At 73.4% G+C, this 57,671-nt stretch carries 47 protein-coding genes (2 of these 47 running past the window's edge); 25 read left to right on the forward strand and 22 right to left on the reverse strand.

All coding sequences use genetic code 11. From position 1 onward, the window contains the following. From LPA42_RS02265 to LPA42_RS02295, 7 genes are all read left to right on the forward strand, one after another. A protein-coding gene (locus tag LPA42_RS02265; protein WP_077939248.1) for a MurR/RpiR family transcriptional regulator crosses the window boundary here: on the forward strand, positions 1-469 show its 3' end. 488 nt of this gene lie to the left of the window's left edge; the window shows 469 of its 957 coding nt (coding positions 489-957); its start codon lies beyond the left edge, outside the window; its stop codon occupies positions 467-469. Beyond that, positions 466-1,215, forward strand: a complete 750-nt coding sequence (locus tag LPA42_RS02270; protein ID WP_077939249.1) for a sugar isomerase domain-containing protein — start codon at positions 466-468, stop codon at positions 1,213-1,215. The genes LPA42_RS02265 and LPA42_RS02270 overlap by 4 nt, the downstream gene beginning before the upstream one ends. A 25-nt stretch (positions 1,216-1,240) precedes the next feature. Then, on the forward strand, positions 1,241-2,653 hold the full coding sequence (gene ngcE, locus LPA42_RS02275; RefSeq protein ID WP_043967674.1) for an N-acetylglucosamine/diacetylchitobiose ABC transporter substrate-binding protein: 1,413 nt from the start codon (positions 1,241-1,243) through the stop codon (positions 2,651-2,653). 42 nt (positions 2,654-2,695) lie between these two features. Then, positions 2,696-3,637: a carbohydrate ABC transporter permease gene (locus tag LPA42_RS02280; RefSeq protein WP_043967675.1), complete on the forward strand. Its 942-nt coding sequence runs from the start codon at positions 2,696-2,698 to the stop codon at positions 3,635-3,637. Positions 3,638-3,806: 169 nt separating this feature from the next. Further along, positions 3,807-4,610 carry a carbohydrate ABC transporter permease gene (locus LPA42_RS02285; RefSeq protein WP_198956685.1) on the forward strand — a complete coding sequence of 268 codons (804 nt, stop codon included), beginning with the start codon at positions 3,807-3,809 and terminating at the stop codon, positions 4,608-4,610. Between the two features lie 44 nt (positions 4,611-4,654). Beyond that, on the forward strand, positions 4,655-6,331 hold the full coding sequence (locus tag LPA42_RS02290) for a bifunctional 3'-5' exonuclease/DNA polymerase (protein WP_077939252.1): 1,677 nt from the start codon (positions 4,655-4,657) through the stop codon (positions 6,329-6,331). 158 nt (positions 6,332-6,489) lie between these two features. Next, positions 6,490-7,083, forward strand: a complete 594-nt coding sequence (locus tag LPA42_RS02295) for an NTP transferase domain-containing protein (protein ID WP_074474259.1) — start codon at positions 6,490-6,492, stop codon at positions 7,081-7,083. A 556-nt stretch (positions 7,084-7,639) separates the two neighbouring features. Here the strand turns inward: LPA42_RS02295 and LPA42_RS02300 are convergent. Beyond that, on the reverse strand, positions 7,640-8,092 hold the full coding sequence (locus tag LPA42_RS02300; protein WP_198956686.1) for a VOC family protein: 453 nt from the start codon (positions 8,090-8,092) through the stop codon (positions 7,640-7,642). A gap of 43 nt (positions 8,093-8,135) precedes the next feature. Here LPA42_RS02300 and LPA42_RS02305 point away from each other — a divergent pair, with 43 nt between their 5' ends. Next, positions 8,136-9,101 (forward strand): YafY family protein, encoded by a 966-nt coding sequence (locus LPA42_RS02305; RefSeq protein ID WP_198956687.1) that lies wholly within the window; start codon positions 8,136-8,138, stop codon positions 9,099-9,101. A 60-nt stretch (positions 9,102-9,161) separates the two neighbouring features. Here the strand turns inward: LPA42_RS02305 and LPA42_RS02310 are convergent, their stop codons facing one another. Beyond that, the gene (locus LPA42_RS02310; protein WP_077939254.1) at positions 9,162-9,626 is read right to left on the reverse strand and encodes a MarR family winged helix-turn-helix transcriptional regulator; all 465 of its coding nucleotides are present in this window, start codon (positions 9,624-9,626) and stop codon (positions 9,162-9,164) included. Between the two features lie 98 nt (positions 9,627-9,724). Between LPA42_RS02310 and LPA42_RS02315 the strand changes: the two genes are divergently transcribed. Further along, the gene (locus LPA42_RS02315) at positions 9,725-10,807 is read left to right on the forward strand and encodes an epoxide hydrolase family protein (RefSeq protein ID WP_077939255.1); all 1,083 of its coding nucleotides are present in this window, start codon (positions 9,725-9,727) and stop codon (positions 10,805-10,807) included. Positions 10,808-10,895: 88 nt separating this feature from the next. Here the strand turns inward: LPA42_RS02315 and LPA42_RS02320 are convergent, their stop codons facing one another. From LPA42_RS02320 to LPA42_RS02365, 10 genes are all read right to left on the reverse strand, one after another. Next, on the reverse strand, positions 10,896-12,305 hold the full coding sequence (locus LPA42_RS02320) for a GH1 family beta-glucosidase (protein ID WP_077939256.1): 1,410 nt from the start codon (positions 12,303-12,305) through the stop codon (positions 10,896-10,898). Continuing rightward, complete coding sequence (gene yicI, locus LPA42_RS02325) at positions 12,302-14,569, reverse strand: alpha-xylosidase (RefSeq protein ID WP_077939257.1); 2,268 nt, start codon at positions 14,567-14,569, stop codon at positions 12,302-12,304. Before yicI ends, LPA42_RS02320 begins: the two co-directional genes overlap by 4 nt. Next, positions 14,566-15,459, reverse strand: a complete 894-nt coding sequence (locus LPA42_RS02330; protein ID WP_077939258.1) for a carbohydrate ABC transporter permease — start codon at positions 15,457-15,459, stop codon at positions 14,566-14,568. The genes yicI and LPA42_RS02330 overlap by 4 nt, the downstream gene beginning before the upstream one ends. Beyond that, a complete protein-coding gene (locus LPA42_RS02335; protein ID WP_077939259.1) occupies positions 15,459-16,427 on the reverse strand; it encodes a carbohydrate ABC transporter permease in 969 nt (322 codons plus the stop codon). The genes LPA42_RS02330 and LPA42_RS02335 overlap by 1 nt, the downstream gene beginning before the upstream one ends. Positions 16,428-16,488: 61 nt before the next feature. Further along, entirely contained in the window at positions 16,489-17,793 is a 1,305-nt protein-coding gene (locus tag LPA42_RS02340) for an ABC transporter substrate-binding protein (protein ID WP_077939260.1), read from the reverse strand. 36 nt (positions 17,794-17,829) lie between these two features. Next, the gene (locus LPA42_RS02345) at positions 17,830-18,951 is read right to left on the reverse strand and encodes a LacI family DNA-binding transcriptional regulator (RefSeq protein ID WP_077939261.1); all 1,122 of its coding nucleotides are present in this window, start codon (positions 18,949-18,951) and stop codon (positions 17,830-17,832) included. Positions 18,952-19,165: 214 nt separating this feature from the next. Beyond that, positions 19,166-19,975: a metal-dependent hydrolase gene (locus LPA42_RS02350; RefSeq protein WP_077939262.1), complete on the reverse strand. Its 810-nt coding sequence runs from the start codon at positions 19,973-19,975 to the stop codon at positions 19,166-19,168. A gap of 133 nt (positions 19,976-20,108) precedes the next feature. Beyond that, positions 20,109-21,917 (reverse strand): serine/threonine-protein kinase, encoded by a 1,809-nt coding sequence (locus LPA42_RS02355; RefSeq protein ID WP_228986281.1) that lies wholly within the window; start codon positions 21,915-21,917, stop codon positions 20,109-20,111. Positions 21,918-21,996: 79 nt separating this feature from the next. Then, on the reverse strand, positions 21,997-23,328 hold the full coding sequence (locus tag LPA42_RS02360) for a glycosyltransferase family 4 protein (protein ID WP_198956688.1): 1,332 nt from the start codon (positions 23,326-23,328) through the stop codon (positions 21,997-21,999). 166 nt (positions 23,329-23,494) lie between these two features. Beyond that, positions 23,495-25,438, reverse strand: a complete 1,944-nt coding sequence (locus LPA42_RS02365; protein ID WP_077939264.1) for an amylo-alpha-1,6-glucosidase — start codon at positions 25,436-25,438, stop codon at positions 23,495-23,497. A 42-nt stretch (positions 25,439-25,480) separates the two neighbouring features. Here LPA42_RS02365 and LPA42_RS02370 point away from each other — a divergent pair, with 42 nt between their 5' ends. Further along, positions 25,481-28,225: a glucosidase gene (locus LPA42_RS02370; protein WP_077939265.1), complete on the forward strand. Its 2,745-nt coding sequence runs from the start codon at positions 25,481-25,483 to the stop codon at positions 28,223-28,225. A 63-nt stretch (positions 28,226-28,288) separates the two neighbouring features. Further along, entirely contained in the window at positions 28,289-28,999 is a 711-nt protein-coding gene (locus LPA42_RS02375) for an HAD family hydrolase (RefSeq protein WP_043967696.1), read from the forward strand. Between the two features lie 388 nt (positions 29,000-29,387). On the opposite strand, the gene LPA42_RS02380 is transcribed toward LPA42_RS02375, so the two are convergent. The 3 genes from LPA42_RS02380 to LPA42_RS02390 all read right to left on the reverse strand — a co-directional run bounded on the left by LPA42_RS02380 (position 29,388) and on the right by LPA42_RS02390 (position 30,987). Next, on the reverse strand, positions 29,388-29,663 hold the full coding sequence (locus tag LPA42_RS02380; protein ID WP_043967697.1) for a hypothetical protein: 276 nt from the start codon (positions 29,661-29,663) through the stop codon (positions 29,388-29,390). Positions 29,664-29,710: 47 nt separating this feature from the next. Next, positions 29,711-30,142: a hypothetical protein gene (locus tag LPA42_RS02385; RefSeq protein WP_043967698.1), complete on the reverse strand. Its 432-nt coding sequence runs from the start codon at positions 30,140-30,142 to the stop codon at positions 29,711-29,713. 266 nt (positions 30,143-30,408) lie between these two features. Beyond that, on the reverse strand, positions 30,409-30,987 hold the full coding sequence (locus LPA42_RS02390; protein WP_077939266.1) for a DsbA family protein: 579 nt from the start codon (positions 30,985-30,987) through the stop codon (positions 30,409-30,411). A 284-nt stretch (positions 30,988-31,271) separates the two neighbouring features. Between LPA42_RS02390 and LPA42_RS02395 the strand changes: the two genes are divergently transcribed. From LPA42_RS02395 to LPA42_RS02410, 4 genes are read left to right on the forward strand one after another with little or no spacing between them, the layout of a single operon-like run. Beyond that, positions 31,272-32,552, forward strand: coding sequence for an ABC transporter substrate-binding protein (locus tag LPA42_RS02395; protein WP_077939267.1), 1,281 nt, complete (start codon positions 31,272-31,274; stop codon positions 32,550-32,552). Beyond that, complete coding sequence (locus LPA42_RS02400) at positions 32,549-33,442, forward strand: carbohydrate ABC transporter permease (protein ID WP_228986282.1); 894 nt, start codon at positions 32,549-32,551, stop codon at positions 33,440-33,442. Before LPA42_RS02395 ends, LPA42_RS02400 begins: the two co-directional genes overlap by 4 nt. Before the next feature lies 1 nt (position 33,443). Beyond that, a complete protein-coding gene (locus tag LPA42_RS02405) occupies positions 33,444-34,277 on the forward strand; it encodes a carbohydrate ABC transporter permease (RefSeq protein ID WP_043967705.1) in 834 nt (277 codons plus the stop codon). Between the two features lie 11 nt (positions 34,278-34,288). Further along, entirely contained in the window at positions 34,289-35,494 is a 1,206-nt protein-coding gene (locus LPA42_RS02410) for an ABC transporter ATP-binding protein (RefSeq protein ID WP_077939268.1), read from the forward strand. Positions 35,495-35,711: 217 nt separating this feature from the next. On the opposite strand, the gene LPA42_RS02415 is transcribed toward LPA42_RS02410, so the two are convergent. Continuing rightward, positions 35,712-36,776, reverse strand: coding sequence for a winged helix DNA-binding domain-containing protein (locus tag LPA42_RS02415; protein ID WP_077939276.1), 1,065 nt, complete (start codon positions 36,774-36,776; stop codon positions 35,712-35,714). Positions 36,777-37,080: 304 nt separating this feature from the next. Beyond that, the gene (locus tag LPA42_RS02420; protein ID WP_077939269.1) at positions 37,081-37,818 is read right to left on the reverse strand and encodes a PRC and DUF2382 domain-containing protein; all 738 of its coding nucleotides are present in this window, start codon (positions 37,816-37,818) and stop codon (positions 37,081-37,083) included. A 136-nt stretch (positions 37,819-37,954) separates the two neighbouring features. On the opposite strand from LPA42_RS02420, the gene LPA42_RS02425 reads away from it, so the two are divergent. After that, on the forward strand, positions 37,955-38,713 hold the full coding sequence (locus LPA42_RS02425; protein WP_043969357.1) for a HipA family kinase: 759 nt from the start codon (positions 37,955-37,957) through the stop codon (positions 38,711-38,713). Beyond that, positions 38,710-39,078: a DUF3037 domain-containing protein gene (locus LPA42_RS02430; RefSeq protein ID WP_077939270.1), complete on the forward strand. Its 369-nt coding sequence runs from the start codon at positions 38,710-38,712 to the stop codon at positions 39,076-39,078. Before LPA42_RS02425 ends, LPA42_RS02430 begins: the two co-directional genes overlap by 4 nt. Positions 39,079-39,320: 242 nt before the next feature. On the opposite strand, the gene LPA42_RS02435 is transcribed toward LPA42_RS02430, so the two are convergent. Beyond that, positions 39,321-39,911 (reverse strand): HAD family phosphatase, encoded by a 591-nt coding sequence (locus LPA42_RS02435; protein WP_077939271.1) that lies wholly within the window; start codon positions 39,909-39,911, stop codon positions 39,321-39,323. A 114-nt stretch (positions 39,912-40,025) separates the two neighbouring features. Here LPA42_RS02435 and wrbA point away from each other — a divergent pair, with 114 nt between their 5' ends. After that, a complete protein-coding gene (wrbA, locus tag LPA42_RS02440; protein ID WP_077939272.1) occupies positions 40,026-40,646 on the forward strand; it encodes an NAD(P)H:quinone oxidoreductase in 621 nt (206 codons plus the stop codon). 22 nt (positions 40,647-40,668) lie between these two features. On the opposite strand, the gene LPA42_RS02445 is transcribed toward wrbA, so the two are convergent. Further along, positions 40,669-42,588 (reverse strand): chorismate-binding protein, encoded by a 1,920-nt coding sequence (locus LPA42_RS02445; protein WP_077939273.1) that lies wholly within the window; start codon positions 42,586-42,588, stop codon positions 40,669-40,671. Positions 42,589-42,871: 283 nt separating this feature from the next. On the opposite strand from LPA42_RS02445, the gene LPA42_RS02450 reads away from it, so the two are divergent. The 3 genes from LPA42_RS02450 to LPA42_RS02465 all read left to right on the forward strand — a co-directional run bounded on the left by LPA42_RS02450 (position 42,872) and on the right by LPA42_RS02465 (position 47,440). Beyond that, positions 42,872-44,284 carry an FGGY family carbohydrate kinase gene (locus LPA42_RS02450; RefSeq protein ID WP_228986283.1) on the forward strand — a complete coding sequence of 471 codons (1,413 nt, stop codon included), beginning with the start codon at positions 42,872-42,874 and terminating at the stop codon, positions 44,282-44,284. A 97-nt stretch (positions 44,285-44,381) separates the two neighbouring features. After that, a complete protein-coding gene (locus LPA42_RS34115) occupies positions 44,382-47,015 on the forward strand; it encodes a nitrate- and nitrite sensing domain-containing protein (protein WP_077939277.1) in 2,634 nt (877 codons plus the stop codon). Between the two features lie 5 nt (positions 47,016-47,020). After that, positions 47,021-47,440, forward strand: a complete 420-nt coding sequence (locus LPA42_RS02465) for a roadblock/LC7 domain-containing protein (protein WP_198956689.1) — start codon at positions 47,021-47,023, stop codon at positions 47,438-47,440. A gap of 99 nt (positions 47,441-47,539) precedes the next feature. On the opposite strand, the gene LPA42_RS02470 is transcribed toward LPA42_RS02465, so the two are convergent. Further along, the gene (locus LPA42_RS02470; protein WP_077939278.1) at positions 47,540-49,039 is read right to left on the reverse strand and encodes a GH1 family beta-glucosidase; all 1,500 of its coding nucleotides are present in this window, start codon (positions 49,037-49,039) and stop codon (positions 47,540-47,542) included. Between the two features lie 926 nt (positions 49,040-49,965). Here LPA42_RS02470 and LPA42_RS02475 point away from each other — a divergent pair. Beyond that, complete coding sequence (locus LPA42_RS02475) at positions 49,966-52,863, forward strand: glycoside hydrolase family 48 protein (protein ID WP_198956691.1); 2,898 nt, start codon at positions 49,966-49,968, stop codon at positions 52,861-52,863. Between the two features lie 244 nt (positions 52,864-53,107). Here LPA42_RS02475 and LPA42_RS02480 read toward each other — a convergent pair whose 3' ends face one another. Further along, positions 53,108-53,947, reverse strand: a complete 840-nt coding sequence (locus tag LPA42_RS02480; RefSeq protein WP_228986284.1) for a DUF3159 domain-containing protein — start codon at positions 53,945-53,947, stop codon at positions 53,108-53,110. Between the two features lie 85 nt (positions 53,948-54,032). On the opposite strand from LPA42_RS02480, the gene LPA42_RS02485 reads away from it, so the two are divergent. Continuing rightward, on the forward strand, positions 54,033-54,920 hold the full coding sequence (locus LPA42_RS02485; protein ID WP_077939280.1) for a phosphatase PAP2 family protein: 888 nt from the start codon (positions 54,033-54,035) through the stop codon (positions 54,918-54,920). 18 nt (positions 54,921-54,938) lie between these two features. After that, positions 54,939-55,622, forward strand: coding sequence for a maleylpyruvate isomerase N-terminal domain-containing protein (locus tag LPA42_RS02490; protein ID WP_077939281.1), 684 nt, complete (start codon positions 54,939-54,941; stop codon positions 55,620-55,622). A 68-nt stretch (positions 55,623-55,690) separates the two neighbouring features. Here the strand turns inward: LPA42_RS02490 and LPA42_RS02495 are convergent, their stop codons facing one another. After that, positions 55,691-56,947 carry a low temperature requirement protein A gene (locus LPA42_RS02495; RefSeq protein ID WP_077939282.1) on the reverse strand — a complete coding sequence of 419 codons (1,257 nt, stop codon included), beginning with the start codon at positions 56,945-56,947 and terminating at the stop codon, positions 55,691-55,693. 155 nt (positions 56,948-57,102) lie between these two features. Between LPA42_RS02495 and LPA42_RS02500 the strand changes: the two genes are divergently transcribed. Continuing rightward, a protein-coding gene (locus tag LPA42_RS02500) for an LLM class F420-dependent oxidoreductase (RefSeq protein WP_077939283.1) crosses the window boundary here: on the forward strand, positions 57,103-57,671 show its 5' portion. Its footprint extends 415 nt past the window's final position; the window shows 569 of its 984 coding nt (coding positions 1-569); it begins with the start codon at positions 57,103-57,105; the stop codon falls past the right edge of the window.

Here is a 57,671-nt window from a genome sequence, read left to right on the forward strand (position 1 = left end):
GGTCAACATCTTCGGCGCGTCCGGCAGCGCCCTGGTCGGCGAGGAGATGCAGTTCAGCCTGCACCGCATCGGGGTGGCCGCCTGGGCCTGGAGCGACGTGCACGAGGGGCTGGCCAGCGCCGCGCTGCTCGGCCCCGGCGACGTGGCGCTCGGCATCTCGCACACCGGGCAGACCCGGGAGACCATCGAGCTGCTCGCCGAGGCCGGCAGCCGGGGCGCGACCACCGTCGCGCTCACCGGCTTCCCCCGCTCGCCGCTGGCCGAGCTGGCCGACCTGGTGCTGCTCACCGCCAGCCAGGCCACCACGTTCCGCCCCGACGCGCTGTCGGCCCGGCACCCGCAGCTCGTCGTGCTCGACCTGCTCTACATCGCCGTCGCCCAGCGCACCCACGACCGCGCCCACGCGGCCTTCCGGCGCACCGCCCAGGCCGTCGACGGGCACAAGGCCGCGAAGGGGGCCACCGCATGATCAGCGCACAGGGATACGCCGAGGCCGTCCGGCCCGTCCTCGACCGGGTCGTCGACTCGCAGGCCGGGGCGGTCGGCCGGGCCGCCGACCTGATCGCCGCCGGCCTGCGCGCCGGCGGGGTGCTCCAGGCGTTCGGCGCCGGCCACTCCGAGGCGTTCGCCGCCGAACTGGTCGCCCGGGCCGGCGGGTTGGTCCCCACCAACCGGATCTCCCTGCACGACCTCGTGCTGCACGGCGACGCGCCCCGCGACGTGCTCGCCGACCCCAAGCTGGAACGCGACCCGGCCGTCGCCCACCAGCTCTACGCCCTCGCCGCCCCGCAGCCGGGCGACGTCTTCCTGATCGCGTCCCAGTCCGGCATCAACGGCTCGGTGGTCGAGCTGGCGACGCTGGTGACCGGGCACGGCCACCCGCTGATCGCGGTCACCTCGGTCGAGCACACCTCGCGGGTCGCCCCCCGGCACCCGTCGGGGCACCGGCTCGTCGACCTCGCCGACGTCGTGCTGGACAACGGCGCGCCGTACGGTGACGCACTGCTGCCGCTCTCCGGCGGCGGCGCGGTCTGTGCGGTCTCCTCGGTCACCGCCGCGCTGCTGGCGCAGTTGGTGACCGCGGAGGTCGTACGACGGTTCCACCAGGCCGGGGAGGTACCCCCTATCTACCTCTCCGCCAACGTCCCCGGTGGGGACGAGCACAACCTCGCCCTCGAGTCGCGGTACGCCGGGCGTCTCCGGCGCACCGCCTGATTCGACACCTCAAGGAGAGACAACGATGTCGGTTACCCCCGAGCACCCGGCCGATCTGAGCCGCCGGACCCTGCTGCGCCGTGCCGCCGCGGCGGGCCTGCTCGTCACCCCCGCCGCGGGCCTGCTCAGCGCCTGCGCCGGCAGCGAGCCGAGCAAGTCCGACGACACCGGCGCCGCCAAGAGCAAGGACAACCCGTTCGGCGTCAAGGACGGCAGCGCCGTCAAGGTCGTCATCTTCAACGGCGGCCTCGGCGACCAGTGGGCCAACGAGGACAAGGCCGTCTTCGCCGCCAAGCACGCGGGCGTGACGGTCAACATGAGCTCCACCCAGAAGATCAAGACCGAAGAGCAGCCGAAGATGGCGACGCAGCCGAGCGACCTCGTCATGAACTCGGGCGCCGACATGATGGACATCAGCACCCTGGTCAACGAGGGCGCGATCGAGCCCCTGGACGACCTGCTCACCGCCCCGGCGTGGGACAGCGAGGGCACCGTCGCCGACACGCTGCTGCCCGGCACGGTCGAGGACGGCACCTTCCAGGGCAAGTTCTACGTCGTCAACGTGGCCTTCACCGTGTGGGGCAACTGGTACAACGGGGCGCTGTTCGCCAAGGAGGGCTGGCAGCCGCCGACGACGTTCGACGAGTTCTTCGCCCTCGCGCCGAAGATCAAGGCCAAGGGCATCGCCCCGTACGTGCACGACGCCGTGCACGGCTACTACCCGCGCTGGGCGCTGATGGCGACGATCTGGAAGTCCGCCGGCCGGCAGGCGGTCGTCGACATCGACAACCTGAAGGAGAACGCCTGGAAGGCCGACGGGGTGCTGCCCGCCCTCCAGGCATGGGAGAAGCTGGTCAAGGACCGGCTGCTGCTGCCGGGCAACCTCAACCACACCCAGTCCCAGCAGGCGTGGCTCGACGGCAAGGCGGCGTTCATCCAGGTCGGCACCTGGCTGAAGAACGAGATGGCGGCGACGATCCCGCCGGGCTTCGAGATGAAGCTGTCGGACTACTGGGGCCTCGGGGCCACCGACAAGGCGCCCAAGGACGTCTTCGCCGGCGCGGGCGAGGGCCTCGTGGTGCCGAGCAAGGCCCCGAACAAGGCGGCGGCGAAGGAGTTCCTGCGGGCCGTGCTGTCGAAGTCCGGCTCCGCCAAGTTCGCCGAGCTGACCAAGTCGCTGGCCTCCACCAAGGGCTCCGGCGACGGCGTGCAGGACACGGCGCTGGCCAGCGCCAACGAGCTGATGCGCAACGCGCCGAAGGACCTGATCAAGACCAAGCTCTTCGACTTCTACGCCGACCTGGACAAGGAGAGCCAGAACCTCTCCGAGGAGCTGATGGCCGGCCGGCTCACCGCGCAGCAGTTCGTCGACAAGATGCAGGCGGCCGCCGACAAGGTCGCCAAGGACTCGTCGATCAAGAAGCAGACCCGCGCCTGATCCCGGTGGCGGCCCACTGATCCGTTCGAGAGAGTGAGTGGAATGCGGCACGGTGTCGCGCGCTTCGTCACGGGCTTCCTGGCCCTCCCCGTCGCGCTGTACCTCTTCTACGTGGTGTGGCCCTTCGCCCAGGCGGCCGGATACTCGCTGACCAACTGGGGCGGCTACTCCGACAAGCAGGAGTTCGTCGGGCTGGACAACTACGTCCGGCTGTTCTCCGACGAGCTGATCAGGAAGGCGTTCTGGCACAACGTGTTCTTCCTGGTCACCGTGCCGCTGTTCACGATCGCGCTGGCCCTGTTCCTCGCGTTCCTGCTCAACGTGGGCGGACGCGAGGACAGGGCCGGCATCCGGGGGGTCTTCGGCTCCGGGCTCTACAAGGTCATCTTCTTCTTCCCGCAGGTCCTGTCGCTCGTGGTGATCGCCGTGATGTGGCAGCAGATCTACCGCTCGGACAACCAGGGCCTGATCAACGGCCTGCTGATGAAGATCGGGCTGGTCGACGCCGACAACCCGATCGGGTTCACCGCCGACCCCGAGCCGTTCCTCGGCGTGCCCGCGGTGCTGTGGTGGCTGCTGTTCATCGCCGTGTGGAGCGGGGCCGGCTTCTACATGGTGCTCTTCTCGGCGGCGATGCAGTCGATCCCGAAGGACATCTACGAGGCGGCGCTCCTCGACGGGGCGAGCCGGTTCCACACGTTCTTCCGGATCACCCTGCCGCTGCTGCGGGACACCATCTCGGTGGCCTGGGTCTACCTGGGCTTCATCGCGCTGGACATGTACGCCCTGGTCTTCGTCATGACCCCGAGCCAGGGCGGGCCGAACCACGCCAGCGAGATCTTCGCGTCGGTGCTCAACTTCACCGCGTTCCAGAAGGGGCAGTTCGGCTACGCCTGCGCGATGGGCGTGGCGCTGGCCATCTTCACGATCCTGCTGGCCGCTCTCCAGCTCCGGATCACCCGCCGTGAGCGGATCGAGTACTGAGGAGACCCCGACGATGAGCACGGTGACCCACCCGTCCGGTGAGCGGGCCCGCCCCGGGCGTCCGGCCCCCCGCCCCGCGCCGAGCCGGGGCCTCGTCAGCCGCGGCCGGGAGCTGGGCGGACGCTTCTTCAACGGCTTCTCCCACCTGTTCCTGGTGGTCTGGGCCGTGATGGTGATCTACCCGCTGCTGTGGGTGGTGATGTCGGCGTTCAAGGACGACTCGGAGGTCATCCGCGAGCCGCTGTCGCTGATCCCCGACGAGCTGCACTGGGACAACTTCACCCGCGCCTGGGGCGAGGGGCATCTCGGCGCGTTCTTTCTCAACACGCTGCTGGTCCTGGTCGGCAGCGTCTTCCTGACCATGCTGCTCGGCTCGATGGCCGCGTACGTGCTGGCGCGTTACGAGTTCCCCGGCAACCGGCTGATCTACTACATGTTCCTGTCCGGCCTGACCCTGCCCATCTATCTCGCCGCCGTGCCGCTGTTCAAGGGCGTCTACAACATGGGGATCGTCCTGCCCCTGCTGGGCCCGAACCGGCACCTCATGCTGATCATGGTGTACGTCGCCTGGTCGCTGTCGTTCACGGTCTTCTTCATGCACTCGTTCTTCCGGACGCTGCCCGACTCGATCGCCGAGGCCGCGATGGTCGACGGGGCCTCGCACAGCCGGTTGTTCTTCAGCATCATGCTGCCGATGGCCAAGCCGGGCCTGATCAGCATCGGCATCTTCAACGTCCTCGGCCAGTGGAACCAGTGGTACCTGCCGACGCTGCTCATGCAGTCGGTCGCCGGGGAGCCGAAGAACCAGGTGATCGCCCAGGGGCTCATCGAGCTGTCGGTCAACCAGGGCTACAAGAGCGACTGGAGCGGGCTGTTCGCCGGGGTGACCATGGCGATGCTGCCGGTGCTCATCGTCTACATCGTGTTCCAGCGCCAGGTGCAGTCCGGCCTGACCGCCGGCGTGAGCAAGTAGCCGCCGCACGCCGAGCGTCGTACGGTGCAGGCAGAATCGCGTTCGTGCTGGTGGCGGTGGAGGCGGACGACCGGGGCGGGGGAGCGTTGCTGCCCCTCGACCAGGCCGGCCGTCCCACCGGCCCGGCCGAGCAGGCCACCGACCTCGCCGCCGCCGTCGCCGCCCGGGAGGCCGCCGCCCACCCCCGCTGGGTCTGGGGCAGCGGCGCAGGCGTCTACCCGGCGCTGCTGCGCGCCGGGGTCCGGCTCGATCGCTGCCACGACGTGGAGCTGACCGAGTCGCTGCTGCTCGGGCACGCCGGCCGCTGGGGCGAGCCCCGTTCGCCGGCCGCCGCGTGGGCCCGGCTGACCGGCGCGCCGGTGCCGCCGGATCCGCCGCCCCGCGCGGCCGAGCCGCCCGGCCACGGCCAGGGCGCGCTCTTCGACACCCTGCCCGGTCCGCCGGGCCCCGGCGTCGAGGCCCTGACCCGGGTGTACGCCGACCAGCTCGACCGCATGGCCGCCACCGCCCATCCCGGCCGGTTCCGGCTGCTGGTGGCCGCCGAGTCGGCCGGCGCGCTGATCGCGGCGGAGATGGGGGCGGCCGGCCTGCCCTGGCGGGCCGAGGTGCACGACGAGATCCTCACCGGGCTGCTCGGCGAGCCGTCCCCGGTCGGCGGCCCGCCCCGCCGGTTGGCCGAGCTGACCGCCCGCATCGCCGAGGCGTTCGGCCTGCGCCAGGTGCACGCCGACTCCCCGGCCGAGCTGCTGCGGGCGTTCGCCCGCGTCGGCGTGGAGCTGCCCAACACCCGGGCCTGGGTGCTGCGCGGCGTCGACCACCCGGCCGTGCCGCTGGTGCTGGAGCACAAGGAGCTCTACCGGATCTGGACGGCGCACGGCTGGGCCTGGCGCGACGCCTGGGTGCGCGACGGCCGGTTCCACCCGGAGTACGTCCCCGGCGGCGTCGTCTCCGGGCGGTGGGCCACCCGGGGCGGCGGCGCGTTGCAGATCCCCAAGGTGATCCGGCGGGCGGTGGTGGCCGACCCGGGTTGGCGGCTCGTCGTCGCCGACGCCGGCCAGCTGGAGCCGAGGGTGCTCGCGGCGGTCTCCGGCGATGCCCGGCTGGCCGCCGCCGGCGGGGCGGGCGACCTCTACGCCGCCCTGGCCCGGGACTCGTTCGGCGGCGACCGGCCCCGGGCCAAGGTGGCCCTGCTCGGCGCCATGTACGGGCAGACCGGCGGGATGGCCGTCCCCGCCCTCGCGGTGCTGCGCCGCAACTATCCGACCGCCTTCGCGTACGTGGAGGCGGCGGCGCGCACCGGCGAGGCCGGCGGCCTGGTGCGCTCCTGGCTTGGGCGCACCTGCCCGCCCGGCACGGCCGGTTTCACCGACGGCGACGACGCGGGGGTCGACCCGGAGGCGGCGGCCGACCCGCAGGGCCCCCGGGCGCGGGCGGCCCGGTCCCGGGGGCGGTTCACCCGCAACTTCGTCATCCAGGCCACCGCCGCCGAGTGGGCGTCCACGTTGCTGGCCACGCTGCGCACGGCGCTGGCCGGCAGCGACGCCGAGCTGGTCTTCTTCCAGCACGACGAGGTGATCGTGCACTGCCCGGCCGGGCAGGCCGACGCGGTGGCCGAGGCGGTCCGCGCCAGCGGCGCGCGGGCCACCGCCCTGCTGTTCGGCGACACCCCGGTCCGGTTCCCGCTGGACCTGTCGGTCGTGGACTGCTACGCGGACGCCTGACCTGGCCGGAAGCGGCAGCCCGGCGACGCGCAGCGGCTGGCCGGCCGACCCGAAGCGGCCAACGGTGCCCCGCCCGCACCCAGAGTGCGGCAAATATCCGTTTCGCCCCGACACTCATCGCGGGGGTGCTCGTTGCACCCGGTGTGCGTATCGCAGGAATGATCATCGCGGCGGGCGGGGGACGCCGCCTCGGTGGCCCCGAGGCGTTGCTCCACCAGGGTGACCAACCCCTGGTGGACCGGATGATCGACACGATGACCGAGGCGGGCTGCGCGCAGATCGTGGTGGTGCTGGGCGCGGCGGCCGACCAGGTGCGGCAGACCGCCGACCTGACCCGGGCCACGGTGGTGGTCAACCGCGCCTGGGGCACCGGCGTCGGCTCGTCGATCCGGGCCGGCCTCGCGGCGCTGACCGACCAGCGGATCGAGGCGGTGGTCGTGGTCCCGGTGGACATGCCGGGGCTCACCCCGGCGGCCGTGCGGCGGGTGGCCGCGTTGCCGTACCCCGACGTGCTGGTCTGCGCCACCTACGACGGGCTGCGCGGCTACCCGATGCTGTTCGGCCGCCGGCACTGGTCCGGCATCGCCACCCTGGCCAGCGCCGACGTCGGGGCCCGGCCCTACCTGCTGGCGCACAAGGACCAGATCGTCGACATCTCCTGCGACTCGGTGGCCGACGGCAGCCGCGTCGACACCCCGGAGCTGATGGCCCTGTACGGGCTGACCGTCCCGCCCCAGCGCGTCGGTGCGTAGCGGCGTTGCTGTGATCGATTCCTGGACGGTTACTGCTCGCTGGTGACAGGAACCGTCCAAGATTCAGAGCGACTCCGCCCTCCGAGGTGACGGGCAGGTGCGCGATGTCCTCGGGACCGCTCGTGAACACGACACCGCCGTGGCGGCGGCCAGCTCCGTTCGTGCCGCAGCGGGCGCAGGGCGACATCGTCCCCGCCTGCGGTGCCTTGACCGCAGCTGGCCCCCCACCAACACGCCGCCGCCCAGGAGCGTCACACCACGCGATCGCACTCGCCCGCCCCCGCTCCCTTTCCCTCCCCCTTTGCTCTGCACCCGGATGCGCAACAGGCACGCGACGTGGTCGACCGCCGGATGCCCCGTTTGATTCGGATCATTGGATGTGCCCACTCCGTCCCCGGTGCTGCGTATCTGGGTGCAGAGCAAAGGGGGCGCGGGATGTCGAGTGGGGTCGAGGGGGCGTGACGAAGAGTCACGCCGCCGGGCCTGCGCCCAGACGCCAGCGATCATTGCGCAGCGTGGTCGAGCTGCGAGTGGCGCGGCCCCTCGGTCGGGGCGATCAGTCGAGGCAGAACTCGTTGCCCTCGGGATCGGCCATGACGATGTGCCCCGCGTCGAGCGGTGCGGCGGGCTCGTGGCGGCGCAGCCGGGTCGCGCCGAGCGAGACGAGCCGCTCGGCCGCCGCCTCCAGGGCCGCCATCCGCGCGTCGCCGACCAGCCCCGGGGCGGCCCGCACGTCGAGGTGCACCCGGTTCTTGACCTGCTTGGGCTCCGGCACCCGCTGGAAGAACAGCCGCGGGGCGGCGCCGGCGGGATCGACCACCGCCGAGGCGGAGTTGCGGCGCTCGGGCGGCACACCCATCGCCTCCAGTGCCTGCTCCCACGACTCGAAGCCGGGCGGCGGGGCCTGCACCTGATGGCCGAGGGCCTCGGCCCAGAAGGCCGCCAGCGCGGCCGGATCGGCGCAGTCGAACGTGATCTGAACGTCGGTCATGGTGCCAGCCTCCGGCATATCGCGGACAGTTTCGTTCCTAGACCTGTGCAACGATCGACGGGTGACCGTCGAGGCGACGACCGAGCGGGTGCTGCGGCTGCTGGCGCTGCTGCAGCGGCGACCGTCCTGGACCGCCGCCGAGATCGCCGCCGAGCTGCGGGTCACCGACCGCTCGGTGCGCCGCGACGTGCAGCGGCTGCGCGCGCTCGGCTACCCGGTGCACGCGGCGGCGGGCGTCGGCGGCGGCTACCGGCTCGGCGCTGGCACCCGGCTGCCGCCGCTGCTGCTCGACGACGAGGAGGCGATCGCGACGGCGGTGTCCCTGCGACTGGCCTCGGGTGGCACGGTCGCCGGGGCGCAGGAGGCGGCACTGCGGGCGCTGGCCAAGCTCGACCAGGTGCTGCCCGCGCGGCTGCGCGCCGAGGTGCGGGCGGTGCACGCCGCCACCGACACCCTGGTCGGCCCCGGCATCGAGATCGACGCGGAGCTGCTCGTGACCCTCGCGCGGGCCTGCCGCGACGCCGTGCGGGTCCGGTTCCGTTACGCCGGCCGCGACGGCGCGGAGAGCGAGCGCACGGTCGAGCCGGTGCGGATGGTCACCACGGGCCGCCGGTGGTATCTGATGGCGTGGGACGTCGACCGCGGCGACTGGCGCACGTTCCGGCTGGACCGGATGCGCCAGACGGCGGCGACGACGTGGCGCTTCCGGGCCCGGGAGCATCCCGACCCGGTCGCCCACGTGCGGCGGGCCGTGGCCGAGGCACCGTACCGGCACCTCGCCCGGGTGCGGGTGCACGCCCCGCCGGACGCGCTGCGGGCACTGGTGCCGCCGCAGGTGGGGCGCGTCGAGGGCGGCCGCGACGGCTGGTGCATGCTCGTCGTCGGTGGGGACGACCTCGACTGGCTCGCCCTGCACGTGGCCCGGCTCGGCTTCGAGGCGGAGGTGCTGGAGCCGGCGGAGCTGCGGCAGGCCCTCGCCCGGCTCGCCCGCCGCCTCGCGGCGATGGCCGGGCCGGCTATCGCGTGATCGTCTGCTGATTCAGGAGACGACACGCCGGGCGGGTTCTCCAGAAACAGCAGACGATCATCATGCGTCGCCGGCGCGTCGGTGGTGGTGGTCCAGCAGCTTGGCCAGCAGCTCGGTCAGTCGCTGGCGCTCCCCGGCTGACAGCGGGGCCAGCAGCTCGTCCTGGCATTCGGCCAGCCGCCTCTCCAGCCGCCGTAGCTGCTGCCTGCCCGCCGCGGTCAACGAGATGATGTTGCGCCGACGGTCGGACGGGTCCGGGGCGCGCTCGACCAGCTTGCGCTCGGCGAGTTCGTTGACCGCCGCCACCATGTCGCTGAGGTGGATGCCGCTGCGGCGGCCCAGCGTGGCCTGGCTGGCGGGGCCGAACTCCTCAAGCGTCGCCAGCAAACGGTAGTGGTAGCCGCGGGCCTGGGCGGCGGAGAACGCGTCGCCCACCAGGCGCTGCGCGTGGCCGGCGGTCTGGGTGAGCAGCCAGCTGGGCAGGCTCTCCCAGCTGGCGGGCGCGCCCTGGGCTGGCTTCTCCATGTGACAACCCTAACAAATCGTTGGGCGCACTAACGGTATCGGTATCGTTAGTCGCACAAACGTTAGAGCGCCAAACGAATCTCCCTGGAGTCAAGACCATGATCGAACCGTTCCGCATCGACGTCCCCCAGACCGCTCTCGACGACCTCGACGACCGGCTCGGCCGCACCCGGTGGCCCAACGAGGTCGCCGACGCCGGGTGGGACTACGGCTTCCCGCAGGCGCGGCTGAAAGAACTGGTCGAACACTGGCGCACCCGCTACGACTGGCGCGCGCAGGAGGCCCGGCTCAACGAGCTTCCGCACTTCACCACCGAGATCGACGGCCAGAACGTCCACTTCGTCCACGTCAGGTCGGCAAAGCCGGACGCGCTCGCGCTGATCCTCACCCACGGCTGGCCCGGCTCGTTCCTGGAGTTCCTCGACGTGATCGAGCCGCTGTCGCGCGACTTCCACCTGGTGATCCCGTCCATTCCGGGCTTCGGCTTCTCCGGGCCGACCCACGAGCGCGGCTGGGACGTCGTCCGGGTCGCGCGGGCCTGGGCCGAGCTGATGCGCCGTCTCGGCTACGAGCGCTACGGCGCGCAGGGTGGCGACTTCGGCTCGGGCATCTCGTTGGCGCTCGGCGCGGTGGCACCCGAACGGGTCGTCGGGGTGCACGTCAACTACCTGCCGACCCGGCCGCTGCCGGACGCCGACATCCACCTGTCCGAGACGGACGAGGCCCGGCTGGACAAGGTCAGGCAGCTGATGGCGAACCGGCCGCCGTTCCAGGCGCTGCAGGCCGCCACCCCGCAGACCATCGGCTACGCGCTGACCGACTCGCCCGTCGGCCAGCTGGCCTGGATCGCCGAGCGCTTCGCGCAGTGGACGGACCCCCGCTCGCCCGTCAGCGACGAGCGGATGCTCACCGACGTCTCGCTGTACTGGCTGACCGCCACCGCGGCCTCCTCGGCGCGACTGCACCGCGAGGCCCCGCGTCGGATCGCGCCGTGCCCGGTGCCGGTGGGGGTGGCCGTGTTCCCGCACGACATCACGCAGTCGGTGCGACCGCTGGCCGAGCGGCTCTACGACATCCGGCACTGGTCGGAGTTCGAGCGCGGGGGCCACTTCGCCGCGATGGAGGTGCCGGAGCTGCTCGCCGGGGACATCCGGGACTTCTACCTGACCTCCCTCGCCTGACACGGCGTCGCCGCGCCGGTGCCGCCGGCCGCAAACGCGCCAGGGCTGCTCGCCCGAACGACGGACGAGCAGCCCCGGCGGGCACAGCTCAGTCGCCGGCCGGCGGCTCCAGCCGACCCGTGGCGGTCAGGCCCCGGTACCAGTGGGCGCTGTCCTTCCAGATCCGCTCCTGCGTGTCGTAGTCGACGCGGATGATGCCGAAGCGGCGGTCGTAGCCCCACGCCCACTCGAAGTTGTCCAGCAGCGACCAGACGAAGTAGCCGCGCACGTCCGCGCCCGCGTCCATGGCCGCGCCGACCGCGTCGATGTGCCGGTACAGGTAGTCCAGCCGCCGCTCGTCGTGGACCCGGCCGTCGGGGGTGACCACGTCGTCGAACGCCGCGCCGTTCTCGGTGATCATCAGCGGCAGGCCGGGATGCTCCCGGTGCAGCCGCAGCAGCAGCTCGGTCAGGCCGGCGGGCTCGATGTTCCAGCCCATCGCCGTGTACGGGCCCGGCTGCGGCAGGAAGTCCACGTCGTCGGCGCCGACCCACGGGGTGTGCGCCGAGCTGCCGTGCCCGTCGTTGTCCGAGCGGGCCGAGACGCCGTCCCAGGCCCGCACCAGGGTGGTCGAGTAGTAGTTGACCCCGAGCACGTCCAGCGGCACCGCGATCGTGCGCTCGTCGCCGTCGCGCACGAACGACCAGTCGGTCACCTTCGCGGTGTCGGCGAGCAGGTCCGCCGGGTACGCCCCGTCGAGCAGCGGCCCGAGGAACGCCCGGTTGGCCAGCGCGTCGATGCGGCGCACCGCGTCGGCGTCGGCCGCCGAGCCCGACGCCGGCCGGACCACGTGCAGGTTCAGCGTCACCGACAGCTCCGCCGCCGGCGCCAGCTCGCGCACCACCCGGCCGGCGAGGCCGTGGGCGAGGTTGAGATGGTGTACGGCGGCCAGCGCCCCGGCCGGCTCGGTGCGGCCCGGCGCGTGCACCCCGGAGCCGTAGCCGAGGTACGCCGAGCACCACGGCTCGTTGAACGTCGTCCAGGTGTGCACCCGGTCGCCGAGCGCCGCCACGATGCCGGCCGCGTACTCCTGGAACCGCAGCGCGGTGTCCCGTGCCGGCCAGCCGCCGGCGTCCTCCAGCTCCTGCGGCAGGTCCCAGTGGTACATGGTGGCCACCGGCCGCACGCCCCGCTCCAGCAGCCCGTCGACGAGCCGGGAGTAGAAGTCCAGCCCGGCCCGGTTGAACGCCCCGGAGCCGCCGGGCTGCACCCGGGGCCAGGAGATCGAGAACCGGTACGCCGACAGCCCCAGCTCGGCGATGTGCCCCAGGTCCTCGGCCCAGCGGTGGTAGTGGTCGGCGGCCACGTCGCCGGTGTCCCCGTTCAGGGTGCGGCCGGGGGTGTGGCTGTAGGTGTCCCAGATCGACGGGCCCCGCCCGTCCTCGGTGGCCGCGCCCTCGATCTGGTACGACGCCGTGGCCGAGCCCCACACGAAGCCCTCGGGAAACACTCGCGTCACCGGTTCGCCTCCGTCCCCAGCACGTCGCCGCCCGGCGACCCTGATCCCACCACGTCACAGTCGTAACCGGACGACGCGCCGGCCACCACGTCCACGGCGGTGGTCCCGCCGTCGTACCGCACCTCGAACTCGGCCCCCGGCCCGCCGCCGGGCGACGGGATCCGCACCCGCGTCCGCTGGCCCTCGACGGGCGCGAACAGCCGCAGCCGCACGCCGTCGGCCCACTCGTAGTCGGGCCGGTCGTGCGTCGCGCCGAACGGGATCACCGCACCGGGGCGGGCGAGCACCGGCAGGCTGTCGTAGTCGTGCTTCTCGGTCACCCACGCCGGCCCGGTGAGCTGCGCGCCGCTGACCAGGTTGGTCCAGGTGCCGGCGGGCACGTAGTAGGTGACCTCCCCGTCGGGGCTCATCACGGGCGCGACCAGCACGTCGGGGCCGAGCATGTACTGCCGGTCGAGGTACGCGGCCATCGGGTCGTCCGGGAACTCCACGATCATCGGCCGCATCACCGGCACCCCGTCGCGGTGCGCCTCCTCGGCCGCCGCCGCCAGGTAGGGCATCAGGCTCAGCTTGAGCCGGGTGAAGTGGCGCAGCACCTCCACGGCCTCGTCGTCGTACGCCCACGGCACCCGGTACGAGCCGGAGCCGTGCAGCCGCGAATGCGAGGAGAGCAGCCCGAACGCGATCCACCGCTTGAACACGGCCGGGTCGGGGGTGCCCTCGAAGCCGCCGATGTCGTGGCTCCAGTAGCCGAACCCGGACGCCGACAGCGACAGCCCGCCGCGCAGCGACTCGGCCATCGCCACGAACGTCGACTCGCAGTCGCCGCCCCAGTGCACCGGGAACTGCTGCCCGCCGGCCGTGGCCGACCGGGCGAACACGACCGCCTCGCCGACGCCGCGCTCGGCCTCCAGCAGCTCGAAGACGGCCTTGTTGTAGAGGTAGGCGTAGTAGTTGTGCATCCGCTGCGGGTCCGACCCGTCGTGCCAGACCACCTCGGTGGGGATGCGCTCGCCGAAGTCGGTCTTGAAGCAGTCGACGCCCATGTCGAGCAGCACCTTGAGCTTGCTGTTGAACCAGGCCACCGCGTCGGGGTTGGTGAAGTCGACGAGCGCCATGCCGGCCTGCCACTTGTCCCACTGCCAGACCGACCCGTCGGGGTTGCGCACCAGGTAGCCGGCCTGGCGGCCCTCCTCGAACAGGTACGACCGCTGGGCGATGTACGGGTTGATCCACACGCACACCTTCAGGCCGCGCTCATGCAGCCGGCGCAGCATCCCCTCCGGGTCGGGGAAGGTCGCCGGGTCCCACACGAAGTCGACCCAGTGGAACTGCCGCATCCAGAAGCAGTCGAAGTGGAACACCGACAGCGGCAGGTCCCGCTCGGCCATCCCGTCGATGAACTCGGTGACGGTCTTCTCGTCGTACGACGTGGTGAACGACGTCGACAGCCACAGCCCGTACGACCAGGCCGGGACGCGGGCCGGGCGACCGGTGAGCGCGGTGTAGCGGCGCAGCACGTCCTTCGGGGTGGGCCCGTCGATCAGGTAGTAGGTCAGCGACTGCCCCTCGACGCTGAACTGGGCCTGCGAGACGACCTCCGAGCCGACCTCGAACGACACGTGCTCGGGGTGGTCGACGAAGACGCCGTAGCCGGCGCTGCTGAGATAGAACGGCACGTTCTTGTACGCCTGCTCGCTGGCGGTGCCGCCGTCGGCGTTCCAGATGTCGACGGTCTGGCCGTTCTTGACGAACGGGCCGAACCGCTCGCCGAGGCCGTAGATCGTCTCCCCGACGCCCAGCGCCAGCCGGTCGTGGACGAAGTGGCGGCCCTCGCCGTCGGTGACGACGCCGACGCTGCGCTCGGTGGACGAGGTGACCAGGCGGTCGCCGCGCAGGAAGTCGACCCGCCACCGGTCGACGAGCGTGACGCGGGCGGTCAGCTCGCCGGTGGTCAGGGCGGCGCTGACGCCGGTGACCTCGACGGTGACGGGGTGGTCGTCGCCGGCCGCGAGGGCGAAGCGCGGCTGCTTCGGCAGCCCGCCGCTGTGGTGCCCGACGGTCACCCCGATCACGCCGGGGGCGGGGGAGAAGAACTGCACGGTGACGACCGGGCGGTTGAGGGTGTCGCCCCGCCCGGTGATCTGACCGGTCGGCGCGAAGACGGTGAAGCCGCGTTCGTCCGGCTCCACCGATTCGACTGTGCCGGGGCGCAGCACGGTGACCCCCGGACGCAGTTGCCAGTACCCGTCGGTGAACTTCACTTCTCGGCTCCTACCGTGATGCCGCGGCTCAGCGTGCGCTGGAAGATGAGGAAGAACACGATCGCCGGGACGAGGCTGATCAGCGCCCCGGCGTTGGTGGTGGGGGCGTCCATCAGCCGGTCGCCCTGCAACGACGCGAGGGCCACCGGGATGGTCTGGGTCTGGTTGTCGATGAGCATCACCAGCGGGATGAGGAACTCGTTCCAGGTCCAGATGAAGAAGAAGACCAGCAGCACGGCGAGGGTGGGCCGGACGTTGGGCAGGACGACCCGCCACAGGATCGTCCACTTGCCGGACCCGTCCAGCGCCGCCGCCTCCAGCAGGCTCTTGGGGAACGTGCCGAGCACCGAGGCCAGCAGGTACGTGCCGAACGCGCTCTGGATGACCGTGAAGATGATGATCACGACGAGCCGGGTGTTGTAGAGGCCCACCTCCTTGGCGAAGTAGTAGAGCGGGTAGACCAGGGACTCCTGCGGCAGCATGTTGGCCAGCAGGAACGCCCCGACGATCCAGAGCCGGCCCCGGACCCGGCCGATGCCCAGCGCGTACGCGTTGAGCAGCGACACGGCGACCGCGAGCACCGCGACCGAGCCGGCGATGAGCGCGGAGTTCCACAGCTTCTGCGGGAAGTCGACCTGCGTCCAGTAGGTGCGCAGGCCCTGGGTGTAGAACTCCGACGGCCAGCTCAGCGGCCCGTCCGTGGAGTACTGCCCGGGCGTCTTGAACGCGTTGAGCAGCATGAACACGAACGGCACCAGCATGACCAGGGCGCCGACGGTGACCACGGCCAGCACGATCCAGCGGCCGACGCCCCGGTGGTGCCGGTCGCGAACAGGAGTGGCCCGGCCGGTCTTCGCGGGGGCCTCGGCGGGGGTGAGGGTGACGGACATCAGGCGCTCCCGTCCCGTCGCTCGGCGCGGTGCTGCGCGCGGATGAACAGCAGCGCCACCACCACGATGATCAGCGTCAGCACGGTCGAGATCGCCGACCCGTACCCGACCTGGAGTTTCTTGAAGAACGTGTAGTACGCGAAGTACGACGGCACGTTGGTGGCGTTCTCCGGGCCGCCCCGGGTCAGCGCGTAGATCGGCCCGAACACCTTCATCGCGGCGATGGTGCAGGTGAGGGCGACGACGAACGTCTCCGGCCGGATCTGCGGCAGGGTGATCGCCCGGAACCGGCGGGCCCAGCCCGCGCCGTCGATCTCCGCCGCCTCGTACAGCTCGGGGTCGACCCGCTGCAACGCGGCCATGAACACGACCACCGGGTAGCCGATCTGCACCCAGATCATCACGCCCATGACCGCCGGCAGGGCGGTGTCGGGGTCGCCGAGCCAGTCGTGCGACAGCGCGCCCAGCCCGACGGCGTCGAGCAGCCCGTTGAGGGCCCCGTCGGGGCGCAGGATCCAGCCCCACACGATGCCGGCCACCACGACCGGCAGGACCTGCGGCAGGTAGAACGCGGCGCGCAGCGCGTTGGCGGTGCGCGGCTTGAAGCGCCGCCCGATGGTGTCGAACAGCACCGCCGCGAGCACGAGGCCGACGACGGTGGGCACCACGACCATCGCCACGATCATGGCGAGGGTGTTGCGGAACGACTGCCAGAAGACGGTGTCGTCGAGCAGGCGCTGGTAGTTCTCCAGCCCGACGAACGTCGGGTCGCCGATGCCGGACCAGCGGGTCAGCGAGAGATAGCCGGTGAACAGCAGCGGCCCGCCGATGACCAGCGCGAAGAGCACCGCGCCGGGGAGCAGGTAGAGCCAGTAGCCCGCGTCGCCGCGGCGGCGGCGCGGCCCCCGGCGGCCCTTCGGATCGGTGTCGCCCCGGCGTCGGGTGGCGAGGGCGTCGGTTGCAGCCATGATGGTCCCTCCGGTGCGCCGGCGGGCGCGTCGCGCAGGGCGCGCCCGCCGGGCGTCCTCGTCAGCCGCGCTTGATCTCCGCGACGCCCTCGTCGTACGGCTTGGCGATCGCGTCGAGCACCTGGTCGGGGGACTTCGACTGGTTGATCAGGCCCTGGAAGCCGGAGACCAGCACGTCGTAGTAGCCGGGGACCGGCCAGTCCGGGTAGAAGGCCAGGCCGTCGGTGGTGCTGATCGCGTTGAAGTTCTCGATCAGCTTCTTGTCCTTCGGGTCGGCGATCTTCGACGGGTCGGCGGCCACCGGGACGCCGCCGTTGTTGCCGATCAGGGCCTGGATCTCCGGGCGCATGGTGATGTCGATGAAGTCGTACGCCAGGTCCTTGGCCTTGCTGGTCGCCGGTACCACCCAGATGTTGCCGGACGAGCCGGCGTGCAGCTTGTTGCCGGGGAACAGGAAGCTGTCCCAGTTGGCCTTCATCTCGGCCTTGAACCGGCCGTACCACCAGCTCCCGGAGACGATCATCGGGGTCTTGCCGGCGATGAACGCCGTGCCCATGTCCTCGGCCTTGGCGCTGGCGGTGCCCTTGCCGACGTAGCCCTTCTTCACCCACTCGGCGAACGTGTCCGCGCCGTACTTGAGCGGGTCGGCCTTGAAGTCGACCGGGTTCTTGTAGAGCTGGTAGTTGTCGACGAACGCCCGGTCGGCCTTGGCGAGCGCGAGCTGGTAGAACAGCTGCCCGGCCGGGTATTCAGCGCCGGCGGTGCCCAGCGGGGTGATGCCCTTGGCGACGAACGTGTCCATCGCGGCGGTCAGCTCGTCGAGCGTCGTCGGGACCTGCACACCATTCTTGTCGAACAGGTCCTTGTTGTAGTAGACCATCACGTACTCGCCGTAGTTGGGCACGCCGTACCAGTTGCCGGAGCCCATCACGCCCTTGTCGTCGTACTTGGCGGTGGTCTGCAGGCTCGGGCTGAGCGCCTTGTCCCAGCCGCGCTTGGTCGCCTCGGCCGTGAGGTCGGTGAGCAGGCCCTGCTTGGACAGCAGACCGGCGGTGGCGTTGCCCTTGTTGTACTCCATCACGTCCGGGCCCTCGGACGAGTTGATGATCATCCCGGCGTTCTGCTGGATCTGCTCGAACGCCTTGCGCTCGAAGCGCACCTCGACGCCCGGGTGCTCCTGCTTGAAGACCTCGATCGCCTTGTCCCACGCCACGCCCATGGCGCTGGTCTCGCCCTCGTAGTGCCAGAGCTTGAGCACCTTGGCACCGCTGGCGCCCTCGTCGGCGTCGTCACCGCAGGCGGTCAGGGACGCCGCCGCGGCGACGGCCAGGGTCACCGCCGCGACGACTGTGCGGAATCGTTGCATTACCATTCTCCTCGTGAGTATCGAGCCGGTACTCCTCTAGGCCCGTCGTCGCGTGGCAGCGCGGCGACGGGCTGTGTTCTTGCTCGTCGTGCCCGACGCCTCCGGGTCGGCCGCGTCGGCCGCTCCGGTGGTGTCCCCCGTCGGGCGACCGGGAGGGCCGCTGGATCCGCGGACCTCCAACGTGCACGGCAGCAGCTCCTGGTGGATCGGAGCGCTGTCGAGCTCCAGGTGGCGCAGCAGCGCCTCGACCGCGATGCGTCCCAGCGCCGAGCCGGGCGACGTCATCGCGGTCAGCGCGGGGGTGGCCAGCTCGGCGACCTGCGGCGAGGTGACCATGGAGACGACCGAGACGTCGTCGGGCACGGTGAGGCCCCGCCCGGCCAGCCCGCCGAGGATGCCGAACACGGCCCGCTCGTTCATGGCGAGCACGGCGGTCAGGTCGGGGGCCCGGTCGAACGCCGTGGCCAGGGCCGCCCGCCCGCCGGCCGCGCTGTCCTCGGCGGGGATCATCAGCGGCTCGACGCCGTGCTCGGCCATCGCGGCGGCGAACGCGTCGCGGGTGCGCAGCGCGGGGCCGTAGCCCTCGGCGATGGTCGCGGCGGAGTGGTTGACGTAGACGATCCGCCGGTGGCCCAGACCCACGAGGTGCGCGACGGCGTCGTGCACGGTGCGGTCGAAGTCGATGTCGACGTACGACAGGTCGGTGGTGTCGCCGGTGCGGCCGATGAGCACCAGCGGCACGCCCGCCTCCCGCAGCACGGCCACCCGGTCGTCGTCGAGCTGCACCTCCATCAGCAGCGCGCCGTCGAGCATGCGCTGGCTGGCCAGCCGCCGCAGGCCGTCGAGGTCGTCGGCGTCGACGGGGGAGAGCACCAGGTGGTAGCCCGCCGCGCTGGCCGCCGAGGCGGCGCCGGTGACGAAGGCCGTCTCGGTGGCGCCCAGGCCGCGGTCGTCGATCGGCAGGAGCAGGCCGAGGATACGGCTGCGCCGGCTGGCCAGCCCCCGGGCCATCGCGTGCGGCTGGTAGTCCAGCTCCGCCATCGCGGCGCGGACCTTGTCCCGGGTGGCCTGGGAGATGGGCCGCGCGCCGGTCAGCACGTACGACACCGTGCTGACGGAGACCCGCGCGAGCCGGGCGACGTCGTGCATCGTGGCCATCGCGCACCTCCCTCGGCGGCCCGGCGGGCGGGGTCCCGACCTGCGTCGAAACGCCTAGTCGAAACGGTTAGTCGAAGCGTTTCGACAGACCGTAGGACACGTGTTACGAGGGCGTCAATAGCCGATGACAAAAATGGGTCGCCGGGCCGACCCGCGCCCGGGGGCGGCGCAGCGCCGCGCTGGGGGCGGGGTCAGCCCGGCGACGGGCGGAGCCTCAGATCTCGATGTTGAACTTGCGCAGCACCGACGGGGCGACCAGGCCCACCGCCGCGAGCACGGAGATCGCGGTCAGCACGCCGCGCAGCACGACCACCTCGGTCTTGCTGCCGGTGCGCAGCGCGATGCTGTTCGGCAGGCCGACCATCGTCCACATCCGGCGCTTGATCGGGATCGGCCACAGGATCGGCACCCCGGCCCGCGTGATCATGTCGCCGAGGATGTGCACGAAGCAGCCCACCCCGACGGCCAGCCCGATCAGCGGATACCCCCGGTCGCCGGGCAGGTTGGCGAACGTGAACCAGGCGGCGGCGGCCGAGGCCAGGGTCACGATCACCCAGCCGGCGCGCTCCGCCCACCGGTCGAACAGCCCGCGCAGGGCCAGCCCGAACATGAAGAACAGGATGCCGACCACGGCCCACTTGCCGTACGCGGCGCACAGCGCGGTGGTGCCCCAGCCGACCAGCACGGTGAACGGGATCGTGTGGGTCAGGGTGCGGTGGCCGTTGTTGCGGCGCGGGTCCTTGCTCAGCTTGGTCGCGTAGTAGACGCCGAGGGAGATCTTCTCCATCACCTCGGCGACGAACAGGCTGACCACCCCGAACGTGCGGGCCACCGTGGCCCCGCCCTGGTTGCGGGTCACCTTGCCCGACAGGTCGAGGTCGGGGAAGAGCGCCCCACCGGCGCAGACCGCGGTGCCGACGGCGAGGGCCAGCGGCGACTGGTGGTAGTCGGCGAACTGGTCGAGCGCCCAGGAGCCGGTCAGCCACACCGCCGCGCCCGACAGTGCGTGGGACGGTCCCATCATGACGCCTCGCCCTCCCCAGGGTCTTGATCCACAAACTACGCCACTCTGGCAGAGTCGCCGCCGGGGAGCAATCACCTGGACGGTCCACACCGGACGGTGTCGCGGTCCGGACGCGTGGGGCGGCCCCGCCGGCTCAGGCCGTGCCGCCGGCCCGGAAGCTGGACCGCATCGTCTCCCGATCGGCCGCGCCGGCGTCCCACTCCACCTCGGGGCCGCTCCAGGCCAGCGACCACGAGCGGGTGCCGAACGGGATCAGTTGCGCCCCGCGCAGGCGCGCCCCCATCGGCGCGTCCCAGGTGCACTCCCACTCCGCCCCCCGGCCCGCCACCTCCGCCAGCCGGATCTTCGCGTACCGGGGGAGGGCGCCCGCCTCCTTCGCCCGGCGCTCGTTCGCGCGCAGCTGCTCCAGCGGGGCGGCGGCCGGGTCGTCCGCCGGGGAGACGGTCAGGATCCGCCGGGCCGACGGGTCCTGGAAACAGACCGCGTTCCCGTCCCGGTACTGCCGCCAGCCGGGCGGCAGGGCGAGCCGGAACCCGGCCGGGTCGGCGTACCAGGACCAGTCCGACGGCGGGCGCAGCGGCTCGTCCGGGGCCGGCGCGACGGTCGGGGGTGGCTCACCGAACGGGTAGGGCCGCAGGCAGGGGAAGGGCGGGGGCGGGACGCCCGCCCTGAGCGGCGGCAGCAGCGGCCCGGCCGACGACGGGCTCGGCGCGGCCCCCGGCGTGGCCGGTGGCGTCGCCTCGCGGCCCGTGTGGGGGCGGAACAACGCGAACACGACGAGGTGCGCGACCACCAGCGTGACCGCCACGCCGGCCACGACCAGCGGCCAGCGCCGCCCGGCCGGCGCGGCGACGTCCGCCGGCCCGGCCGGCACGATGACGAACGGGACGTCGGCCGGCACCGGGGCGGCGGTGTCGGTGGGCGCGGCCGGCGTCGGCCCGTCCCGCGCCGGGCCCGTCCCCGCCGGCCTCCTGCCCGCCGTTGCGTCCCGCCGAGGCGGCCCAACCGACCAGCCCGGCACGACCAGCCGGTCCGCCCCGGCGGGCCCGGCCGGGCCGTCCGGCGGGACCGCGTCCGGCGGAACCACCGTGGCCTCCGGGGCGACCGTGACCGGCGAGGGCTCGGCGCCCGGCGCGGCGGCCTGGGCCAGGCGGCGCTGCGTCTCCTCGTGGTCGATGCGCTGCCGTGGGTCCCGGCGCAGCAGGCCGACCAGCACCGGCCGCAGCGGCCCGGCGTGCGGCGCCGGGTCCGGCGGCCGGGTGGCCAGGGCGCTCAGCGTCGCCATCGCGGTGCTACGGGCGTACGGGGACTTGCCCTCCACGGCCGCGTGCAGCGTCGCGCCGAGCGACCACAGGTCGGCCTCCACGCTGGAGATCCCCTCGGCGGCCCGCTCCGGGGCGACGAACTGCGGGGAGCCGAGCACCAGCCCCGGCCGGGTCATCACCCCGTCCCCACCGTCGAAGACGGCGAGCCCGAAGTCGGTGAGCATCACCCGCCCGTCGTGGGCGACGAGCACGTTGGCCGGCTTGACGTCGCGGTGCAGCACGCCGGCCTGGTGCGCGGCACGCAGCGCGGCCAGCAGCGCCAGCCCGATCGCCGCGGCCCGCCGCGGCGGCAGCGGCCCGGACGTGTCCAGGATGTGCTGCAACGACCGGGACGGCACGTACTCCATGATCAACCACGGGTCGCCGTCGACCGGCACCACGTCGTAGACCCGGACCACGTTGGGGTGGTTGAGCCGCGCCGTCGTGCGCGCCTCCCGCAGCGTACGCAGGCGCAACTCGTCGAGCTCGTCGCCGGCCAGCACGGCCGGCGGGACGACCTGCTTGACCGCGACGTCGCGGTGCAGCATCTCGTCCCTGGCACGCCACACCTTGCCCATGCCGCCGCGACCCACGAGGTCGAGCAGGCGGTACCGGCCGCCGATCACTACCTGCTGCACCGTTCTCCTCACCGCTGGCGGACGTACACCATAGCCAGCGGATCGGCAGGGACCAATCGGACGACAGGTCGGCAACCCGTCAGCAGGCCGCGTGCCCGGCCGCCAGCAGGTTCCCCTCCGGGATGGCGATCCGGGGTCGACCCGCGCCCAGCCGGCTCGCCGCCCGACGGGCCTGGAACGAACCGTGCTCGCGGCGGGCGGCGGCGTAGCTGCTCGCGGTGTGGGCGGCGATGGTCGCCCAGCCGTACCGCTCGCTGACCATCGTGCGGGCCCGGCGGGCCACCCGGCGGGCGAAGACCTCGTCGCCGATGAGCCGGTCGACCGCGCCCGCCAGCGCGTCGGGGTCGCTGTGCGGGAACGTCACCCCGGTGACCCCGGGCTCGACGATCTCGGCGAGCCCGCCCGTCGCGGCGACGGCCAGGGGCGCGCCGGCCGCGGCGGCCTCCAAGGCGACCATGCCGAACGGCTCGTAGAGGCTCGGCACCACGGTCGCGTCGGTGGCGGCCAGCATGGCCGGGAGCTGGGTGGAGTCCAGGAAACCGGCGAAGCGCACCGTGTCGCCCAGGTGCAGCCGGTGCGCCTGCTCCACCAGCTCCTGCCGGTACGGGCCGTCGCCGGCGATCACCACCCGCAGCCCCGGGTGCCGCTCGCGCAGGTACGGCACGGCGTGCATCAGGTGCTGCACGCCCTTCTCGTAGACGAGCCGGCCCGCGTACCCGACCAGGGGACCGTCACCGGCGAACCGGGCCCGCGCCGAGGCGACCGCCCGGGGCCGGGCCCGCCAGACCCGGTCGTCCACCCCGTTGGCCACCACGTCGACCCGGGCGGCCGGCACGTCGAACAGGCGGCCGATCTGGTCGCGCATGTAGCCGGAGCAGGCGATCACCCGCGTCGACTCGCCGCTGATCCAGTGCTCGACGCCGTGGATGGTGCGGTTCATCTCCTCCGGCAGCCAGCCCTGGTGCCGGCCCGCCTCCGTCGCGTGGATCGTCGTCACCAGCGGCAGGTCCAGGTGCTCGGCGAGGGTGATCGCGGTGTGCGCGACGAGCCAGTCGTGGGCGTGGATGACGTCGTAGGAGCCGCTCTCGGTGGCGCGCAGGGCGGCGCGGGTGAGGGTGTGGTTGAAGGCCATGGTCCAGGCGAGGAGGCTGCCGGTGGCCAGGGGGAAGGCGACCGGGTCCTCGGCGGCGCGCAGGACGCGGACGCCGTCGGCGTACTCCTCCAGGGGTGCGCCGTCGGCGTGGCGGGTGACGACGGTGACCTCGTGGCCGGCGGCGGCGAGGGCGACGGAGAGGGCGTGCACATGGCGGCCGAGGCCGCCGACGAGCACCGGCGGATATTCCCAGGAGAGGATGAGTACCCGCTGGTGCCGGGCCGGGTTGATGTCGATCACTTCGGCGTCAGGTGACATGCGGCCCCCTTGGAGTTGTCTCCGGCGCGCGGGCCGGCCGCACCCGCGGAAAACGGATGCCGCCGACCAGCCCTGGATCTCGGGCCCATCCTGCACCGGGCCGGATAACCAGCGGAGACGTCGCCGTTGCCGGGATGTAAAGCGCTACCGGCGGACCCGGAAGGGCCTACCGGCGCACCCGCCGGGAGCGCAGCACCTCCGCCACCGACCACGCCTGGAACGGGCAGCCCGTCGCCGCGTGCGGGGCCGCGCCGTCGGCCGTCTCACTGACCGACCCCAGCCCGTGCTCGGTCAGGTGGGCCTCCACGCCGACGAACAGGTCGTCCACCGGCAACTTCGCCCGGCGGGCCGCGTCCACGTACGGCCCGAGCAGCCACGGCCACACCGTGCCCTGGTGGTAGCCGCCGTCGCGCTCGGCCGGCCCGCCCCGGTGCCGGCCGGTGTAGCCGGGCTGGTCGGGGGCGAGGCTGCGCGGGCCCAGCGGGGTGAGCAGCCCGGCGGCGACCCGGCGCAGCGTCGGCTCGTCCGGCTCCAGCGGCGCGTACGGCAGCGACCAGGCCAGCAGCTGGTTGGGGCGCAGCAGGTCGTCGTCGTGGTACGGCGCGCCGCCCAGCGGGTACGCCGGCGCAGGCGCGTCCACCACGTCGTGCAGCCAGCCGACCGGGGACGGGAACCGCGCGGCGAACGACGCGGTGGCCCGGGCGTGCAGCCGCCACAGCTCGGCGGCGTCGCCGCCGGCCAGCTCCGTCAGCTCGGCCAGCCCCGCGAGCCCGTTGACCCACAGCGCGTTGATCTCCACCGGCTTGCCCGTGCGGGGCGTCACCGGCACCCCGTACACCCGGGCGTCCATCCAGGTCAGCGCCGTGCCCGGGGTGCCGCCCTGGGTGACCAGGCCGTCGGCCGGGTCGACGGCGATGCCGTACCGGGTGCCGGCCAGGTACGCGTCGACGATCCCGCGCAGCGCCGGCAGCAGCTCGTCGCCGAGGTCGGTGTCGCCGGTGACGGTGACGTGCCGGCTCACCGCGTGCAGGAACCACAGGGCGGCGTCGACCGTGTTGTATTCGACCCGCCCCGTGTCGGCCGTGTTGGCGAGCATCCCCTCCGACAGCGTCGCCGCGTACGCCCGCAGCAGCTCCCGGCCCTCGTCGGCCCGGTTGGCGCACAGGAACAGCCCCTCGTACGAGGTCATGGTGTCCCGCGACCACGCGCCGAACCACGGGTAGCCGGCGACCACGTCCGGGCCGGCGGCGGTGCGCACGACGAACGCGTCGGCGGCCAGCGCGAGGGTGGCCTCGACCGCGTCCGCCGGCTCGGCCCGCGCCACCACCTGCCGGTTGCGCCGCCGCGCCGCCGCGACGACCTCCTCCGCCGGGGGCGGCGTGGCGGCCAGGTCGCCCGCCCAGGCGAGCACCGACACCGTGTCGCCGGGGCGCTCCAGCGCGCCCGAGAACCGCCCGGCGTGCCAGACGTCGTCGTCCGGGTGCAGGCCCCGGGCCGCCTCCTCGCGGTGGTGCACCCCGAGCCACCACTGCCCCTCCGGGGTCCAGTCCGGCCCGGCGAGGCGGAACGCGCCCTCCACCACCGCGCCGCCGTCCACCGGCTCGACCCGGGGCGCGGGGCCGTCGGCGCGCCGCTCGCCGTGCGCGTCGCGCCAGGTGCAGGCCGCCGACAGGTCGAGCCGGACCGGGCCGCCGGACACGAGCCGGTGCACCACCGCCACGCACGAGCGCCCGTACGCCATGGCCAGCTCGCGCTCGATGACCACGTCGCCGATCCGCCACCGCCACCGCGGCAACCCGTCGGTGAGGTCGAAGCGCTCCAACAGCTCGAAGCCGCGCGGGTCGACGTCGCCGGAGGACCACTCGTGCGCGCCGAGGCGCAGCCGCGCCCCGGAGGGGAGGACGACTGCCGGATCGAGACTCACCAGTCCCACGTTCCGGGACGCCGGAGTCTGGCCGGCGACCACCAGCAACCCGTGGTAGCGGCGCGTGCGCAGCCCGCTCACGGTGCCCATGGCGTAGCCACCCAGGCCGTCCGGAACCAGCCACTCCCTGGTGGCCCCACCCGTCAGCTCCCCGCACACCTGCGAACCGAAACGAATGTCGATCAACTTTCCTCCAGCGGCGGCGAGGTGTAACACGCCACGACGAGAATGGCCGCTGTGGTGAAGTACCCCGGCGGCACCGAAGATAGGCACGTGATCACCGACGTGCCTCCCTCCCATGCGCCCGCACCCGACGCCGAACGGCTCCGGCTCGCCCAGGCCGACTCCGGGGAGCAGGACTGGCGCGCATGGGGTCCCTATCTGTCCGAGCGGGCGTGGGGGACGGTACGGGAGGACTACAGCGAGCACGGCACGGCGTGGGACTACTTCCCCCACGACCACGCGCGGTCCAGAGCCTACCGCTGGAGCGAGGACGGCATGGCGGGCGTGTGCGACGACCGACAGACGTTCTGCTTCGCCCTCGCCCTGTGGAACGGCCGCGACCCGATCCTCAAGGAACGGATGTTCGGCCTCGGCGGCGACGGCGGCAACCACGGCGAGGACGCCAAGGAATACTGGTGGTACCTGGACTCCACGCCCACCCACTCGTGGATGCGCTGGCGCTACCACTACCCGCAGGCCGCCTTCCCGTACGACGAGCTGGTCGCCGTCAACGCGCTGCGCGGCCGCGACGACACCGAGTACGAGCTGGTCGACACCGGCATCTTCGACGACGACCGGTACTGGGCGGTCACCGTCGACTACGCCAAGGCGTCCCCGACGGACATGTGCATCGTGGTGACCGTCGCCAACCGGGGCGACACCGACGAGCGGCTGCACGTGCTGCCGTCGCTGTGGTTCCGCAACACGTGGGCGTGGGGCCTGCCCGGCGGGGACCGGGTGCCCCGGCTCGTCGGCTCCGCCGCCGGGGCCGGCGTCGGCGCCCGGCTCGTCGGCGAGCACTGGGTGCTCGGCCAGATCCTGCTGGAGGGCGACGGCGATCCGGTGCCGCTGCTCTGCGACAACGACACCAACGCCGAGCGGCTCTGGGGGCTGCCCGGCCGCTCGCCGTACCCGAAGGACGGCATCAACGACCACGTGGTGAACGGCGCGGCCACGGTCAACCCCGACCGGGAGGGCACCAAGGGGGCGCTGCACTACGTCCTCGACGTGCCGGCCGGCGGGCACCGGCAGATCCGGCTGCGGCTGACCCGCACCGCGCCGCCGCCCGGCGGGACGCCGCCGCCGGCCGCCGACCTGGCCGCCGGCTTCGACGCGGTGGTGTGGGCGCGGCGGGCCGAGGCGAACCGGTTCTTCGACGGCGTCATCCCGGCCGCCGCCACCGCCGACGAGGCCCTCGTCGCCCGGCAGGCCATCGCCGGGCTGATGTGGGGCAAGCAGTTCTACCACTTCGACGTGAAGCGGTGGCTGGAGGGCGACCCCGGCTCCACGCCCCCCGCCGGCCGCCGGCACGGGCGCAACAGCCACTGGTGGCACATGACCAGCTTCGACGTGATCTCCATGCCCGACCCGTGGGAATATCCCTGGTACGCGGCCTGGGACCTGGCCTTCCACTGCGTCAGCATCGCCCGCGTCGACCCCGGGTTCGCCAAGTCCCAGGTGCTGCTCCTGCTCCGCGAGTGGTACCTGCACCCCAACGGGCAGATCCCGGCGTACGAGTGGGCGTTCGGCGACGTGAACCCGCCCGTGCACGCCTGGGCCGCGCTGAAGGTCTTCGAGATCGACGGCTCCCGCGACCACGAGTTCCTGGCCCGCGTCATGCACAAGCTGCTGCTCAACTTCACCTGGTGGGTCAACCGCAAGGACACCGGCGGCAACAACGTCTTCGAGGGCGGCTTCCTCGGGCTGGACAACGTCGGCCCGTTCGACCGCTCGGCGGCGCTGCCGGTGGCCGGCACGCTGGAGCAGTCCGACGGCACGGGCTGGATGGCCATGTACGCGCTCAACCTGCTCGACATCGCCGTCGTGCTCGCCGAACACGACCGCACCTGGGTCGACACGGCCACCAAGTTCTTCGAGCACTTCGCCTACATCGCCGCCGCCGCGTACGACCAGGGGCTCTGGGACGACGAGGACGCGTTCTTCTACGACGTGCTGCGGCTGGCCGACGGCAGCCAGGTGCCGCTGAAGGTCCGCTCGGTGGTGGGGCTGCTGCCGCTGGCGGCGACCACCCGGCTCTCCGCGCGTACGCTGCGCCGGCTGCCCGAGCTGGGGGCCCGGCTGCGCTGGTTCCTCACCCACCGCCCCGAGTACGCCGACGTGATCGGCGCCCGCCGCATCGGCCCGGACGGCCGCCAGCAGCGGCTGCTGACCATGGTCGGCCCGGAGAAGATCGTCCGGCTGCTGGCCCGGATGCTCGACACCGAGGAGTTCCTCTCCGAGTACGGCCTGCGCACGCTCAGCCGCGCCCACCTGGACAAGCCGTTCGCCGTCACCCTCGGCGGCCAGGAGTTCAGCGTCGGCTACGAGCCGGCCGAGTCGACCAGCGGCCTGTTCGGCGGCAACTCCAACTGGCGCGGCCCGATCTGGATGCCGACGAACTTCCTGCTGATCAGCGCCCTGCGCGACTACGCGGCGTTCTTCGGCGACGACCTCCAGGTGGAATATCCGACCCGCTCGGGGGTGAAGCGGACCCTCGACGAGATCGCCGACGACCTCTCCACCCGGCTGATCTCGCTGTTCACCCGGGACGGCTGGGGGCGACGGCCCATCTACGGCGCCGCCCAGCTCTTCCAGACCCACCCCGACTGGCGGGATCTGATCAGCTTCCCGGAATACTTCCACGGGGACAACGGCGCGGGCCTGGGCGCGTGGCACCAGACGGGCTGGACGGCCCTGGTCGCCGACCTCATCCTCACCCTGCGCCACCGCCGGGGGGCCGACCCGGCGTGAAACGGCGTGCCCGCGCCGCGCCGCCGGCAGTACGGTGTCCCGGGCCAAGGGGAGGGGAGAGGCATGCGACAGGACACGCCGGGCCGGCGGGACGCGCAGGTGCTGGTCTTCGACGCCGACGACACGCTGTGGGAGAACAACGTCGTCTTCGAGCGGGTCATCGACGACTTTCTCGGCTGGCTGGACCATCCGACGCTGGACCGGGCGCAGATCCGCGCCATCCTCGACGACATCGAACGGGCCAACGCGGCCGTCCACGGCTACGGCAGCAAGGTCTTCCTGCGCAGCCTGGGCGAGTGCCTGGAGCGGCTGCGCCAGCGGCCCGCCTCCGCCGCGGAGCGCCGGGAGATCGACGCCCTGGCCGAGGCGCTGGTCAACCACCAGGTCGAGCTGATGCCCGGGGTGGCCGCGACGCTCGACGCGCTCGCCGAGCGGCACCGGCTGCTGCTGCTCACCAAGGGCGACCGGGAGGAGCAGCAGCGCAAGCTCGACGCGTCCGGGCTGCTGCACCACTTCCACGCCGCGCACATCGTGCGGGAGAAGAACGTCGACACCTACCGGTGGCTCGTCGGGGAGCACGGCTTCGACCCGGGGGCCGCCTGGATGATCGGCAACTCCCCGAAGTCGGACATCCTGCCGGCGCGGGCCGCCGGCATGTGGGCGGTGTTCATCCCCAACGAGAACACCTGGGTGCTGGAGGACGACGACCTCGACCCGACCGACCCGGGGGTGCTGCGGCTGGCCGCGTTCGGCGACCTGCTGCGGCACTTCTGAGGCTCCCGGCCGCCCGCCGGACGCACCCGCTCCCGAGGGGGAACAGCGCCCGCGCCGCTGCCCGTGTTACGCCCTCCTGCCGGATTTCGGCCTGGTCGGCAAACCCCGCCGTGGGTGGCCCGGACGGCTTGTTCCGCCCCGGCCGCGCTGCCTAACCTGACCCGGCGTTCGCGGCTCCTCGGGGTGAGTCGGGAACGCGCCGAAGTCCGGCGGTGGCGCACCGTGGAGCTGAGTGCAGGCGGGCCGCATCGCCGCCGGTGGGCCTGGCTGGGCGGCGTGTCCCGCCCGCGCGCCCACCGGCGGCGATCCGCTGCCACATCGGACGGCTGGTGGGTCAGGACCGGGGAGTTGCGGACCCGGTCCTGACCGTGCCGGCGGGCGGCGGAGGTCAGGAGACCTCGCCGCGCACGATCGCCACGGCCACCCGGCAGAACTCGTCCATGTCCGGCTGGAAGCCGGCCGCGATGTCGGGGTGCAGCCCGGCCCGGGTCTCGTCCAGCAGCCGCTGGCAGACCTGCTCGACCGGCTCGCCCGCGTAGCTCGACCGGACCCGTCCCGTGGCCGCCTGCAGGGCCGAGGTCAGCTGATCCTCCAGCGGGCCCCGCAGCTTCTGCTGCACGGGGTCGAGCCCGCTCGGATCGAGCGTGACATGTGGCTCCGACATCGGCGCTCCCTTCGTCGGCGTCCGCGGTACCCCACCGCGGACGTCGGTCAAACCACGGCCGGCACGGCGGCCACCCGCACCCGGTAGGAGAACTCCTCCGCCGGTTCCTCCAGGTACGACAGCCGGCGGATCTGCCGGTCGTCGGTGTAGAGGGCGACGTCGGCGAGGACCCCGAGGTGGGTCAGGCCGATGGTGGCGACCCTCTTCTTGTCCTGCAGCACCGCGCAGATGCCGCCGAGCAGGGTGCTGGCGTCGGAGGTGCGGTGCCCCGGCGGACACCGCAGGGTCAACTCCACCTCCACCGGCCCGCCCAACGGGGTCCAGCCGGTGCGCTGGGCCGCCGAGCAGGCCGCCAGGAGCAGGGCCCGGACCCTCGTCGCCTGCCGGTGGCCGGCGGCGAAGATGGACAGGGCTTCGGTCTTCACCGGGGGCAGGCCGCTCACCTCGAACGTCAGGGCGAGAGCGCGGGTGTCCTGCACGACGGCACCTCCTCGTCGTCAACGATCCTGCCCAACCGGTGGACCGGCAGCGGGGGGTTCGCTCGATTACCCACCGTTCGGGCAGGCGGGGATGGGCCGGAGGCGTATCGACTTCGACGGCGACGCGCTGGCGGTTGAGTCCGGGGGAACTCCCGGCAAACGCTAGTCGAACGGGCCGACCCCCGGTAGCCTCCCCGCGCACGTGTCCGACGCGCCGGACGGGCCGGGCCACCCGGGTCACCCGGGCATCGGCCCGGGCGGGGGCGTCAGCGGCGGCCGCGCTTGATCTCGTGGAACGCCGGGAGCCGCAGCAGCGGCAGCAGCGCGTCCCACACGGTCAGCGCGTCGTCGGTGCCGGGGACCTCGGTGAGGATCGGCCCGTGCAGGCCGCGCTCCGCGCCGGGCACCATCAGCACCGGCGAGCCGATGTCCGGCCCCGCCGAGCCGTACGCCAGGGCGTGCGACCTGCGTACCGCCTCGTCCCACCGGTCGTCGTCGAGGGCCGGCGCGGCGGCGGCGAGCCCGGCCGCCGCGACGGCGTCGTCCACCAGCTTGTCCGACAGCGGGTTGCCCGCGTCGTGGGTGCGCCCGCCCAGCGCGGCGTAGAAGCGGCCGGCGTCGTCGTGGCGGCCCTCGGCGCGCAGCGCCTCCACCAGCCGCAGCGCCCGGCCGGAGGCGGCCATCGCCTCGGCGAACTGCGGCGGCACGTCGCCCCCGTTGAGGATGGCCAGGCTGAACGCCCGCCACTCGACGGCCAGGCCGCGGGCGTCGGCCACGGCCACCAGCCAGCGCGAGGTGCGCCAGGTCCACGGGCAGGCCGGGTCGAAGAAGAAGGTGGCGTCCATCGGCCGAGCGTACGGCGCACCGACCCGCCCCGCAGCGCACCGCGCCTCCGTCGCCCCGCCGCCCTGGTGCCGCCGCCCGGCCGGTCACCGGAGGGACGAACCGGACGAACGGCGATCGTGGGTCGCGCGCGTTGCCGCCAGGTTTCGCGGCTTCGCAGGTCGGGCAGTGTTGCCCGCACGAAACGCCCGGGGCGGGTCGGTGTCCGGTCCGCTCCCGACCGTCTCGCCGTGCGCCGGGGCACGGGTGACCTCCCCGGCTCTTCGCCGAAGAGAGGGGAGGGGCGATGACAGATCCGGCCCGACATCGGCGCCGACCCGCCGCCCGGGCGGCGGCCGCCGCCACCGCGCTCGCGCTGGTCGCGCCGCTGGCCGCGTGTGGCTCCGGCGGCGACGGCGGCACGCCCACCATCAACCTGTACTACCCGCCCGAGCAGAACCTGCAGAAGGTCGTCGACGACTGCAACGCCCAGGCGCAGGGGCGCTACCGCATCGCCTACCGGGTGCTGCCGCGCCAGGCCGACGACCAGCGGGTGCAGCTGGTCCGCCGGCTCGCCGCCGGGGACACCGGGATGGACGTGCTCGGCCTCGACGTCACCTGGACGCAGGAGTTCGCCAGCGCCGACTGGATCCGCGAGTGGACGGGGCAGGACCGGGCCGAGGTGGAGGAGGGCACCCTCGCCGGGCCGCTGGACACCGCCCGCTACCAGGACAAGCTGTACGGGGCGCCGAAGAACACCAACGTCCAGCTCCTGTGGTACCGCACCGACCTGGTGCCGGATGCCCCGAAGACCTGGGACGACATGATCAAGCAGGCCCAGGACCTGAAGGCGCAGGGCAAGCCGTACCAGGTGCTCACCATGGGCGCCCAGTACGAGGGCCTCGTCGTCCTCTACAACACCCTCGCCGAGAGCGCGGGTGGCAAGATCCTCAGCGACGACGGCAAGCAGGCGGTCATGGACGCCGGCACCGTCACCGCGCTCGACCAGCTCCGGCGCTTCGCCACGTCCGGCGTGACGTCGCCGTCGTTCAGCAACGCCACCGAGGACCCGGTCCGGCTGGAGTTCCAGTCCGGCAAGGGCGCGTTCCAGGTCAACTGGCCCTTCGTCTACCCGGCGCTGCAGGAGGCCGACCCGGAGCTGGCGAAGAAGGTCAAGTGGGCGCGGATCCCGGGGATCGACCCCGACACCCCCAGCAAGGTCACCATCGGCGGCGTCAACCTGGCCGTCAGCGCGTACTCGACGCACCCGGCGGAGTCCTTCGAGGCCGCCAGGTGTCTGCGCAACGCCGAGAACCAGAAGTTCTCCGCCGTCAACGACGGCGTGCCGCCCACCATCGAGCGGGTCTACGACGACCCGGAGATGGCCGAGGCGTACCCGATGAAGGAGACCATCCTCGAGGAGTTGAAGGAGCCGGCGACGCGCCCGCTGACCCCGGCCTACCAGAGCATCTCCACGGTGATGTCGGCGATCCTGTCGCCGCCGTCGGCGATCCGCCCCGAGCAGACCGCCGACGAGCTGCGCGACGCCATCGCCGACGCCCTCGAATCGAAGGGGGTGCTGCCGTGAGCGGAAAGCTGAGCGAGAACAAGAAAGCCGAACGGAAGCTCGGCTGGCTGCTCTGCGCCCCCGCCGCGCTGGTCATGGTGCTGGTCACCGCCTACCCGATCGGCTACTCGATCTGGCTGTCGTTGCAGCGCTACGACCTGCGCTTCCCCGACGAGCGGAAGTTCATCGGGCTGGAGAACTACGCGACCGTGCTGACCAACGAGTTCTGGTGGACGGCGTTCGGCGTCACCATGCTGATCACCGTCGTCACCGTCGCCGTCGAGCTGGTCCTCGGCATGGGGCTGGCGCTGATCATGCACCGGACGCTGGTCGGCCGGGGCGTCGTGCGCACCGCCGCGCTCATCCCGTACGGGATCGTCACGGTCGTCGCCGCGTTCTCCTGGCGGTACGCGTGGACGCCGGGCACCGGCTACCTGGCCAACCTGTTCGGCGACGGCGCGCCGCTGACCGAGCGGGCCAGCTCCCTGGCGATCATCATGCTCGCGGAGATCTGGAAGACCACCCCGTTCATGGCGCTGCTGCTGATGGCCGGCCTCGCCCTGGTGCCGGAGGACCTGCTCAAGGCGGCGTCCACCGACGGGGCGACCGCGTGGCAGCGGTTCACCAAGGTCATGCTGCCGGTGATGAAGCCGGCGATCCTGGTCGCCCTGCTGTTCCGCACGCTCGACGCGTTCCGGGTCTTCGACAACATCTACGTGCTCACCGCCGGCGGCAACGAGACCTCCTCGGTGTCGATGCTGGCCTACAACAACCTGATCCGGGGCCTCAACCTCGGCATCGGGTCCACGATGTCCGTGCTGATCTTCCTCACCGTGGCGGTCATCGCGTTCGTCTTCGTGAAGCTGTTCGGCACCGCTGCCCCCGGCAGCGACGACGGGGAGAGGCGCTGACATGGCCGACACCACCACGCGGGCGAAGCTGCGCTGGGGCCTGCTGGACGTCATCGTCGTCGTCTTCGCGCTGGTCCCGGTGCTCTGGATCGCCTCGCTGTCGTTCAAGACCCCGGCCACCCTCACCGACGGCAGGTTCTGGCCCCGGGAGTGGACGCTGGACAACTACCGGTCGATCTTCGACACCGACCAGTTCGTCCGCGCGCTGGTCAACTCGATCGGCATCGCCCTGATCGCCACGCTGGTCGCCGTGGTGCTCGGCGCGATGGCCGCGTACGCGATCTCCCGGCTGGACTTCCCCGGCAAGAAGCTGCTCGTCGGCGTCTCCCTGCTGATCGCGATGTTCCCGCAGGTGTCGCTGGTGTCGCCGCTGTTCGAGATCGAGCGGCAGCTCGGGCTCTTCGACACCTGGCCGGGGCTGATCCTGCCGTACATCACCTTCGCCCTGCCGCTGGCGATCTACACGCTGTCGGCGTTCTTCAAGCAGATCCCCTGGGACCTGGAGAAGGCGGCGAAGATGGACGGCGCGACCCAGGGCCAGGCGTTCCGGCGGGTCATCGCCCCGCTGGCCGCTCCGGGGCTGTTCACCACGGCGATCCTGGTCTTCATCTTCTGCTGGAACGACTTCCTGTTCGCCATCACGCTCACCTCCACCGAGCGGGCCCGCACGGTGCCGGTGGCGCTGTCGTTCTTCACCGGCGAGTCGCAGTTCGAGGACCCCACCGGGGCCATCTGCGCCGCCGCCGTGGTGATCACCGTGCCGATCATCGCGTTCGTGCTCTTCTTCCAGCGCCGCATCGTCTCCGGCCTGACCTCCGGCGCAGTCAAGGGATAGGTGGTGTAGTGATGGCTGACATCGTGCTGGACAAGGTGAGCAAGTCGTTCCCCGACGGGACCGTGGCGGTGCAGGACGTCGATCTGGAGATCGCCGACGGCGAGTTCGTCATCCTGGTCGGCCCCTCCGGCTGCGGGAAGTCCACCACCCTCAACATGATCGCCGGGCTGGAGGACATCAGCTCCGGTGAGCTGCGCATCGGCGGCCAGCGGGTCAACGACAAGGCCCCCCGGGACCGGGACATCGCGATGGTGTTCCAGTCGTACGCGCTCTACCCGAACATGACCGTCCGGGAGAACATGGCGTTCCCGCTGAAGCTCGCCAAGCTCGACAAGGAGACGATCGACGCCAAGGTCGACGAGGCGGCCAAGGTGCTGGAGCTGACCCCGCTGCTGGACCGCAAGCCGGCCAACCTCTCCGGCGGCCAGCGGCAGCGGGTGGCGATGGGCCGGGCGATCGTCCGCCAGCCCAAGGCGTTCCTGATGGACGAGCCGCTGTCCAACCTCGACGCGAAGCTGCGGGTGCAGATGCGCACGGTCGTGTCCCGGTTGCAGAAGCAGCTCGGCACCACCACCGTCTACGTCACCCACGACCAGACCGAGGCGATGACCCTCGGCGACCGGGTGGTGATCATGCGGGGCGGCGCGATCCAGCAGGTCGGCCCGCCGCAGGAGCTCTACGACCACCCGCGCAACCTCTTCGTCGCCGGCTTCATCGGCTCCCCGTCGATGAACTTCCTGCACGCCGCCGTCGACGACGGGAAGCTGCGCACCGCCGTCGGCGACGTGCCGATCGGCGACCGGATCCGCCGCGAGCTGGAGGCCGGCGACGCCCCGCGCGAGCTGATCCTCGGCATCCGCCCCGAGCACTTCGAGGACGCCGAGCTGGTCGACGACGACACCCGCCGCCGGGGCGCCGAGTTCACCGCGCCGGTCGACATCGTCGAGTCGATGGGCTCCGACAAGTACGTCTACTTCACGCTGGAGGGGGAGCGGGCCAGCGCCGCCGAGCTGGAGGAGCTGGCCGCCGACGCCGGGGCCGACTTCAGCGGCGGCGGGGCCAGCCTGGTCACCCGGCTGTCGGCCGAGTCGACCGTACGCGAGGGCGAGAACCACCGGGTCTGGTTCAACCTGGAGAAGATCCACCTGTTCGACCCGTCCACGGGCCGGAACCTGACCCTGCACGAGGGGCGGTCGTCCGGGGCGCTGGCCGACTGACCGATTCGGGCTCGCGGGGCCGGTGGCGACTCGCCGCCGGCCCCAGGTGCGGGGCGATCGTTGGCTGGTTGCGGTGCAATCGCGTCGGCGTGTCGTGTAGCGGAGCCAGCCACCTTTCCCTGGGCGCGCCGAGCGGCGAGCAGTCTCAGTGACCCTTACGTCCCCGTGACGGCCTCGCCCGAGGTCTCACGGCGGCCGCGTGACGACGGGCGGCCGGTCAGGCCCACTCCACGGCCGGCGGGAGCCCTACGAACGCCGCGTACGCCGCCAGCGCCGCGTCCACCCGCTCCCGGGTGGCGGCGTCGAGGTCGACCAGCGGGCGCACCGCCACCTTGACCTTCGTCTTGCCCAGCGTCCGCTTCCAGGTGCCGGCCACCCGGCCGCCGCGCACCACCGTCGACTGGAACACCCCGTTGCCGCCGGGGATGATCGCCTGCTTGTGCTCCGGGGCGACCATCAGCGACCGGTCCTTGAAGCCCAGCAGGTATTCGTCGAAGCCGGGCAGGGCGTGCACGTCGTCTACCGGGGTGCGGGGCGCGTCGAGCAGGGCCGCGTCGGCCACCGCCTCGACGCCGTCGACGGTCACGGTGGTGAGCGCGTCACCGGCGGCGGCGATGCCCCGCTTCGCGTCGGTGGCGGTCAGGCCCGTCCAGCCGGCGAAGTCCTGCCGGGTGGTGGGGCCGTGGCTGCGGAAGTAGCGCAGGGCGAGGATGCCGAGGGCCTCGTCGCGGTCGGGGCGGTGCGGGTCGGGCACCCACTCGTCGAGCAGCGCGAACGTCTGCTCCGTGCCGACGTGCGGGGCGATGCAGGTGACGCCCTTCTGGGCCGCATACCACAACAGGTGGTAGCCGCGCTGGCCGGTGGTGTCGATGCCGGCCGCGTTGAGGGTGGCCTGGCACTGCGACCGGGTCATCCGCGCCCCGCCGGCCAGCGCCTCGCCGAGCACGTCGGCGGCCCGGTCGGCCTCTTCCAGGCTGAGCCCGAGGACCGCCCGGCGGGGCCCGGCGGCGGCCAGGGTGCGCACGCCGGTGACGTCCAGCATCCAGCGCGCGTCGCGGGACGGCACGAGGTGCACGGTGCCCCGCATCGGCCAGGTGCGCAGCGCCTCCCGCCGCTCCAGGGCCTCCTGCACGTCGGCCTGCGTCCAGCCCGGCAGCCGCAGGCCGAGCGACCACAGGCCGCTCGCCGCGTCCTGCGCCTGCATCGCGCCGAACCACTCGACGACCCCGGCCACGTCCTTGGGACGGGCCGTGGGATGGGGGCGCAGCAGCAGGGCCGTCATCCGCAGCGCGAGCGCCTCCGCGCCGGTCAGCTCCGCCGCGCCCACCGGTGCTTTCGCGCCGGCAGCCGCCCGCCGCCCGCCGCCCGCCGGTTCCCCCGCGCCGCCCGCCTGCTGCCGCACACCGCCCGTCTGCTTCCGCACGCCGCTCGTCGCCACGTCTCACGCCGCCTTCCGTCCACCTCGACGGTCAGCATAGAACCGGTCACCGACACCCGCCGGACACGCGACCGGGCGGGCGGATCACCAGGGATCCGCCCGCCCGGGGTCACGCCGTCCGGCGGAGGGTCACCGCCGGGGCGTCGCGTCAGCGGCGGGACCGGGCCGACTGCGGGACGTCCGCCTCCACCTGCTCGCGGCGCAGCCGCTCGTCGACGGGCTGGTCCTCGACGACCTCGTCCTTGGTCAGCCGGACCCGCTCGACGGGGACCTGTTCCTTGCTGACCACCGGGTGCTCGGCGCGCAGCCGCAGCTCCTGCTGCTCGTCGCCGATCTCGGCCCGCGCCCGCCGGTCGCCCGGGGCGATCGGCTCGCGCTCGACGCGCACCTCGTCGTGCTCGACGGGGACGGTGGTGTGCACGTCCTCGTCGACGACGTGCTTGCGCAGCCGTGCGGTTCCGGCCGGCTCGCTCTCGGTGCCCACCAGCAGCCGCTCCTCGGAGCGGGTCAGCTCCGGCCCCCGCGGGTAGCCGGCGGCCTGCTGGCGCGGCGGGGCCGGCGGGGAGGGCGGCGGAAGCTGGTAGTGCGCGTAGAGCTGGGTGAGCTGCTGGGCGTCCAGCGGCTCGTCGGTGCCCGTCTCGACGCTGGGCGCGCCGCGCACGGTCGCCTTGTCGTACGGCAGGCTCAGCTTGTCCTGCTGCATCCGGGCCGACTGGAGCGGGGCCATCGACTCGTGGTGGCCCATCGCTCCGGTCTTGACGCTGACCCAGGTCGGCTCGCCGGCGGCGTCGGCCCACACCTGGCCCACGCTGCCGATCTTCGCACCCGAGCGGTCCTGGACGTCCTGCCCGTACAGCGAGCGGATCTGCTGCTCGGTCAGTCGCATTGGCTCGTCCTTCCTCTCGTGGGTCACGACGTGGCTACCCGAGCCGCTCCGGAAGCATTCCGCGGCCCGGCCGTGAATAGGAGCGCCGGCGGCGGCCCGCGCGGGCGGCGGAGGGGTTCCGGCTAGGGTGGGCCTCGTGCTCCGTCAGGTCACCGGAATCCGGTACGTCACCCCGCTGCGCGAGGGCGGCTCGCTGCCCGGTGTGGTCGAGGCCGACGACCTGGGCACGTACGTGGCGAAGTTCTCCGGCGCGGGGCAGGGGCCGAAGGCGCTGGTCGCCGAGGTGATCTGCGGCGAGCTGGCCCGCCGGCTCGGGCTCGCGGTGCCCCGGCTGGTGGTGCTGGACATCGACCCGGTCATCGGCCGGGCCGAGCCCGACCAGGAGGTGCAGGAGCTGCTGCGCGGCAGCGGCGGGCCGAACCTGGGGATGGACTTCCTGCCCGGCGCGCTCGGCTACGACCCGGTGGCGCACCCGGTCGACCCCGCCCTGGCCTCCCGGGTGCTCTGGTTCGACGCGTTCACCGAGAACGTCGACCGCAGCTGGCGCAACCCCAACCTGCTGATCTGGCACCGCGAGCTGTGGCTGATCGACCACGGCGCCTGCCTCTACTTCCACCACAACTGGCCGCGCGCCGAGGCGGCCGTGCGCCGGGCGTACCGGGCCGACGACCACGTGCTCGCCCCCTACGCGAGCCGGCTGGCCGAGGCCGACGCCGACCTCGCGCCCCGGGTCACCCCCGGGCTGCTCGCCGAGGTGCTGGCGCTGGTGCCGGACGCCTGGCTGGCCGGGCCCGACTTCGACTCCGCCGACGCGGCCCGCGCCGCGTACGCCGACCACCTCGCCCGCCGGGTGGCGCGCACCGCCGACTGGCTGCCGCAGGGGAGCGCTGCGTGAGAGAACCCTTCGAGTACGCGGTGATCCGGCTGGTGCCCCGGGTCGAGCGCGGCGAACGGATCAACGTCGGGGTCATCCTCTACTGCCAGGGCCGGGACTTCCTCGCGGCGCGTACCCATCTCGACGCCGACCGGGTCCGGGCGCTCGCGCCGGACGTGGACCTCGCCGAGGTGGCGGCGGCGCTGGGCTCCTGGGACCGGACGTGCGTCGGCGAGGGCCCGTCGGGGCGGATGCGGCGGGGCGAGCGGTTCCGCTGGCTGGCGGCCCCGCGCAGCACGATGATCCAGACCGGGCCGGTGCACACCGGGCTGACCGTCGACCCGGCGGCGGAACTCGACCGGCTGCTGGACGCCCTGGTCCGCTGACCACCCGGGCCCTTGGTCCGCGGGGCGCGTCGGCCGCTGTTCCGCCGGACACGCCGGCCCCCTGATCGCGCTACGCCGGCCTCGTTGCCGACGGAGCGCGATCCCCCGTTCAGGTCGACCGGCGCACCGGCGGCGGCACGGGCCGCCGGAGCCGGTGCGATCAGGATGGCGCTCGGCGGTCCGGCCGGGGCCGACCGGCCGTGGAACTTGCGCAAAACTTGAGCGAGCCGCCGCGGGCGGGGTCAGCCCCGCCGCGGCTGCGGGACGCGCACCGAGGCCATGCCGGCGGCGGTCGCGGCCTGGATGCCCAGGTCGGCGTCCTCGAAGACCAGGCAGGCCGCCGGCGGCACGCCCAGCAGCCGAGCGGCGAGCAGGAACGCCTCCGGGTCGGGCTTGGGCCGGGCGTAGTCGCCGGCGCAGACGAACGTGTCGAACCGGTCGAGGATGCCGAGCGCGCCGAGGGACGCCGTGACCGACTCCCGCGTGCTGCCGGAGACCACCGCGAAGGGCACCCGCCCGTGGGCGTCGTGGATGTGCCGCAGCACCCCGGGCACGCCGGTCGCCGTCGGCAGAAGCTCCTGGTAGAGCGCCTCCCGGCGGGCGGCGACGGCCTCCACCGGCATCGCCAGGCCGTGCCGGTCGTTGAGGTCGGCGACGATGTCGGCCACCGGCCGCCCGGCCCAGGCGTAGAAGAGGTCCTCGGGCAGGTCGCAGCCCCATTCGCCGAGGGCCCGCCGCCACGCCGTGTGGTGCTGGGGCATCGAGTCGACGATGGTGCCGTCGCAGTCGAACAGGTACGCCTGGAACTCGCCGTCGGGCAGGGGCAGGATCACCGCACCAGGCTATCGCCCGGCGGACCCGGGCGGTCCACCACGTGCACCGGTCGACGTTTGACGCCGCAAGCAACGGGTAGTCGCGGGAGCTGACCGGAGAACGAGGAGGACCCGATGGAGGGCCAGATCAAGGTCGCGGTGATCTACTACAGCGCGACCGGCATCACCTATCAGATGGCGCAGTCCGCGTGCGAGGCCGCCGGCGAGGCCGGCGCGGAGGTCCGGCTGCGGAAGGTGCGCGAGCTGGCACCCGACGAGGCGATCCGGTCCAACTCGGGCTGGCAGGCGCACCGCCTCGAAACCCAGGACGTCATGGAGGCCGAGCCCGACGACCTGTCCTGGGCCGACGTGGTGATCCTCGGGTCGCCCACCCGCTACGGCATGGTCGCCGCCCAGCTCAAGCAGTTCATCGACACCACCGGCCCGCTGTGGGCGCGGGGCGCGCTGGCGAACAAGGTCTACTCGGCGTTCACCTCGACGGCGACCTCGCACGGCGGGCAGGAGTCGACGCTGCTGTCGCTGCTCACCGTCTTCTACCACTGGGGCGGCGTCGTCGTCACCCCCGGCTACACCGACCCGAGCCAGTTCGTCGCCGGCAACCCGTACGGTGCCTCGCACACCAGCAACAACGGGGAGGTTCCCCCGGACCACGTGGCGCTGGCGGCCACCGCGCTGACCGCGAAGCGGGCGGTGCAGATCGGCGCGGCGCTGAAGCGGGGCCTGGCCGCCGGCTGACCTCCGGCGGCCGGCGCGCTCCTCACCCCTCGGCGCGGGCCACGGCCGGGGACCGGCCCGGCGGCACCGACAGCAGGTGGCCCAGCAGGTCGGCCAGGACCGCCAGGCCGTCGCGGCTGAGCACCGACTCGGGGTGGAACTGCACCCCGGCGAAGCCTGGCCCGCGCAGCGCGTGCACCGCGCGGTCGACCGGGTCGCGGGCCAGCTCCACCGGCCCGTACGCGCTGGCGACCCGGTCGGCGGCGGCGACGGCCGTGAACGTGGAGTAGAACCCCACCCGGCGGCTCGTGCCGAACACGCTGACGTCGCGCTGCAACCCCTGGTACGGCGCGTCGCGCCGGTGCAGCGGCAGCCCGAGCAGCCCGGCCAGCAGCTGGTGGCTCAGGCACACCGCGAGGGTCGGCGCGCCGGCTGCGAGCCGCCGGGCGAGCAGCCCGCGCAGGGCGGCCATCTTCGGCTGGTCCACGGCCCTCGGGTCGCCCGGGCCGGGGCCGGCGACCACCAGGTCGTACGCGTCGTCGCCGGCCGGCCGGTGCCACGGCGTCACCTCGACGGCCAGCCCGAGGGCGCGCAGCTGGTGGGCGAGCATCCCGGTGAAGGTGTCCTCCCCGTCGACGATCAGCGCCCGCCGGCCGGCCAGCCCGGGCAGGGCCACCGCCCCCGGCGGGCGCTGGTCCAGCCAGAACCGGGCCAGCGGGGCGTTGCGGGCGGCCAGCGCGGCGCGTACCTGCGGGTCGTCGGCGAGCCGGGGCGCCGGACCCGGCCCGAGGTCGGGGGCGTCGGGGCGCAACCCGAGGGCGGCCAGCACCCCGGCCGCCTTGGCGTGCGTCTCGGCCACCTCGCCCTCGGGCGTGGAGTGGCGCACCAGGGTCGCCCCGACCGGCACGCGCAGCTCCCCGTCGGGGGAGATCTCCGCCGTGCGGATCAGGATCGGCGCGTCCAGGGTCTGCCGGCCGGCGTCGTCGCGGCCCAGCAGGGCCAGCACCCCGGCGTAGTAGCGCCGCCCGGTGCGCTCGTGCCGGGCGATGACCCGGCAGGCGTTCTCCATCGGGCTGCCGGTGACCGTCGGGGCGAACATCGTCTCCCGCATCACGTCCCGCACGTCGAGGCAGCTCTGCCCGGCGAGCAGGTACTCGGTGTGCGCCAGGTGCGACATCTCCTTGAGGTACGGGCCGACGACCTGCCCGCCGCGCTCGGCGACGGTGGCCATCATCTTCAGCTCCTCGTCGAGCACCATGTACAGCTCGTCGACCTCCTTCGGGTCGGTGAGGAAGCGCAGCAGCGACGCGGTGTCGGCGGTGCCGCCGTGCCGGAAGGTGCCGCTGATCGGGTTCATCATGACCAGGCCGTCGTCGACGCTGACGTGCCGCTCGGGGCTGGCCCCGACCAGGGTCCGCGTGCCGGTGTGCACCACGAACGTCCAGTACGCGCCCCGCTCGCGCAGCAGCAGCCGGCGCAGCGCGGCCAGGGCCGCGACCAGCGGGGAGCCCTGCACGGTGGCGCGCATGGTGCGGTGGACGACGAAGTTCGCCCCCTCGCCCCGGCCGATCTCCTCGGCCAGCACCCGGGCGACGGTGTCGGCGTACTCGGTGTCGGGGATGTCGAACCCGGCGTCGGTGGTCACCACCGGGGCGTCGGGCAGGGCGGCGAGGACGTCGGCCAGGGGTAACCGCTCGTGCCCGGCGATCTGGAGGCACTCCAGCGGGGTCCCGTCGTCGACGCAGGCGAACCCGCGCTCGGTGACCTGCCGGTACGGCACCAGCGCCAGGGTGCGCGGTCCGGCCGGGCCGTCGGGCAGCGGGAGGTCGGCGAGCCGGTCGACCGCGCGTACGGTGCCGGTGAACAGCTCCAGGTGGTCGGCGCCCTCGCGGCGGACGAGCGCGAAGGGGCCGGGGTCGACGCCGTCGGCGACGGCGGCGAGCAGGTCGTGCGGGCGGGTCATCGGATTCTCCTGGTGGTGGCCGGGCGGCGCCGCCGGTGGCGGCCCCGGGCCGGGAGGAGAACCGGCGGCCGCCTCGTGGGGCGGCCGCGTGGGAAGCTACGCGCGGGGGTGGGCCGCCGGGTCGGCGGGCCACCAGCAGGTCAGGTGCGCGGGCATGCCGTCACCCTACGCGCGCGGCCGCCGCCGGGGAACCCGATCCCGGGGTACGGGACCGACCGCCGCCCACCTGCGCCGACGGCCGACCGGCGGTTCGGCCGCGCACCCGCCCGGTACGGTGATCACGATGAACATCCTCGCCCTCGACCTGGGCACCTCCTCGGTGCGCGGCCTCGTGCTGGACCCGGACGCCGTGCCGCGCCCCGGCGCACTCGCCCGTCGGAAGGTGCGCGTCACGGTCGACGACGACGGCGCGGGCACCCTGGACGGCCCGACCTACCTGGCCTGCCTCGCCGAGTGCCTCGACGAGCTGGCCGCCGGCGGGCACCTGCGCGACGTCGGTCTGGTCGCCACCAGCGCCCAGTGGCATTCGGTGCTGCCGGTCGACCGGGCCGGCGAGCCACTGGGGCCGGTGCTCACCTGGCTCGACACCCGCCCCGAGCCCCCGGCGGGCGTGACCGGCCCGGCCGACGGGGCCGCGTTCCACCGGCGCACCGGCACCTGGTGGCACCGCTGCTACTGGTCGGTGCGGCTGCCGTGGCTGCGCGGGCGCGCCTCGACCCCGCCCGCCCGGTTCCTCGGCCTCGCCGAGTACGTGCTGGGCGGCCTGCTCGACGCCGCCCCGATGTCGGTCTCCCAGGCCTCCGGCACCGGCCTGCTCGACCTGCGCACCCTCACCTGGGACGCCGAGGCGTGCGAGCTGGCCGCCGTGGGCCCGGGGGAGCTTCCCGAGCTGGCCGGCGACGGCTGGCGGGGGCGGCTGCGCCCCGAGCACGCCCGCCGCTGGCCGCAGCTCGCCGAGGCGGCCTGGGCGGCGCCGGTGGGCGACGGGGCCGCCTCGAACGTCGGCTCCGGCGCGGTGGACCCGGGCCGGGCGGCGGTGACGGTCGGCACCTCGTCGGCGGTCCGGCTGGTCCAGGCGGTGCCGGCCGGGGCGGAGCTGCCGCCGCTGCCCGACCGGCTGTGGCGCTACCGGGTCGACCACGACCACGTGGTCACCGGGGCCGCGTACTCCTCCGGGGGGAACCTGTTCGCCTGGGCGGACCGGGAGCTGCGGCTGCCCCGGGGCGCCGCGCTGGACGCCGCGCTGGCCCGGATCCCCCGGGGCGGTGGCGTCGCGGCGGACCCGCACTTCGGGGGCGACCGGCCGCCCGGTCACGCGCCGGCCGGCTCGGGCGGGCTGGGCGGGCTGAGCTTCGGCACCGGCGCGGTCGACATCCTCGCCGGCCTGATGTCCGGGGTCTGCCGGCTGGTCGCGGCCGACCTCGTCGAGCTGGAGTCCACCGTGGGCGGCCCCGTCGAGGTGGTGCTGGGCGGCGGGGCGGTGGAGGCCTCCGCGTGGTGGCGGGAGTCGTTCGCCGACGTCCTCGCGCCCCGCCGCGTGTACCACCACCCCGACCCGGAGGTCGGCGCGACGGGCGCGGCCCGGGTGGCGCTGGGCCGGCTGGACGCCGCGGTGCCACTCGTGGCCATCGGCCGGACGGATGAGCCGCCCTCACCGACCCCGTCAGGACAGCGCCACCCTCGGTATCCTTCCTGAGGCCCGCCTCAGGTCAGCCCGTTGACACCGCCGTCGGGACTGGTTGGATGGACCCCGCTGTCCGGTGCGGCGGACGCGAGGGACCTAGGAGGCAGGTGTGGGCGCAGGTCCCGACCCGGCGCGAAACGGGGTGTCGAACCACCGTAGGCGCCGGTTCGACGTCCGCGTCGTGCCGCACCGCCGCCGATCGCCCCTGCGGCTGCGGGACTGGCGGATGGGCACCAAGCTCGCCACCGTCCTGGTCATCCCCTCCGTGGCGTTCCTGGTGCTGGCCGGCGTGCAGACCCAGGGCCTCGTCGGGCGCACCACGGAGCTGAGCGACTTCGCCCGCCAGGTGGGCATCGGACGCCAGATCACCGACGTGGTGCACCAGCTCCAGCAGGAACGCGACCGCACCGCTGGCGAGCTGGCCGAGCTGCGCCGCAGCGGGGGCGGCGGGTCCGCCCGGGACGCCGCGATCGCCGCGCTGAAGCCGTTGCAGTCCAGCACCGACGCCGCCGTGCAGGAGCTGCGGCGGGCGGCCGGCCCGCTGGCCGACGCCGACGCCGCCTGGCAGGTGGCCTACTCGGCGGCGCTGGAGGCGTACGACCAGGTCGTCTACATCCGCGCGGCGGTGCCTCCGGCGGTGCTGGCCAGCGACACGATCCTCAGCAACTACCACCGGGCCGTCTCCGCCCTGCTGAACCTGCTCGCCCAGCCCTCGCCGGGGGAGGGCCGGCGGGCGCTCAACGAGGCGGTGCTGCGCTACGTCCAGCTCGCCCGGGTCAAGGAACTCTCCTCCCGGGTCCGCGCGGAGCTGTACGCCGCCGCTCGCGCCGGCCGGTACGGGGTGGAGGACCAGGTCGAGCTGACCGACCTGCGGGCGCAGCAGCTGACCGCCCTCGGTGCGTTCCGGGTCGCCGCCACCACCGAGCAGATCCGCCGCTACGACGCCGTCTCCGTCGACCCGGCGTTCACCGCCGCCGCGAAGCTGGAAGAGCAGAGCCTGCCCAGCGGCGGCGCGGAGTCGAAAGTGCTGCCCGCCCCGCAGTGGTGGGCGGCCAGCGAGCAGCGCCAGGAGCTGCTGCGGCAGTTGGAGGCCAGCGTCGTCGACGACGCGGTGGGCCGGGCCGACGAGGCCAGTGCCGGCCAGCTGCGCACCACCCTGCTGGTGGCCGGCGGGATCGTCGCGGTGCTGCTGGTGGCCCTGCTGATCTCGGTGCTGGTCGGGCGGACCATCGCCCGGTCGATGCGGCTGCTGCGCGGCCAGGCGCTGCGGATCGCCCAGATCGAGCTGCCCGACGCCCTCGACCGGCTCCGCCAGGTCTCCGGCGGGGTGCCCGACATCGAGGTGCCGGCGGCGGTCGTCCGCTCCCTCGACGAGGTCGGCGAGCTGGCCGAGGCGTTCGTCGCGGTGCACCGCAGCGCGGTCAGCGTCGCGGTGGAGCAGGCCACCATGCGCCGCAACGTCAACCTGATGTTCGTCAACCTCGCCCGGCGCAGCCAGGTCCTGGTGGAGCGGCAGCTGGAGCTGCTCGACGGCCTGGAACGGGAGGAGAGCGACCCCGACCAGCTGGAGAACCTGTTCAAGCTCGACCACCTCGCCGCCCGCATGCGCCGCAACGACGAGAGCCTGCTGGTGCTCGCCGGCAGCGAGTCGACCCGGCGGTGGAACCGTCCGGTGGCGCTGGGCGCGGTGCTGCTGGCCGCCAGCGCCGAGATCGAGCAGTACCAGCGGGTCCGCCACGAGCAGGTCGCCGACCTGCACGTCGTCGGGCACGTCATCGGCGACCTGGTGCACCTGTTCGCCGAGCTGCTGGAGAACGCCACCACGTTCTCCCGGCCGGACACCGCCGTGCTGGTCACCGCCCGGCCCGAGGGGCACGGCGCGGTGGTGGAGATCGTCGACCGGGGGCTGGGCATGGGCCCGGCCGCGCTCGCCGAGGCGAACGAGGTGCTGGCGACCCCGCCGGCGGCCGACGTGGCGGCGTCCGAGCGGATGGGCCTGTTCGTGGTCAGCCACCTGGCCGCCCGGCACGCGGTGGTCGTCCGCCTGCACTCCGCCCCCGACGGCCTCGTGGCCCGGGTGCGCATCCCGGCCCCCCTGCTCACCCCGGCCCCGCCGATGGTGGAGCTGGACCCGCCCGTGTCGCCACGGATGCTGACCACCACCCTGACCAACCTGCCCCGGGTGACCGCGCCCCTGGCCGACGACCCGGCCCCGGTGGCGGGCGGTCGGCCGCCGGGCGTCGCCGCCCAGGGCCCGGCTCGACCGCCGGGCGTCGCCGTTCCGCCGGGCGTCGCCGTTCCGCCGGACCCGGCGGAACAGCCGGTGGCGGGCCGCCGGCCGCGCAGCGTCACCGTGCCCCGGCCCGGACGGCCGGTGCCGGTGCGGGCGGAGGACGTGCTCACCCCGGCCGCCGGCCCGGCCGCCCCCGCCGGGGGCGGCTGGTGGTCGCGGCAGGGCCCGGCGGCCGGCGCGGCGACGCCCGATGCCGCACCGCCCACGGTGCCGGTGACCGGGGGCGTCAACGAGCGCGGCCTGCCGGTCCGGGTGCCGATGGCCCAGCTCGCCGCCGTGACGCAGCCGGCCCGGCCGCAGGAGCCCGCTCCCCGGCACGACCCGGACCCGGAGGCCGTGGGCGGCATGCTGACGCGGCTCTACAGCGGCGTACGGCGGGCCGAGGCCGAGGAGACCACCGAGATTTTCCTGCCGCCGGCCGGCGGGCGCACCGAAGGGGGACATCAGTGATGACGTTGAGCCAGGAGGCACGGGACGTGAGCTGGCTGGTCAGCGCGTTCGCGCAACGGGTGCCCGGGGTGGCGCACGCCATCGTGGTCTCCTCGGACGGGCTGCTGGTCGCCGTCTCCGACCACCTGCCGCGCGACCACGCCGACAAGCTGGCCGCCGTGACCTCGGGGGTGATGAGCATCACCGCCGGTGCGGCGCAGATGTTCGACGGCGACATCGTCAAGCAGACCGTCGTGGAGATGGGCCGCGGCTACTTCCTGGTGATGCAGGTGCGCGACGGCTCGATCCTGGCCACGCTGGCCGCCGGGGACGCCGACATCGGCGTGGTCGGCTACGAGATGGCACGGCTGGCCAAGCAGGCCGGCGAGATGCTCACCCCGGCGCTGCGCGCCGAACTCCAGCAGGCGCTGCCCCCGCTGGGCTGAGCGGCGCGACCGGGCGGGCCGGCGCCGGTTCGCCACGACGCGGGGAACGCCCGCCGGGCGGTGCGGAGCGACCGTGCCCGCCCGGCGGGGAGTTCCCGGCTACAGGCCGTTGGCCCGGATCACCTCGCGGTACCACAGCGCGCTGCGCTTGGGCACCCGGCGCTGGGTGGGGTAGTCCACGTAGACCAGGCCCCAGCGCTGGTCGTACCCCTCCGCCCACTCGAAGTTGTCCAGCAGCGACCAGACGTGGTAGCTCTCCAGCGGCACCCCGTCGGTGACGGCGCGGTGCGCGGCGGCCATGTGGTCGCGCAGGAAGCTGACCCGGCCCGCGTCGTCGACGGTCCCGTCGGGGGAGAGGGTGTCGGCCTGCGGCAGGCCGTTCTCGGTGACGGTGAGCGGGACGGGGCCGTAGTCGCGGGTCACCCGGGTCAGGATGTCGTACATGCCGTCGGGGTAGATCTGCTGCCAGTCCGCCTGCGAGGTGGGCCAGCGGGTGACCGTGCCGCCGGTGCCGGTCACGTAGTACGGGGTGTAGTACTGCACGGCGAGCAGGTCGATCGGCGCGGAGATGGTCTTCAGGTCGCCGTCGCGGATGCCGCGCGCCATCCGGCTGCCGGGCCCGAGGTCGGCCAGCACGTCCGCCGGGTAGCTGCCCTTGAGGATCGAGTCGAGGTAGAGCCGGTTCTCGTAGCCGTCGTAGAGGTGGCTGGCGCTGGCCGCCTCGGCGCTGTCGTCGGCCGGGTAGCAGGGGTGCAGGTTGAGGGCGGGGCCGATCCGGGCGGTGCTGTCGGTGGCCCGCAGCGTCTCCACGGCCAGGCCGTGCGCCAGCTGGAGGTGGTGGGCGACCAGGTAGGCCGCCTGCGGGTCCTGGAAGCCGGGGGCGTGGTGGCCGTGGAGGTAACCGTTCTGCACCACGGTCTTCGGCTCGTTGATGGTCAGCCAGACCGGGACCCGGTCGCCGAGGCTGCGGAAGAGCACCTCGGCGTACTCGGCGAACCGGTAGGCGGTGTCGCGGTTCTCCCAGCCGCCGGCGTCCTGCAGCGTCTGGGGCAGGTCCCAGTGGAACAGGGTGGCCATCGGCGAGATGCCGCGTTCGTGCAGGCCGTCGACGAGGCGGCGGTAGAAGTCGAGACCCCGCTGGTTGGGTGTGCCGGTGCCGTCGGGCTGGATGCGCGGCCAGGAGATGGAGAACCGGTAGCTGCCCAGCCCCAGGTCGCGCATCAGGTCGAGGTCGTCGGCGTAGCGGTGGTAGTGGTCGGCGGCGATGTCGCCGGTGTCACCGTTGCGGGTCCGGCCGGGGGTGCGACTGAAGGTGTCCCAGACCGACTCGCCCCGGCCGTCCTCCTTGGTCGCGCCCTCCACCTGGTACGCCGAGGTGGCCGCGCCCCAGCTGAAACCGGTCGGGAAGCGCAGGTCGCCCCGGGGCCCGCCGGTGGGGTCGGTGTCGGGGTCGGTGCCGGCGTCGCATCCGGTGGCCAGGCCGCCGGAGACGGCGGCGGTGGCGGCCGTGCCGCCCACGCGCAGGCCGGTGCCGGTGGCCCCGGCGGTGGCGGAGAGTGCGGCGCGGCTGAGTAGCCGCCGCCGGGTGAGCATCGACATGGGGCCTTCTCCTCGTGATGGGTGCCCACCGCCGCACGGCCGGGAGCGCTCCCAGCATAAGGCAGGCGGGGGCGGCCGAGCCCGCCTGTGGCGGGTCGGCTCTGTTGTGCGGGCTGTTCCGGCGCGTGGCCGGTCGCGCGAATGCGCTGGTGGGAGGCGATGTCGGGGCGTCGGTCGTGGCTGCGAGACGCCCGCCGGCTACGCCCATAGCGAGCGAGGCCGGCCGGGTGGCGTGACACGCCTGACCCGTCGGCCTCTTTTCCCATGGTGTCGGGGGGTTTAGTGTGGGGACGGGGGAGGGCAACCCCCGTCCCCACCTTTGTTTGCACACACGCACGAGCGGAATTGGCGTCCTGTCGTGCGTGTCGCGCGGGAGCCGGGCCACGCGAGTGGCTCTGGTTCCACCTCCCTCCATTGCCGGTGGGTGGTGGCTGGCGGCGGCGTCCGGGCTGGCCCGCCGTCAGCCTTCGGGCAATGTGCCGGGGACGTCGCGGGCACGACGCTCCCGGTCAACACCTTCTGTGACCTCCGTCGATGGAAGCGCTCCCATCGGCGATGCAGCGACTGTAACGCCCGTCACCGGTTTGTGAAAGCCCCAAAACGAGATCGAAACAAGTAGCTGCTCGTTCGTGGACTCTTCTTGTCGTGGGAGCGCTTCCATGCAAGACTGTCGAACACTGCGACGAGGAGCCAGCTCGCGTGAGTGCGGGTCGCCGAGGGCATCCGGGTCATCCGGACGGCACCCCCAGGAGGGCCGCGGCGCGGTCGACCAGCGTCGACGCACCGCACCCGAAACCCCGGCCGGGCCGGATCGACCACCATTCCCGAGCGCCTCCGTCCCCCCGTGCCCCTGCGCGCGTGGAGGCGCCCCGCCGGGGCCCCGCGGCCCCGGCCTGGTCCGAGGAGACACCGCGCACATGAGACTCATGGCAAGACGTCGCCGGACGGCGATGCTCGCCGCCACCACGTTGGTCATCGGAGGCATCGCCCTGCCGGCCGGCGCCGCGCAGGCCGCCCCGGCCTGCGACGTGGTCTACGCCACCAACGACTGGGGCAGCGGCTTCACCGGCAACGTCACCATCAAGAACCTGGGCGACGCGGTCAGCAGCTGGACGCTCAAGTGGACCTTCCCCAACAGCAGTCAGCGGGTCGTCCAGGGCTGGTCGGCCAAGTGGAGCCAGACCGGCAGCGAGGTGACCGCGACCAACGAGTCGTACAACGGCAGCCTCGGCACCGGGGCGTCGACCACCATCGGCTTCAACGGCAGCTACTCCGGCAGCAACCCGAAGCCCACGGCGTTCACCCTCAACGGCACCCCCTGCAACGGCACCGCCGCCAACCAGCCGCCGACGGTCTCCCTCGGCGTGCCGAGCGGGCCGTTCGAGGCGCCGGCGGACGTGCCGCTGACCGCCACGGCCAGCGACCCGGACGGGACCATCAGCAAGGTCGAGTTCTACCGCAACGGCCTGCTGGTCAACACCGACACCACCGCCCCGTACGGCTACACGCTGGAGGACCTGCCGGCCGGCAGCTACACCGTCCAGGCCAAGGCCTACGACAACGCCAACGGCATCGGCGTCGACGAGAAGGCGTTCACCGTCAGCGCGGCCTCCGGCCCCCGCCTGGTGGCCACCCCGTCCGCGGTCAGCGTGAGCGAGGGCGGCACCGCCACCTTCAACCTCAAGCTCAGCGCGGCCCCGACGGCCAGCGTCCCGGTGACCCTGACCCGCAGCGGTGACACCGACATCACCGTCACGCCGGCCTCGGCGACCCTCACCACGGCGAACTGGAACACCGGCGTCACCGTGACCGTGGCGGCGGCGGAGGACTCCGACACCGTCGGCGGCACCGCCACCGTCACCGCCTCCGGCACCGGCCTGGCCCCCCTGGCGGTCACCGTCACCGAGGTCGACAACGACGTTCCGGGCGGGGACAACGCCTACGTCAAGAAGTTCCTCGACCAGTACGGCAAGATCAAGAACTCGGGCTACTTCAGCCCCGAGGGCGTGCCGTACCACTCGATCGAGACCCTGATCGTCGAGGCGCCCGACCACGGCCACGAGACCACCTCCGAGGCGTTCAGCTACTGGCTGTGGCTGGAGGCCTACTACGGCCGGGTGACCCAGAACTGGGCCCCGTTCAACAACGCGTGGACGGTGATGGAGAAGTACATCATCCCCACGCACGCCGACCAGCCCACCGCGGGCTCCGCCGGCACCCCGCAGTACGCCGCGGAGTACAACCTGCCCAGCCAGTACCCGTCGGCGCTGAACCCGAACATCTCGGTCGGCCAGGACCCGCTGCGCTCGGAGCTGCAGAGCACCTACGGCACCGGCGACATCTACGGCATGCACTGGCTGATGGACGTCGACAACACCTACGGCTTCGGCCGCTGCGGTGACGGCACCACCAAGCCGGCGTACATCAACACCTTCCAGCGGGGCACGCAGGAATCGGTGTGGGAGACCATCCCGCAGCCGTCCTGCGACACCTTCAAGCACGGCGGGCAGTACGGCTACCTCGACCTGTTCGTCAAGGACACCGGCGCCCCCGCCAAGCAGTGGAAGTACACCAACGCCCCGGACGCCGACGCCCGCGCCGTGCAGGCCGCGTACTGGGCGCTGACCTGGGCCAAGGCGCAGGGCAAGCAGGCCGACGTCGCCGCCACCGTGGCCAAGGCCGCCAAGATGGGCGACTACCTGCGGTACGCGATGTACGACAAGTACTTCAAGAAGATCGGCAACTGCGTCGGGGCCAGCACCTGCCCCGCCGGCAGCGGCAAGGACTCGGCGCACTACCTGCTGTCCTGGTACTACGCCTGGGGCGGCGCGTACGACACCAGCCAGAACTGGTCGTGGCGGATCGGCTCCAGCCACAGCCACTTCGGCTACCAGAACCCGTTCGCGGCCTGGGCGATGACCAACGTCAACGAGCTGAAGCCGAAGTCCCCGACCGCGGTCGGCGACTGGCAGAAGAGCCTCGACCGGCAGCTGGAGTTCTACACCTGGCTCCAGTCCGCCGAGGGCGGCATCGCCGGTGGCGCCACCAACAGCTGGGACGGCAACTACGGCACCCCGCCGGCCGGCACCGCCACCTTCTACGGCATGTTCTACGACGTCGACCCGGTCTACAACGACCCGCCGTCGAACCAGTGGTTCGGCATGCAGGTCTGGTCGATGCAGCGCATCGCCGAGCTGTACCTGGAGACCGGCAACACCAAGGCCAAGGCGCTGCTCGACAAGTGGGTGCCGTGGGCGATCGCGAACACCACGCTGGGCACCAACTGGTCGGTCCCGTCCGAGCTGAAGTGGACGGGCCAGCCCGCCAACTGGAACCCGAGCAGCCCGGCGGCCAACACCGGCCTGCACGTCGAGGTCTCCTCCACGGGCCAGGACGTCGGCGTCACCGGCTCCCTCGCCCGGACCCTGATCGCGTACGCGGCGAAGTCCGGCAACACGGCGGCCAAGACCACCGGTAAGGGCCTGCTCGACGCCCTGTCCGCCTCCGCCGACAGCAAGGGTGTCTCGACGACGGAGAAGCGCGGCGACTACAAGCGCTTCGACGACGTCTACAACGCCGCCGACGGCCAGGGCCTCTACGTGCCCCCGGGCTGGACCGGGAAGATGCCCAACGGCGACGCCATCGCCGCCGGCAAGAGCTTCCTGGACATCCGGTCGTTCTACAAGAACGACCCGGACTGGCCGAAGGTGCAGGCGTACCTCGACGGCGGCCCCGAGCCGACGTTCAACTACCACCGGTTCTGGGCCCAGTCGGACATCGCCATGGCGTACGCCGACTACGGGATGCTCTTCCCGAACGGGTGACCCAACCCCTCCGGGTGGGCGGCGCGGCCCGTCCACCCGGAGCCCGGCCGGGCCCGGGGGAACTATGAGCCCGGTCGGCGGACGGCCTGACTCCCACGGTCAGGCCGGGGCGGGCCGGCCGTCCGGTCAACGCAGCGGACCGGCCGGCCCGCCCCACCGCCCGAAGCTGAACTTGCCGCGAAAAAGCCCCGGAAAAAGTGACCGTCCAGGGATCACGTGACGGTCGCGGACGGAGTAACGTACGTCACCGGAGAGGCCGCTCCCCCCGTGGCGGCCTCTCCCTTTTTGTCCCCGCACCGGGCCCCGCACCGGGCCCCGCACCGGGCCCCGCACCGGGCCCCGCACCGGGCCCCGCACCGGGCCCCGCACCGGGCCCCGTCCTAGCCTCCGGCGCAGGGTCGGGCACGGTCACCGGGTGCCGCAGCCCCGGATGCCCGGCCGGCAGCGACCGGCGGATCACCAGCCAGCTCACCGCCAGCGCGGACGCCACCAGCGGCCAGGTCAGCGCCACCCGCGCCACCACCAGGGCCACCACCTGCCCGCCCAGGTAGAGCGGCACGAACACTGCCACCCGCAGCGCGTACGTCGCCGCCCACACCCAACTGCCCCGCCCGTACGCCCGCAGCAGCGCCGGGTCGCGCCGCCACCGGCCCCGCTGCCGCAGCGCCACCCCCACGAGGACGCCCAGCAACGGCCAGCGGACCACGATGCTCACGGCCCAGGCGAGCGCGCTGGCCACGTTCGACAGCACCTGGACGAGGAAGAAGTCGGTGGCCCGCCCGGTGCGCAACGCGATCAGGGCGGCCACGCAGACCGCGAGCAGCCCGATCAGCACCGACCGTGGCCGGTCGCCCCGGCGCAGCCGCCACGCCGCCACCGCCGTGCCGGCCACCACGGCGGCGGCCACCCCGCCGACCAGTGAGTGACCGGTGGCCAGCCAGCCGAGCGCGAACGCCACCGGCGGTGCGGTGGCGTCCACCGCACCGCGCCGCCCGCCGAGCAGGTCGGCGAGGGACTCGGGCCGGTCGGCCGGCGGCGACGGAACGGGGTGCGAAGGGCCTTCGGGCCCGGGTGCGGCGGTCACCGGCAACCTCCTGTACGTCCGCCCCAAACTAACCGCAGGGCCCCGGCGGGCCACCGGGGAACGCTCCGGCGAGTGCCGCTACGGTGTGCGGGTGCGCGCGACGGCGAGGGGTTGGACGGCGGTCTGGTTGGTCGTACTGGCCCTGGCCCAGACAGCCGCCTTCCTCGTGGTGTGGCGCGCCGCCCTGCACACCGAGCTCGGCCAGTGGCTCGACACGGTCGCCCTCACCGGCAACCGGATCGGCCAGGACCGCATCGCCGAGCCGGTGAACCGCATCCTCAACACGATGTCCGCGCTGTCGCTGCTGGCCGCGACGGCGATGATCGGCTTCATCGCGCTCATCCGGCGGCGGGTCGCCCTGGCCATCACGGCGACCCTGCTCATCGCCGGGGCGAACGTGAGCACCCAGCTGCTCAAACACTTCCTGGCCCGGCCCGACTTCGGCATCGACCCCGAGCGGTCGGCCGCCGGCAACAGCCTGCCCAGCGGGCACACCACCGTGGCCGCGTCGGTGGCCCTCGCGCTGATCCTGGTCCTCCCGCCCACGGTCCGGGTGCTCGGCGCGTACCTCGGCACCGCGTACGCGGCCGTGGCCGGCGTGGCCACGCTCTCCGCCGGCTGGCACCGGCCCAGCGACGCCGTCGCGGCGTTCCTCGTCGTCGGCGTCTGGGCGGCGCTGGCCGGGCTGCTGCTCCTGGTCACCCAGCGGGAGCAGGCCCAGGTGGAGCCCGCCGACGCGCACCGGGTCGCCGCCGTCCTGCTCGGCCTGGGCGGGGCGATCGCCGTGGTGGCCTCGGCGCTGGCCCTGTCCTGGCTGGTCGACCTGCCCCAACTCGACCCGGACGAGATGGGCCGGCGGTCGCTGTTCGTCGGCTACGCCGGCAGCGCCGCCGGCATCGCCGGGACGATGGCCGTGGTGGCGGCGCTGGTGCTCGCCGTCGTGCACCGCCTGGTGCCCCGCGTCAAGGGCTGACGGCGGAGGAGAGGATCGATGCGGACGGCCCACGACACGGTGCGGGCGGCGTTCCGCGACGAGTGCACGGCGCTGGGCGACGTCCTGCGCGAGCTCACCCCCGCCGACCTGGACCGGCCCACCGACTGCCCGCCCTGGGCGGTACGCGACCTCGTCGCCCACGTCCACGCCGGCGCCGGCCGGCTCACCGGCATGCTCGCCGCCCCGGCCCCGCCCCGCGCCGAGGTGGACGCCGCCGGCTACTTCGGCGCGGCCAAGTTCGCCCCGCAGGTCGACCGGGACCGGGTCGACAGCGCCCGCCGGCAGGCCCGCGAGGCGACCGACCCGGCCGGGATCGCCGCCGCGTTCGACCGGGACTGGCGCGCGGCCGACGCGGCGGTGGCCCGCCAGAGCGTCGACCGGGTGGTCCGCACCCGGCACGGCGACGCGATGGCCCTGACCGAGTTCCTGGTGACCCGGGTGGCCGAGGTCGGCGTGCACGGCCTGGACCTGGCCGCCGCCCTGGGCCGCGAACCCTGGCTGACCCCGACCGCGGCCGAGGTCGTCGCGGCGCTGCTGACCGGCGGCCGGGCCGTGCCGCCCGAACTCGGCTGGGACCGGTTGACGGTGCTCCGCAAGGCCACCGGCCGGGAGCCGTTGACCGGTTGGGAGCGGACCGCGCTCGGGGCCGCCGGGTTGCGCCTGCTCGCCTTCGGCGGCTGACCCGTCGGGCACCCCGAGGTCGTCAGGGGGCGCTCTGGCGGCCCGCCGGCCCGGCTCGCGGGCGGGGGTCAGAACGGCGGCGCGGGCTGTTCCGGCGGGCGGCCCCAGGCCCGCCGGGCGTCCGCCACCGCCACCGCCAGCAGCGCCAGGGCCGCCGCCGCGGCCGACACCAGCGTCGCCACGTGCAACAGCACCGGCACGGCCGCCAGCAGTGCCAGCGCCGCGATCCACCGCGACCGCGACACCCGGCCGAAGACCTCGTACTCGAAGCGGGCCCGGCCGGCCAGGAAGATCACCGGGCCGCCCACCACCATGGCGATCCAGGCCGCCGCCGGATGGCCCAACGGGTGCTCGATGGTCAGCTCGTAGCCGATCGCGGTGGCGGTCAGGCCGACCACCATCACCAGGTGGGTGTCGGCGGCGGACCGGCCGATGACCGCCGGCCGGGTCGCCTTCGCCACCGCCTCGGGCAGGATCTGCCCGGCCCGCTGGAAGTAGATCCGCCACAGCAGCACCGAGATCACGATGGCCGTGCCGAAGGCGGCCGTCCGCGCCAGTCCGAACGGGTGGGCGCTGTACGCGAGCCCGGCCACCAGGATCGTCTCGCCCAACGCGATCAGGAAGAACTGCTGGTAGCGCTCGGCGAGGTGCTCACCGACCACCTGCCACCGGTTGACCCGGGAACGGCCCAGCCCAGGCACCGGCCAGCCGAACAGGGACGCGAGATAGCTGCCGGCCAGCGCCGCCGCCCACAGCACGACCCGCGGGTTCGTGGGCAGGAACGCGCCGGTCAGCCAGAGCACCCCGAGGAACAGGTAGGTGATCAACATGCGCAGCTTCAGCTGCCGGTACTCGTGCTGGCCCAGCGCCACCAGCAGCAGCAGCGGCCGGGTCACCTGCGCCACCACGTACGCGGCGGCGAACGCCAACCCGCTCACCGTGAACGCGCGGGGGATCGCCACCCCCATCACCATGCTCGCCACCAGCGCGGTGACCACCACCGCCTGCAACCCGAAGTGGTACGGGTCGTACCGGCTGGTGGTCCACGCGGTGCCCTGCCACACCGACCAGAGCGCCAGCAGGAGCAGCAGCGTCTTCCCCGTGCCCGTGAACGGGGACCAGCCGCTCGTGCCGCCCGCCTCCACCGCCAGGTCCTCGAACGCCCGCGCCGACACCCGGGTCAGCGCGAAGACGTACACCAGGTCGAAGAACAGCTCCAGGAACGTGGCCCGGGTCGCTCCGGCGCTCGCCGGCTGCAGGCCGCTCACCCAGCCCGGCGGGGGTGCGCGCCACCACCGGCCGGGCCGGTCCGCCCCGGCGGCCATGCTCAGCGGCTCCCGCCGTCGTACCGTTCCACCTGGCAGTCGTAGCACCCCGGCCCGCCGCCCCGGCCCGGTTCCCCCGGATCCGCCACGATCCGCCGCCCTTGCCGGAAGCGCGGGGCAGCGGGCAGGATCGACCGGTGACGAACCGATGGGGCATGACCGTGCCGCTGGGCGGCCTCCCGCTAGCCGACCACGCCGCCGCCTACGCCACCCTGCACCGGGCCGGCTTCACCGACGTGTGGTCCTCCGAGGTCAACGGGGCCGACGCGTTCACCCCGCTGGCGCTGGCCGCCGCCTGGCAGCCGGAGCTGCGGCTCGGCACCGCCATCGCCCCCGCCTTCACCCGGGGCCCCGGGCTGCTCGCGATGAGCGCCGCCGCGCTGGCCGAGGCGGCCCCCGGCCGGTTCGCGCTCGGCATCGGCGCGTCCTCCCCGGTGGTGGTGGGCGACTGGAACGCCGTCGCCTTCGACGAACCGTTCAAGCGCACCCGCGACGTGCTGCGCTTCCTGCGCGCCGCCCTGGCCGGGCAGACCGTCGACGGCGCGTTCGACACCTTCGCCGTGCGCCGGTTCACCCTGGAACGGCCGCCGGCCGTGCCGCCGCCGCTGCTGCTGGCCGCCCTGCGCCCGGGCATGCTGCGGCTGGCCGCCGCCGAGGCCGACGGGGTGATCCTCAACTGGCTCGCCGCCGAGGACGTGCCCACCGCCGTCGCCGAGCTGGGCGG

The sequence above is a fragment of the Micromonospora sp. DH13 genome, from assembly GCF_020873825.1.
Taxonomy (GTDB): Bacteria; Actinomycetota; Actinomycetes; order Mycobacteriales; family Micromonosporaceae; genus Micromonospora; species Micromonospora haikouensis.

Coding starts and splice junctions, on each gene's coding strand:
- LPA42_RS02270 (WP_077939249.1), top strand. CDS start 466: ATGATCAGCGCACAGGGATACGCCGAGGCCGTCCGGCCCGTCCTCGAC.
- ngcE (WP_043967674.1), top strand. CDS start 1,241: ATGTCGGTTACCCCCGAGCACCCGGCCGATCTGAGCCGCCGGACCCTG.
- LPA42_RS02280 (WP_043967675.1), top strand. CDS start 2,696: ATGCGGCACGGTGTCGCGCGCTTCGTCACGGGCTTCCTGGCCCTCCCC.
- LPA42_RS02285 (WP_198956685.1), top strand. CDS start 3,807: ATGGTGATCTACCCGCTGCTGTGGGTGGTGATGTCGGCGTTCAAGGAC.
- LPA42_RS02295 (WP_074474259.1), top strand. CDS start 6,490: ATGATCATCGCGGCGGGCGGGGGACGCCGCCTCGGTGGCCCCGAGGCG.
- LPA42_RS02300 (WP_198956686.1), bottom strand. CDS start 8,092: ATGCCGGAGGCTGGCACCATGACCGACGTTCAGATCACGTTCGACTGC.
- LPA42_RS02310 (WP_077939254.1), bottom strand. CDS start 9,626: ATGGAGAAGCCAGCCCAGGGCGCGCCCGCCAGCTGGGAGAGCCTGCCC.
- LPA42_RS02315 (WP_077939255.1), top strand. CDS start 9,725: ATGATCGAACCGTTCCGCATCGACGTCCCCCAGACCGCTCTCGACGAC.
- LPA42_RS02330 (WP_077939258.1), bottom strand. CDS start 15,459: ATGTCCGTCACCCTCACCCCCGCCGAGGCCCCCGCGAAGACCGGCCGG.
- LPA42_RS02335 (WP_077939259.1), bottom strand. CDS start 16,427: ATGGCTGCAACCGACGCCCTCGCCACCCGACGCCGGGGCGACACCGAT.
- LPA42_RS02340 (WP_077939260.1), bottom strand. CDS start 17,793: ATGCAACGATTCCGCACAGTCGTCGCGGCGGTGACCCTGGCCGTCGCC.
- LPA42_RS02345 (WP_077939261.1), bottom strand. CDS start 18,951: ATGGCCACGATGCACGACGTCGCCCGGCTCGCGCGGGTCTCCGTCAGC.
- LPA42_RS02350 (WP_077939262.1), bottom strand. CDS start 19,975: ATGATGGGACCGTCCCACGCACTGTCGGGCGCGGCGGTGTGGCTGACC.
- LPA42_RS02360 (WP_198956688.1), bottom strand. CDS start 23,328: ATGTCACCTGACGCCGAAGTGATCGACATCAACCCGGCCCGGCACCAG.
- LPA42_RS02370 (WP_077939265.1), top strand. CDS start 25,481: ATGGCCGCTGTGGTGAAGTACCCCGGCGGCACCGAAGATAGGCACGTG.
- LPA42_RS02375 (WP_043967696.1), top strand. CDS start 28,289: ATGCGACAGGACACGCCGGGCCGGCGGGACGCGCAGGTGCTGGTCTTC.
- LPA42_RS02380 (WP_043967697.1), bottom strand. CDS start 29,663: ATGTCGGAGCCACATGTCACGCTCGATCCGAGCGGGCTCGACCCCGTG.
- LPA42_RS02390 (WP_077939266.1), bottom strand. CDS start 30,987: ATGGACGCCACCTTCTTCTTCGACCCGGCCTGCCCGTGGACCTGGCGC.
- LPA42_RS02395 (WP_077939267.1), top strand. CDS start 31,272: ATGACAGATCCGGCCCGACATCGGCGCCGACCCGCCGCCCGGGCGGCG.
- LPA42_RS02405 (WP_043967705.1), top strand. CDS start 33,444: ATGGCCGACACCACCACGCGGGCGAAGCTGCGCTGGGGCCTGCTGGAC.
- LPA42_RS02410 (WP_077939268.1), top strand. CDS start 34,289: ATGGCTGACATCGTGCTGGACAAGGTGAGCAAGTCGTTCCCCGACGGG.
- LPA42_RS02415 (WP_077939276.1), bottom strand. CDS start 36,776: ATGACGGCCCTGCTGCTGCGCCCCCATCCCACGGCCCGTCCCAAGGAC.
- LPA42_RS02420 (WP_077939269.1), bottom strand. CDS start 37,818: ATGCGACTGACCGAGCAGCAGATCCGCTCGCTGTACGGGCAGGACGTC.
- wrbA (WP_077939272.1), top strand. CDS start 40,026: ATGGAGGGCCAGATCAAGGTCGCGGTGATCTACTACAGCGCGACCGGC.
- LPA42_RS02445 (WP_077939273.1), bottom strand. CDS start 42,588: ATGACCCGCCCGCACGACCTGCTCGCCGCCGTCGCCGACGGCGTCGAC.
- LPA42_RS02450 (WP_228986283.1), top strand. CDS start 42,872: ATGAACATCCTCGCCCTCGACCTGGGCACCTCCTCGGTGCGCGGCCTC.
- LPA42_RS02470 (WP_077939278.1), bottom strand. CDS start 49,039: ATGTCGATGCTCACCCGGCGGCGGCTACTCAGCCGCGCCGCACTCTCC.
- LPA42_RS02475 (WP_198956691.1), top strand. CDS start 49,966: ATGGCAAGACGTCGCCGGACGGCGATGCTCGCCGCCACCACGTTGGTC.
- LPA42_RS02490 (WP_077939281.1), top strand. CDS start 54,939: ATGCGGACGGCCCACGACACGGTGCGGGCGGCGTTCCGCGACGAGTGC.
- LPA42_RS02495 (WP_077939282.1), bottom strand. CDS start 56,947: ATGGCCGCCGGGGCGGACCGGCCCGGCCGGTGGTGGCGCGCACCCCCG.